General features: G+C 60.2%; 51 protein-coding genes (1 of these 51 running past the window's edge). 28 read left to right on the top strand and 23 right to left on the bottom strand.

The genetic code is table 11. The features are described 5' to 3' along the window. Together mpl and AB1462_RS19190 are read right to left on the bottom strand one after the other, a co-directional pair. Positions 1-1,105, bottom strand: partial view of a UDP-N-acetylmuramate:L-alanyl-gamma-D-glutamyl-meso-diaminopimelate ligase gene (mpl, locus tag AB1462_RS19185; protein ID WP_090401901.1) — the 5' portion only. Its footprint begins 245 nt before the window's first position; only the first 1,105 of its 1,350 coding nucleotides appear in the window; the start codon lies at positions 1,103-1,105; its stop codon lies beyond the left edge, outside the window. Between the two features lie 73 nt (positions 1,106-1,178). Continuing rightward, on the bottom strand, positions 1,179-3,080 hold the full coding sequence (locus AB1462_RS19190; protein WP_367247629.1) for a sigma-54-dependent Fis family transcriptional regulator: 1,902 nt from the start codon (positions 3,078-3,080) through the stop codon (positions 1,179-1,181). Positions 3,081-3,352: 272 nt separating this feature from the next. Here AB1462_RS19190 and AB1462_RS19195 point away from each other — a divergent pair, with 272 nt between their 5' ends. The 10 genes from AB1462_RS19195 to AB1462_RS19240 all read left to right on the top strand — a co-directional run bounded on the left by AB1462_RS19195 (position 3,353) and on the right by AB1462_RS19240 (position 13,911). Next, positions 3,353-4,873: an aldehyde dehydrogenase family protein gene (locus tag AB1462_RS19195; protein WP_090401899.1), complete on the top strand. Its 1,521-nt coding sequence runs from the start codon at positions 3,353-3,355 to the stop codon at positions 4,871-4,873. Between the two features lie 146 nt (positions 4,874-5,019). After that, a complete protein-coding gene (gene eat, locus AB1462_RS19200; RefSeq protein ID WP_090401898.1) occupies positions 5,020-6,453 on the top strand; it encodes an ethanolamine permease in 1,434 nt (477 codons plus the stop codon). A 57-nt stretch (positions 6,454-6,510) separates the two neighbouring features. Further along, positions 6,511-7,905, top strand: coding sequence for an ethanolamine ammonia-lyase subunit EutB (locus tag AB1462_RS19205; protein WP_090401897.1), 1,395 nt, complete (start codon positions 6,511-6,513; stop codon positions 7,903-7,905). Next, positions 7,902-8,735 carry an ethanolamine ammonia-lyase subunit EutC gene (gene eutC, locus AB1462_RS19210; RefSeq protein ID WP_145336749.1) on the top strand — a complete coding sequence of 278 codons (834 nt, stop codon included), beginning with the start codon at positions 7,902-7,904 and terminating at the stop codon, positions 8,733-8,735. The genes AB1462_RS19205 and eutC overlap by 4 nt, the downstream gene beginning before the upstream one ends. 91 nt (positions 8,736-8,826) lie before the next feature. Next, on the top strand, positions 8,827-9,285 hold the full coding sequence (locus AB1462_RS19215) for an N-acetyltransferase (protein WP_090401895.1): 459 nt from the start codon (positions 8,827-8,829) through the stop codon (positions 9,283-9,285). 293 nt (positions 9,286-9,578) lie between these two features. Then, a complete protein-coding gene (locus tag AB1462_RS19220) occupies positions 9,579-10,235 on the top strand; it encodes a DedA family protein (RefSeq protein WP_259194155.1) in 657 nt (218 codons plus the stop codon). A 6-nt stretch (positions 10,236-10,241) separates the two neighbouring features. Beyond that, positions 10,242-11,057, top strand: a complete 816-nt coding sequence (locus tag AB1462_RS19225; RefSeq protein ID WP_090401893.1) for a zinc-dependent peptidase — start codon at positions 10,242-10,244, stop codon at positions 11,055-11,057. A 108-nt stretch (positions 11,058-11,165) separates the two neighbouring features. Beyond that, a complete protein-coding gene (ppa, locus tag AB1462_RS19230; RefSeq protein WP_090401892.1) occupies positions 11,166-11,693 on the top strand; it encodes an inorganic diphosphatase in 528 nt (175 codons plus the stop codon). 214 nt (positions 11,694-11,907) lie between these two features. Continuing rightward, positions 11,908-12,681, top strand: coding sequence for a S24 family peptidase (locus tag AB1462_RS19235; protein ID WP_259194153.1), 774 nt, complete (start codon positions 11,908-11,910; stop codon positions 12,679-12,681). A 480-nt stretch (positions 12,682-13,161) separates the two neighbouring features. Further along, positions 13,162-13,911 carry a type II restriction endonuclease gene (locus AB1462_RS19240; protein WP_259194152.1) on the top strand — a complete coding sequence of 250 codons (750 nt, stop codon included), beginning with the start codon at positions 13,162-13,164 and terminating at the stop codon, positions 13,909-13,911. A gap of 44 nt (positions 13,912-13,955) precedes the next feature. On the opposite strand, the gene AB1462_RS19245 is transcribed toward AB1462_RS19240, so the two are convergent. From AB1462_RS19245 to AB1462_RS19285, 9 genes are all read right to left on the bottom strand, one after another. Further along, the gene (locus AB1462_RS19245) at positions 13,956-15,005 is read right to left on the bottom strand and encodes a DNA adenine methylase (protein WP_259194151.1); all 1,050 of its coding nucleotides are present in this window, start codon (positions 15,003-15,005) and stop codon (positions 13,956-13,958) included. Positions 15,006-15,445: 440 nt separating this feature from the next. Then, positions 15,446-16,603 carry a glutathionylspermidine synthase family protein gene (locus AB1462_RS19250; protein WP_259194150.1) on the bottom strand — a complete coding sequence of 386 codons (1,158 nt, stop codon included), beginning with the start codon at positions 16,601-16,603 and terminating at the stop codon, positions 15,446-15,448. A 12-nt stretch (positions 16,604-16,615) separates the two neighbouring features. Continuing rightward, complete coding sequence (locus tag AB1462_RS19255) at positions 16,616-17,326, bottom strand: DUF1190 domain-containing protein (RefSeq protein ID WP_090401886.1); 711 nt, start codon at positions 17,324-17,326, stop codon at positions 16,616-16,618. An 18-nt stretch (positions 17,327-17,344) separates the two neighbouring features. Beyond that, positions 17,345-17,773: a DUF350 domain-containing protein gene (locus tag AB1462_RS19260; protein WP_024077626.1), complete on the bottom strand. Its 429-nt coding sequence runs from the start codon at positions 17,771-17,773 to the stop codon at positions 17,345-17,347. 15 nt (positions 17,774-17,788) lie between these two features. Continuing rightward, on the bottom strand, positions 17,789-18,463 hold the full coding sequence (locus AB1462_RS19265) for a DUF2491 family protein (RefSeq protein ID WP_090401885.1): 675 nt from the start codon (positions 18,461-18,463) through the stop codon (positions 17,789-17,791). After that, positions 18,450-19,484 carry an ion channel gene (locus tag AB1462_RS19270; RefSeq protein ID WP_090401884.1) on the bottom strand — a complete coding sequence of 345 codons (1,035 nt, stop codon included), beginning with the start codon at positions 19,482-19,484 and terminating at the stop codon, positions 18,450-18,452. Before AB1462_RS19270 ends, AB1462_RS19265 begins: the two co-directional genes overlap by 14 nt. 72 nt (positions 19,485-19,556) lie before the next feature. Next, the gene (locus AB1462_RS19275; protein ID WP_259194149.1) at positions 19,557-20,117 is read right to left on the bottom strand and encodes a rhomboid family intramembrane serine protease; all 561 of its coding nucleotides are present in this window, start codon (positions 20,115-20,117) and stop codon (positions 19,557-19,559) included. A gap of 56 nt (positions 20,118-20,173) precedes the next feature. Then, positions 20,174-20,872: a PspA/IM30 family protein gene (locus AB1462_RS19280; RefSeq protein ID WP_259194148.1), complete on the bottom strand. Its 699-nt coding sequence runs from the start codon at positions 20,870-20,872 to the stop codon at positions 20,174-20,176. 17 nt (positions 20,873-20,889) lie between these two features. Then, a complete protein-coding gene (locus AB1462_RS19285) occupies positions 20,890-21,471 on the bottom strand; it encodes a YjfI family protein (protein ID WP_090401881.1) in 582 nt (193 codons plus the stop codon). A 369-nt stretch (positions 21,472-21,840) separates the two neighbouring features. Here AB1462_RS19285 and ycaC point away from each other — a divergent pair, with 369 nt between their 5' ends. The 9 genes from ycaC to AB1462_RS19330 all read left to right on the top strand — a co-directional run bounded on the left by ycaC (position 21,841) and on the right by AB1462_RS19330 (position 35,217). Continuing rightward, positions 21,841-22,473 carry an isochorismate family cysteine hydrolase YcaC gene (gene ycaC, locus AB1462_RS19290; protein ID WP_027605204.1) on the top strand — a complete coding sequence of 211 codons (633 nt, stop codon included), beginning with the start codon at positions 21,841-21,843 and terminating at the stop codon, positions 22,471-22,473. Positions 22,474-22,724: 251 nt separating this feature from the next. Beyond that, positions 22,725-27,341, top strand: a complete 4,617-nt coding sequence (locus AB1462_RS19295) for an RHS repeat-associated core domain-containing protein (protein ID WP_367247634.1) — start codon at positions 22,725-22,727, stop codon at positions 27,339-27,341. Beyond that, positions 27,341-27,979 (top strand): hypothetical protein, encoded by a 639-nt coding sequence (locus AB1462_RS19300; RefSeq protein WP_259194668.1) that lies wholly within the window; start codon positions 27,341-27,343, stop codon positions 27,977-27,979. Before AB1462_RS19295 ends, AB1462_RS19300 begins: the two co-directional genes overlap by 1 nt. Positions 27,980-28,113: 134 nt before the next feature. Beyond that, on the top strand, positions 28,114-28,254 hold the full coding sequence (locus AB1462_RS19305; RefSeq protein WP_259194669.1) for a hypothetical protein: 141 nt from the start codon (positions 28,114-28,116) through the stop codon (positions 28,252-28,254). A gap of 582 nt (positions 28,255-28,836) precedes the next feature. Next, on the top strand, positions 28,837-29,976 hold the full coding sequence (locus AB1462_RS19310) for a Fic family protein (RefSeq protein WP_367247636.1): 1,140 nt from the start codon (positions 28,837-28,839) through the stop codon (positions 29,974-29,976). Between the two features lie 74 nt (positions 29,977-30,050). Continuing rightward, positions 30,051-30,293, top strand: a complete 243-nt coding sequence (locus tag AB1462_RS19315; protein ID WP_003176346.1) for an exodeoxyribonuclease VII small subunit — start codon at positions 30,051-30,053, stop codon at positions 30,291-30,293. After that, positions 30,290-31,177, top strand: a complete 888-nt coding sequence (ispA, locus tag AB1462_RS19320; protein ID WP_259194671.1) for a (2E,6E)-farnesyl diphosphate synthase — start codon at positions 30,290-30,292, stop codon at positions 31,175-31,177. Before AB1462_RS19315 ends, ispA begins: the two co-directional genes overlap by 4 nt. Before the next feature lie 110 nt (positions 31,178-31,287). Beyond that, positions 31,288-33,186, top strand: coding sequence for a 1-deoxy-D-xylulose-5-phosphate synthase (dxs, locus tag AB1462_RS19325; protein WP_090401876.1), 1,899 nt, complete (start codon positions 31,288-31,290; stop codon positions 33,184-33,186). Between the two features lie 141 nt (positions 33,187-33,327). After that, on the top strand, positions 33,328-35,217 hold the full coding sequence (locus tag AB1462_RS19330; protein ID WP_367247639.1) for a TonB-dependent receptor: 1,890 nt from the start codon (positions 33,328-33,330) through the stop codon (positions 35,215-35,217). A gap of 18 nt (positions 35,218-35,235) precedes the next feature. On the opposite strand, the gene AB1462_RS19335 is transcribed toward AB1462_RS19330, so the two are convergent. From AB1462_RS19335 to nrdR, 10 genes are all read right to left on the bottom strand, one after another. Next, the gene (locus AB1462_RS19335; protein WP_367247640.1) at positions 35,236-36,024 is read right to left on the bottom strand and encodes a cobalamin-binding protein; all 789 of its coding nucleotides are present in this window, start codon (positions 36,022-36,024) and stop codon (positions 35,236-35,238) included. Beyond that, entirely contained in the window at positions 36,021-36,440 is a 420-nt protein-coding gene (locus tag AB1462_RS19340) for a nuclear fragile X mental retardation-interacting protein 1 (protein WP_090401873.1), read from the bottom strand. Before AB1462_RS19340 ends, AB1462_RS19335 begins: the two co-directional genes overlap by 4 nt. Beyond that, positions 36,437-37,054: a GTP cyclohydrolase II gene (ribA, locus tag AB1462_RS19345; protein ID WP_090401872.1), complete on the bottom strand. Its 618-nt coding sequence runs from the start codon at positions 37,052-37,054 to the stop codon at positions 36,437-36,439. The genes AB1462_RS19340 and ribA overlap by 4 nt, the downstream gene beginning before the upstream one ends. Before the next feature lie 144 nt (positions 37,055-37,198). Further along, positions 37,199-38,164: a thiamine-phosphate kinase gene (gene thiL, locus AB1462_RS19350; protein ID WP_259194675.1), complete on the bottom strand. Its 966-nt coding sequence runs from the start codon at positions 38,162-38,164 to the stop codon at positions 37,199-37,201. Between the two features lie 18 nt (positions 38,165-38,182). Then, positions 38,183-38,683, bottom strand: coding sequence for a transcription antitermination factor NusB (gene nusB / locus AB1462_RS19355; RefSeq protein WP_057724858.1), 501 nt, complete (start codon positions 38,681-38,683; stop codon positions 38,183-38,185). Further along, positions 38,680-39,156: a 6,7-dimethyl-8-ribityllumazine synthase gene (gene ribE / locus AB1462_RS19360; RefSeq protein ID WP_003176356.1), complete on the bottom strand. Its 477-nt coding sequence runs from the start codon at positions 39,154-39,156 to the stop codon at positions 38,680-38,682. Before ribE ends, nusB begins: the two co-directional genes overlap by 4 nt. A gap of 88 nt (positions 39,157-39,244) precedes the next feature. Next, positions 39,245-40,336 carry a bifunctional 3,4-dihydroxy-2-butanone-4-phosphate synthase/GTP cyclohydrolase II gene (gene ribBA / locus AB1462_RS19365; protein WP_003176357.1) on the bottom strand — a complete coding sequence of 364 codons (1,092 nt, stop codon included), beginning with the start codon at positions 40,334-40,336 and terminating at the stop codon, positions 39,245-39,247. A gap of 15 nt (positions 40,337-40,351) precedes the next feature. Further along, complete coding sequence (locus tag AB1462_RS19370) at positions 40,352-41,029, bottom strand: riboflavin synthase (protein ID WP_259194676.1); 678 nt, start codon at positions 41,027-41,029, stop codon at positions 40,352-40,354. 47 nt (positions 41,030-41,076) lie between these two features. Beyond that, complete coding sequence (gene ribD, locus AB1462_RS19375) at positions 41,077-42,213, bottom strand: bifunctional diaminohydroxyphosphoribosylaminopyrimidine deaminase/5-amino-6-(5-phosphoribosylamino)uracil reductase RibD (RefSeq protein WP_367247643.1); 1,137 nt, start codon at positions 42,211-42,213, stop codon at positions 41,077-41,079. After that, positions 42,210-42,680 (bottom strand): transcriptional regulator NrdR, encoded by a 471-nt coding sequence (gene nrdR / locus AB1462_RS19380; protein WP_167361102.1) that lies wholly within the window; start codon positions 42,678-42,680, stop codon positions 42,210-42,212. Before nrdR ends, ribD begins: the two co-directional genes overlap by 4 nt. A gap of 140 nt (positions 42,681-42,820) precedes the next feature. Between nrdR and AB1462_RS19385 the strand changes: the two genes are divergently transcribed. Genes AB1462_RS19385 through trxA form a run of 3 tightly spaced genes read left to right on the top strand, consistent with a single transcriptional unit; the run spans position 42,821 to position 44,840 of the window. Then, the gene (locus tag AB1462_RS19385; protein WP_027605189.1) at positions 42,821-43,276 is read left to right on the top strand and encodes a YbaY family lipoprotein; all 456 of its coding nucleotides are present in this window, start codon (positions 42,821-42,823) and stop codon (positions 43,274-43,276) included. After that, a complete protein-coding gene (locus AB1462_RS19390; RefSeq protein ID WP_315337742.1) occupies positions 43,273-43,935 on the top strand; it encodes a 50S ribosomal protein L11 methyltransferase in 663 nt (220 codons plus the stop codon). Before AB1462_RS19385 ends, AB1462_RS19390 begins: the two co-directional genes overlap by 4 nt. A 32-nt stretch (positions 43,936-43,967) precedes the next feature. Then, the gene (gene trxA / locus AB1462_RS19395; protein WP_367247644.1) at positions 43,968-44,840 is read left to right on the top strand and encodes a thioredoxin; all 873 of its coding nucleotides are present in this window, start codon (positions 43,968-43,970) and stop codon (positions 44,838-44,840) included. Here the strand turns inward: trxA and AB1462_RS19400 are convergent. After that, positions 44,837-45,184: a hypothetical protein gene (locus AB1462_RS19400; protein ID WP_259194679.1), complete on the bottom strand. Its 348-nt coding sequence runs from the start codon at positions 45,182-45,184 to the stop codon at positions 44,837-44,839. The genes trxA and AB1462_RS19400 overlap by 4 nt on opposite strands. Positions 45,185-45,315: 131 nt before the next feature. On the opposite strand from AB1462_RS19400, the gene AB1462_RS19405 reads away from it, so the two are divergent. The 5 genes from AB1462_RS19405 to AB1462_RS19425 all read left to right on the top strand — a co-directional run bounded on the left by AB1462_RS19405 (position 45,316) and on the right by AB1462_RS19425 (position 49,307). Next, the gene (locus tag AB1462_RS19405; RefSeq protein ID WP_367247645.1) at positions 45,316-45,918 is read left to right on the top strand and encodes a DUF2796 domain-containing protein; all 603 of its coding nucleotides are present in this window, start codon (positions 45,316-45,318) and stop codon (positions 45,916-45,918) included. A gap of 6 nt (positions 45,919-45,924) precedes the next feature. Then, complete coding sequence (locus AB1462_RS19410; protein ID WP_315337740.1) at positions 45,925-46,635, top strand: ABC transporter ATP-binding protein; 711 nt, start codon at positions 45,925-45,927, stop codon at positions 46,633-46,635. A gap of 1 nt (position 46,636) precedes the next feature. Continuing rightward, complete coding sequence (locus tag AB1462_RS19415; RefSeq protein ID WP_367247646.1) at positions 46,637-47,902, top strand: ABC transporter permease; 1,266 nt, start codon at positions 46,637-46,639, stop codon at positions 47,900-47,902. 90 nt (positions 47,903-47,992) lie between these two features. Further along, on the top strand, positions 47,993-48,514 hold the full coding sequence (locus AB1462_RS19420; protein ID WP_090401861.1) for a DUF3299 domain-containing protein: 522 nt from the start codon (positions 47,993-47,995) through the stop codon (positions 48,512-48,514). 94 nt (positions 48,515-48,608) lie between these two features. After that, positions 48,609-49,307 (top strand): OmpW family protein, encoded by a 699-nt coding sequence (locus AB1462_RS19425; RefSeq protein ID WP_367247647.1) that lies wholly within the window; start codon positions 48,609-48,611, stop codon positions 49,305-49,307. A 124-nt stretch (positions 49,308-49,431) separates the two neighbouring features. Here AB1462_RS19425 and AB1462_RS19430 read toward each other — a convergent pair whose 3' ends face one another. Next, entirely contained in the window at positions 49,432-50,316 is an 885-nt protein-coding gene (locus AB1462_RS19430; protein ID WP_090401859.1) for a sugar nucleotide-binding protein, read from the bottom strand. A gap of 166 nt (positions 50,317-50,482) precedes the next feature. On the opposite strand from AB1462_RS19430, the gene AB1462_RS19435 reads away from it, so the two are divergent. Beyond that, positions 50,483-54,742 (top strand): DEAD/DEAH box helicase, encoded by a 4,260-nt coding sequence (locus tag AB1462_RS19435; RefSeq protein WP_367247648.1) that lies wholly within the window; start codon positions 50,483-50,485, stop codon positions 54,740-54,742. The last annotated feature ends 37 nt before the right edge of the window (positions 54,743-54,779 follow it).

The following is a 54,779-nucleotide window of genomic DNA, read 5'->3' on the forward strand; positions in this document are numbered from 1 at the left end:
GCGCGCCGAGCTTCATGGAGTTTGAGCGCGGCTCGACAATAGCAATGATCGGGGCATCGCCAACGCGTTTGCGCAGGCCGTCGAGGGTGGTGGCAATGGCCGTTGGGTGGTGGGCAAAGTCGTCGTAGATGGTAATCCCATTCACGTCGGCGACCTTTTCCATGCGGCGCTTCACGCTCTTGAATGCACTCAAGGCAGCAATGCCCATCGACGGCACCACGCCCACATGCCGCGCGGCCGCCAGGGTGACCAAGGCATTGGCGACGTTGTGCTGGCCAGTCATGTCCCACTCGACGATGCCTTGGGCCTCGCCTTCAAACAGCACTTCAAACCGGGAACCGTCTTCACTGAGCAACTTGACCTGCCATTGCCCTTGCGCACCGGTGGTTTGCACCGGGGTCCAGCAGCCCATCTCGATCACGCGCTGCAAGGCTGGCTCGGTGGTCGGATGGATGACCAGGCCTTCGCTCGGAATGGTGCGCACCAAATGGTGGAACTGCCGCTCGATGGCCGCCAAGTCGGGGAAGATGTCGGCGTGATCGAACTCAAGGTTGTTGAGGATCGCCGTGCGTGGACGGTAGTGGACGAACTTGGAGCGCTTGTCGAAGAAGGCGCTGTCGTATTCGTCGGCTTCAATCACGAAGAACGGCGTATCACCCAGGCGCGCCGATACCGAGAAGTTCTGCGGCACGCCGCCAATCAGGAAGCCCGGGCTCATGCCCGCGTGCTCCAGCACCCAGGCGAGCATGCTGCTGGTGGTGGTCTTGCCGTGGGTGCCGGCAACGGCCAATACCCAGCGACCTTGCAGCACATGGTCGGCCAGCCATTGCGGGCCGGACACGTAAGGCAAGCCTTTGTTGAGGACGTATTCGACAGCCGGATTGCCCCGGGACATGGCATTGCCGATCACCACCAGGTCCGGCACCGGGTCGAATTGCGCCGGGTCGTAACCTTGGGTCAGCTCAATGCCCTGGGCCTCAAGTTGCGTGCTCATGGGCGGGTAAACATTGGCATCTGAGCCCGTTACATGATGGCCCAGTTCTTTAGCCAGAACCGCCATCGACCCCATGAAGGTGCCGCAGATACCAAGAATATGAATGTGCATAGTCGACCTCGTAAACATCGAGGCAGGTTAGCGCAGGGGGGCGAAAATCGCACTCTTTAGCTGTAGGACCAATCTATTGAGCCGCTCGCGCAATCCCGTGTCGGCGCAGCTTTCTATACAGCGTGTTACGACTGACACCCAACTGCTCCGCCGTGTGGGTCATGTGCCAGCGTTGTTGCTCCAGGGCCGTGAGCAAGGCGAGTCGCTCAGCGTCCCCCAGGGGCGAGTCGGCAAGCCTGGCGTCGGCGACCGGTTGTGGCCGAGTCTGGCGGATCAACGCAGGTAAATCCTCAAGACCGACCCGGCCGTCGTCACACAGCGCGGCCAGCGTACGCAACACCGTGCGCAGCTGTCGAACGTTGCCCGGCCAAGGGTAGGCCAGCAGCGCCGAGCGCGCCGCCGGGTCGAGTTGTACGCTCTGTGCGCCCGCCTCTTGCGCCAGCAGGAAATCCAGCAGTTGGGACTTATCGCTGCGTTCACGCAACGGCGGCAAACCGACTTCCAGGCCGTTGAGTCGGTAATACAAGTCTTCACGAAAACTGCCGTCCTGCACGCGTTCCAGTAAATTCCGGTGAGTCGCGCTGATAATTCTGACATCAACCGCCTGGGGCTCACCGCCGATGGGCACCACCATGCGGTCCTCCAGCACCCTTAACAGGCGCGTCTGTAGCGCCAACGGCATGTCGCCGATTTCATCGAGGAACAACGTGCCGCCGTCGGCCTGTTGCAACTTGCCCTGCATGCCTTCCTTGCGCGCGCCGGTAAAGCTGCCGCCGCGATAGCCGAACAGTTCGCTTTCGATCAGGCTTTCAGGGATGGCGGCACAGTTGAGGGCAACAAACGCCTTATCGGCTCGCTGGCTGGCGTGATGCACGGCCTTGGCGAAGGCCTCTTTACCGGAGCCGGTTTCGCCGTTGATCAGCAAGGGCACATCACGCTCGAATACCCGCAGCGCCTTGCGGAAATCGTTTTGCAACGCCGGGTCGCCCAGGCAGATACCCGGCAGGCGCGGCCGTTCGGGTTCAGGCTTGACGAACGGCGCTGGCTGGCTGCGCGCCTGCCCACGCAGGGCGGCGAACAGATGCCGGCCATCGCGCGTACGCAAGGGCCAACTGGCCGTCGCATTGGCGCTGGCGCGACCGAGTAACTGATCCAGGGAACACTCGAAAAACGCCTCCACCGGCAGCCCCAGCAAACCGTCACGCACCTGACCCAACAGGTTCAACGCGCTTTGGTTGACCGCGCAAATGCGCCCTTCGCCATCGAACGCCAACAGCCCCTCGCTGAACAGGCCCACCGACTCGGCCTGCAGGTGAAAGCGCAGCAGCCAATGGTGTTCAAAGTTGCGCAGGAAGTAGCAACTCTCGATCATTTTCGCCGACAGGTTGACCAGCGCCATGGTGTGGAACTGGCTCTGGCGCGACACGGCTTCGCGTGCCGAGGACACATCGAGCACCGCAAGCAGCTCGCCATGGGGGTCGAACACCGGGCTCGCCGAACAGGTCAGCCCGGTGTGGCGGCCACGAAAATGTTCATCGCGATGAATGGTCAACGACTGGCGCTCCACCAGGCAGGTGCCGATGCCATTGGTGCCCTCGCGCGCTTCGCTCCAATCGGCACCGAGCCACAACCCGGCCCGCTCGAAAATCTTGCGCTCGGACGGCGCGGTGACGCAATTGAGGATCACCCCTCGCGCATCGGTCAGCAGCACCGCGTGACCAGCGCCCGAAAGCTGCTGGTGCAGGCTGTTCATCTCGCTGCCGGCAATATGCAGCACCTGTTGCAGGCGCTCGCGGCTTTCCAGCAGGCGGCCGTGCTCAAGCACAGTGGGGGCGATGGTCTGCGCAGGGTCGAGGTGGTAGTCCTCCAGGCAGCGCAGCCAGGAGCGGGCGATGGAAGGATCGCCGGCCGGATCGCGCCCGCGCGCCACGGTGAGGACTTGCTGGGCATGGCGACTGAAATGATCATTGTGCATGTTCTTATTATTCTCCCTGCGTGAGAGTGCCCAGCATCCCCCAGCCCTCCAGCCAATGCAATCCCGCGCCGACCCACTGGTCACGATCTGTACCGTTTATGGCACAAACTGTCACAACGCCTGTACCGCTCCTGCCACAAAAAGGTATTGCAACCATCCCCAAGCCCTTGATTTCCCTGGCCTGCAAAGCGCTGGCCCAACCTTTGCTCTACGCTTTACCAAGCGCTTGCGCGCTGCACTCCAATAAACATAAAAGCCAGGAGATACCCACCATGCGTTACGCACACCCCGGTACTGAAGGCGCGATCGTTTCGTTCAAGGCCAAGTACGGCAACTACATTGGTGGCGAATTCGTTGCCCCGGTTGATGGCAACTACTTCACCAACACTTCGCCGGTCAACGGCAAGCCTATCGCCGAATTCCCGCGCTCCACTGCCAAAGACATCGACAAGGCGCTGGACGCCGCCCACGCTGCCGCTGACGCCTGGGGCAAGACCTCGGCCCAGGACCGCTCGCTGGTGCTGCTGAAAATCGCCGACCGCATCGAACAGAACCTCGAACTGCTGGCCATCACCGAAACCTGGGACAACGGCAAGGCCGTGCGCGAAACCCTCAACGCCGACATCCCGCTGGCGGCCGACCACTTCCGCTACTTCGCTGGCTGCATCCGCGCCCAGGAAGGCACCAGCGCCGAAATCAACGAACACACCGCGTCCTACCACTTCCATGAGCCACTGGGCGTGGTCGGCCAGATCATCCCGTGGAACTTCCCGCTGCTGATGGCCGCGTGGAAACTCGCCCCAGCCCTGGCCGCCGGCAACTGCGTGGTGCTCAAGCCCGCCGAGCAAACCCCGCTGGGCATCAACGTACTGATGGAAGTGATCGGCGACCTGCTGCCACCGGGCGTGCTGAACGTGGTGCACGGTTTCGGCAAAGAAGCTGGCGAAGCCCTGGCCACCAGCAAGCGCATCGCCAAGATCGCCTTTACCGGCTCTACCCCGGTGGGCTCGCACATCATGCACGCGGCGGCCGAGAACATCATTCCGTCCACGGTGGAACTGGGCGGCAAGTCGCCGAACATCTTCTTCGCCGACATCATGAAGGCCGAACCTTCTTTCATCGAGAAAGCCGCTGAAGGCCTGGTGCTGGCGTTCTTCAACCAGGGCGAAGTGTGCACCTGCCCATCCCGTGCGCTGGTGGAAGAGTCGATCTACGACGACTTCATGAAAGTGGTGATGAAGAAGGTCGAGCAGATCAAACGCGGCGACCCGCTGGACACCGACACCATGGTCGGCGCCCAGGCGTCCGAGCAGCAGTTCGACAAGATCCTGTCCTACCTGGAAATCGCCAAGGGCGAAGGCGCGCAATTGCTCACCGGCGGCAAGGTCGAACAGCTCACTGGCGATATGGCAGGCGGCTATTACATCCAGCCGACCCTGCTCAAGGGCACCAATGAAATGCGTGTATTCCAGGAAGAAATCTTCGGCCCTGTGGTGAGCATCACCACCTTCAAGGACGAAGCCGAAGCCCTGGCGATTGCCAACGACACCGAGTTCGGCCTCGGTGCCGGCGTGTGGACTCGCGACATCAACCGCGCCTACCGCATGGGCCGTGCGATCAAAGCTGGCCGCGTGTGGACCAACTGCTACCACCTGTACCCGGCGCATGCCGCGTTTGGCGGTTACAAGAAGTCCGGCGTGGGCCGTGAGACGCACAAGATGATGTTGGATCACTACCAGCAGACCAAGAACTTGTTGGTGAGCTACGACATTAATCCGCTGGGCTTCTTCTAATCAACCTCCCCTCCCACCGTTGAAATGCAATCAAGTGTGGGAGGGGGTCTATCCCTTCCCACACTTAGATCTTCATAAGTACTTGCGAATTGCATTCGGCACACAGAGGCCGAGTTAAAAACAATAACAATGAAAGGTACTTCTTCATGCCTAGCGAACCGACTGGATCTTCCGTCGACTTCGAAAAAGTCGACTCCCAATATTTCCAACAACGCGAACTTAAAAAAGGCGCCGCCGGCTGGGTACTGCTGGTTGGCCTTGGTGTTGCCTACGTCATCTCGGGCGACTATGCCGGCTGGAACTTCGGCCTGGCCCAGGGTGGCTGGGGCGGTATGTTCCTCGCCACATTGCTGATGGCCACCATGTACCTGTGCATGTGCTTTTCCCTGGCCGAACTGTCTTCCATGATCCCCACCGCAGGCGGTGGCTACGGTTTTGCCCGCAGTGCCTTCGGGCCCTGGGGCGGGTTCCTGACGGGCACCGCCATCCTGATCGAATACGCCATCGCCCCCGCCGCCATCGCGGTGTTTATCGGTGCCTATTGCGAGTCGCTGTTCGGCATCGGCGGCTGGATGATCTACCTGGCGTTCTACATCATCTTTATCGGCATCCATATCTTTGGCGTCGGTGAAGCCTTGAAGCTGATGTTCGTGATCACCGCCATCGCCGCGATTGCACTGGGCGTGTTCCTGGTGGCAATGGTGCCGCACTTCAATGTCGCCAACTTGCTGGATATTCCGGTAAGCGAGGCCAAGGGCGCCAGCACCTTCCTGCCATTTGGCTACGTCGGCGTGTGGGCAGCGATCCCCTATGCGATCTGGTTTTTCCTCGCCGTAGAGGGTGTGCCGCTGGCCGCCGAAGAAACCAAGAACCCCAAGCGCGACCTGCCCCGGGGCCTGATCGGCGCCATTGTGGTGCTGACCAGCTTTGCCTTGTTGATCCTGGTGATCGCACCGGGCGGCGCAGGCACCTACGCGCTGATCAAATCCGGTAACCCGCTGGTGGAAGCGCTGGCGTTGTCCTATGGCGGTTCGACCTGGATGGGCAGCTTCGTCAACCTGGTCGGCCTGGCCGGCTTGATCGCCAGCTTTTTCTCGATTATCTACGCCTATTCACGGCAGATCTTCGCCTTGTCCCGTGCCGGCTACCTGCCGCGCAAACTGTCCCAGACCAACAAGAGCAAGGCACCGGTACTGGCGCTGGTGATCCCCGGCATTATCGGTTTCGGCCTGTCGCTCACCGGCCAGGGGGATTTGCTGATCCTGGTGGCGGTGTTTGGCGCGACCATTTCCTACGTGCTGATGATGGCCGCGCACATCACCCTGCGCATCCGTCGCCCCAAAATGGACCGTCCTTATCGCACGCCGGGCGGGATCTTCACCTCCGGGGTGGCCCTGGTTCTGGCCTGCGTGGCCGTCGTGGCGGGCTTTTTGGTGGATCCACGGGTAGTGATTGGCGCCGCAATCATCTATGGAGTATTAATTGCTTACTTTGCTTTCTACAGCCGGCATCACTTGGTAGCAGGCACGCCCGAAGAAGAATTCGCCGCGATCCAGGCCGCTGAGGCCGCCTTGCACTAACTGCCGTAAACCTCGACGCGGGCTCCTCTCCTGCCCGCGTCGTCAAGGAGACACTGTATGGCAAGCTTTTCCCACGCGGTGGGTGCACAAACCTACCGTTTCGACAGCCTCAAGGACGTGATGGCCAAGGCCAGTCCCGCGCGCTCCGGGGACTTTCTCGCCGGCGTCGCCGCGCAGAACGACGGTGAGCGGGTGGCGGCGCAAATGGCGCTGGCGAATATCCCGTTGAAACACTTCCTCGAAGAAGCGCTGATCCCCTATGAAAGCGATGAAGTCACCCGGCTGATCATCGACACCCACAACAAGCAGGCTTTCGCCGTGGTCAGCCACCTGACCGTCGGCGGCCTGCGCGACTGGCTGCTCAGCGACGCCGCCGATGAACAATCCCTACGCGCATTGGCGCCGGGGCTGACACCGGAAATGGCTGCAGCCGTGTCCAAGATCATGCGCGTGCAGGACCTGGTACTGGTGGCGCAGAAGATCCGGGTGGTCACTCAGTTTCGCGGCACCATGGGACTGCGCGGGCGCCTGTCGACCCGCCTGCAACCCAACCACCCGACCGACGAGCCGGCGGGCATCGCTGCGAGCATTCTCGACGGCCTGCTCTACGGTAACGGCGACGCCATGATCGGCATCAACCCGGCCACCGACAGCATCGCCTCGATCTGCGCCATGCTGGAGATGCTCGACGCCATCATCCAGCGCTACGAAATCCCCACCCAGGCTTGCGTGCTGACCCACGTCACCACCTCCATCGAAGCCATCAACCGCGGCGTGCCGCTGGACCTGGTGTTCCAGTCGATTGCCGGCACCGAGGCGGCCAATGCCAGTTTCGGCATCAGCCTGAGCGTGCTGCAGGAAGGCTACGAGGCGGGCTTGAGCCTGAACCGGGGCACTCTGGGGCAGAACCTGATGTATTTCGAAACCGGCCAGGGCAGCGCCTTGTCGGCTAACGCACACTTTGGCGTCGACCAGCAAACCTGCGAAACCCGCGCCTATGCGGTGGCCCGGCATTTCAAGCCGTTCCTGGTCAATACCGTGGTCGGCTTTATCGGCCCCGAGTACCTGTACAACGGCAAACAGATCATTCGCGCAGGCCTTGAAGACCACTTCTGCGGCAAGCTGCTGGGCGTGCCCATGGGGTGCGACATCTGCTACACCAACCATGCCGAAGCAGACCAGGACGACATGGACACCCTGCTGACCCTGCTGGGCGTCGCCGGGATCAACTTCATCATGGGCATCCCCGGCTCCGACGACATCATGCTCAACTACCAGACCACCTCGTTCCACGACGCCTTGTACGCTCGCCAGACCCTGGGTTTAAAGCCGGCGCCGGAGTTTGAACAGTGGCTGGCCAAAATGGGCATCTTTACGCAAGCCGACGGCAAGGTGCGCTTCGGCAACAGCTTGCCACCGGCGTTTCGCCATGCTTTGGCGCAATTGGGATGAAGGAGCCACCTGTGCAACTCGACCTGCCTGAAAACCCGTGGCTGGAACTGCGCCGCCTGACCCCGGCGCGGATTGCCCTGGGCCGCACCGGCACCAGCATTCCCACCAACGCCCAACTGGACTTTCAATTTGCCCACGCCCAGGCGCGGGACGCGGTGCACCTGCCTTTCGACCATGCCGGCCTGAGCAGTCAACTGGCCGAACGTGGGCGCGATAGCCTGTTGCTGCACAGTGCCGCAACCGACCGGCATAGCTATCTGCAACGCCCGGACCTGGGGCGGCGCTTGAGTGATGAGTCGGCCCAGAGCCTGCGGGATTACGCGGCTGCGCATCCCGGCGGCATGGACTTGGCGGTCGTGGTGGCTGATGGTCTGTCGGCGCTGGCGGTGCATAAACATACGTTGCCGTTTCTGACGCGTATGGAAGAACAGACCCACGCCGAAGGGTGGTCCTTGTCGCCGGTAATCCTGGTGGAACAGGGCCGCGTGGCGGTGGCCGACGAAATCGGGCAACTGCTCGGCGCCAAGATGGTGGTGATCCTCATCGGTGAACGGCCGGGGCTCAGCTCGCCGGACAGCCTGGGCCTGTATTTCACCTACAACCCCAAGGTCGGCCTCACCGATGCCTATCGCAACTGCATCTCCAATGTACGCCTGGAAGGCTTGAGCTATGGCATGGCGGCCCATCGCCTGCTGTACTTGATGCGAGAGGCGTGTCGCCGACAGCTGTCGGGGGTCAACCTGAAGGACGAGGCGCAGGTTCAGACGATCGAATCCGACGACCCGGACCTGATGAAGGGCAACTTCCTGCTCAGCCCACCCACCGACTGATCCCGGCACGATTGCGCTTTTTCGCGTCTTTAGGCAGCATCAAGTCACGGCCGCTTGTGTGGTCATACCCATTTGGAAGTTGAGGCCTGGCATGCGGATTACTCAAGCGACCCTGGAACACCTGGACCTGTTGACCCCGTTGTTCGTCAAGTACCGCGAGTTCTATGGGGCCCTGCCCTTTCCGGATTCGTCACGGGCCTTTCTGGAAAAGCGCCTGCGCCGCAAGGAGTCGGTGATCTACCTGGCGCTGCCCGATGACGACGACAAACGCTTGCTCGGGTTCTGCCAGCTTTACCCGAGTTTTTCCTCGCTGTCGCTTAAACGTGTGTGGATCCTCAACGACATCTATGTAGCCGAAGACGCGCGCCGCCAACTGGTGGCGGATAACCTGATACGCACGGCGAAGAAAATGGCCAAGGAGACTCACGCGGTGCGGCTGCGAGTATCGACCAGCAGTGATAACCAAGTGGCACAGAAGACGTACGAGTCGATCGGTTTTCGTGAGGATACCGAGTTCAAGAACTACACCTTGCCGATCAGCGAAGACTGATTGCCTGACACCTTGTGGGAGGTGGCTTGCCCCCGATAGCGGCTTTTCAGTCAGACTATTTATAACTGACACTGCCCCATCGGGGGCAAACGCCCTCCCACAGCTGATTCCGTGGCGTCCAGCGCACCGCACACCGCGACATCCCCCGCTACAAAACCAACACGCTTTTCACCTCTCAATCCGTATAATGCGGACCTTTCAGGGTTGTAAGAAACACTACATACACTTGTAGCCTTATTACCCGAGCTTCCGCACAAGCCTGCTGAGCCGGGCTATTCACACAGGTGCCATCCATGGATTTCAACCCGCTCGACCTTATCCTGCATCTCGACGTGTACCTCGACATGCTGGTAACCAATTATGGTCCGTGGATATACGCCATTCTGTTCCTCGTCATCTTTTGCGAAACCGGCCTGGTGGTCATGCCGTTCCTGCCGGGTGATTCGTTGCTGTTTATCGCCGGCGCCGTCGCTGCGGGCGGCGGCATGGACCCGGTCTTGTTGGGCGGGCTTTTGATGTTGGCGGCAATCCTCGGCGACAGCACCAACTACGTGATCGGGCGAACGGCGGGAGAACGCCTGTTCAGCAACCCGAACTCGAAAATCTTCCGCCGCGACTACCTGCAAAAAACCCACGATTTCTACGACAAGCACGGCGGCAAAACCGTGACGTTGGCGCGCTTCCTGCCGATCCTGCGTACCTTTGCGCCGTTCGTCGCCGGCATCGCGAAAATGCCCTATGCACGGTTCTTCGGTTTCAGCGTGCTGGGCACCATCCTCTGGGTTGGCGGCCTGGTGACCCTGGGCTACTTCTTCGGCAACGTGCCGTTTATCAAGAAAAACCTCTCGCTGCTGGTGGTGTTCATCATCCTGCTGTCGCTGGTGCCGATGATCATTGGTGTGTTCCGCAGCCGCTTTGGCCGCACCTCTTCAGAAGCCAAGCCGCAGTAACCCGGCATGTGGTCCCTTAGCGCCTGGCGTCGCCGGCGCCTGCTGGCCAAGCACCCGATTGCCGATGACACCTGGCAGCGGGTGCGCCACCACCTGACCTTCCTCGACGGCATCAGCGCCGAGCAGGACCAGTGGCTGCGCGAAGCCTGCGTGGTGTTCCTCGCCGAAAAACACCTCACCGCCCTGCCCGGCGTCGACCTGCACCAGGAACAACGCCTGCTGCTCGCCGCCCAGGCGCAATTGCCATTGATGAACCTCGGCGACCTCGACTGGTACCAGGGTTTCCATGAAATCGTGCTGTACCCCGACGACTTCCTCAGCCCCCAACGCCATCGCGACAGCAGTGGCATTGAACACGAGTGGGACGGCGAACACAGCGGCGAAGCCTGGCAGCAAGGCCCGGTGATCCTCGCCTGGCCCGGCGTGCTCGCCAGCGGTCAGTGGGAAGGCTACAACCTGGTGATCCACGAACTGGCGCATAAGCTCGACATGCTCAACGGCGACGCCAACGGCCTGCCGCCGCTGCACCACGACATGCGCGTGCAGGAGTGGGCCAGCGTGATGCAGAGCGCGTATGACGACCTCAATCGCCAACTGGACGCCAACCCCGATGCCGAGACGGAGATAGACCCGTACGCGGCGGAAAACCCGGCGGAGTTCTTTGCGGTCACCAGCGAATATTTTTTCAGCGCCCCGGATTTACTCGTCAACAGTTATCCACAGGTGTACGCCCAACTCAGCCGCTTTTACCGCCAGGATCCCTTGGCCCGCCTGACCCAACTGCAAGCGCACGACCCGCGTTATCAGCCACAAGGCGAATGACCGTACGACGTCTGGCGCATGGCATCGCCGTCAGAATATGCCTATAATCGCCGCCACTTTTAGGCCAATCCGGCCATGTCATATGGCCAACTACGGGGGCAACGCCCAATGAGCTACAGCAAGATTCCGGCTGGCAAAGACCTGCCGAACGACATCTACGTCGCCATCGAGATTCCGGCCAACCACGCGCCGATCAAATACGAAATCGACAAAGACAGCGACTGCCTGTTCGTTGACCGTTTCATGGCCACCCCGATGTTCTACCCGGCCAACTACGGTTTTATCCCGAACACCCTGGCCGACGACGGTGACCCCCTCGACGTACTGGTCGTAACCCCTTACCCGGTTACCCCAGGCTCAGTCATCCGCGCTCGTCCAGTCGGCATCCTGCACATGACCGACGACGGCGGCGGCGATGCCAAAGTTATCGCGGTACCCCACGACAAGCTGTCCCAGCTGTACGTGGACGTGAAGGAATACACCGACCTGCCGCCACTGCTGCTGGAACAGATCAAGCACTTCTTCGAGAACTACAAAGACCTCGAAAAAGGCAAATGGGTGAAGATCGACGGTTGGGGCAACGCAGACGCCGCCCGCGCCGAGATCCTGAAGTCGGTCGCTGCCTACAAAGGCTGATACCCGCTACTCATTGCCTCGGCAATTGAAAAAGCCCCGATCATTCGGGGCTTTTTTTGTGGGAAAAATTAAACGACAAGTTCAACTTTTTATAAACTTAGTTTAACCATCCTTCAAATCCGAAGTACCAAGCTACAACTAAGCAAAAACCTACAGGCCTAACTCAACGCATGGTTTATTTGATGTGTTTTCTCGGCCAGTAAACTCTGCGTTTATGAATACATCAGGTGACCGCTTAAAAGCGCTATTAAGGGAAGTTCATCTTTCCGCCTCCGACTTCGCCAAGAACCGTGGTGTCACGCCTCAACACGTGAACAACTGGTTCAAACGCGGTGTACCCATGGGCCGACTCAACGAGATCGCAGAACTGCTGTGCATCTCCAGCCGTTGGCTACGCACCGGCGAAGGCCCCAAACACCCACCGGCCAACTTCCTGCTGGAAGGCCCAAGCACCAGGAAAGGACTCCCCGCCCGCGAAGAAAGTGGCAAATACCTCACAGGCCCCGCCTGCCGCCCGGAAAAAATCGACGTGGAGATCCACCTCCACCCCACCTTCACCTCAACCGAACGCATCCGCGTCTCCCTGCACACCCTCGAAACCCTCAACGTCAACCCCGACCGCGCCCTGGGCGCCTACATGGTCGACAACAGCATGATCGACATCATCCAACAAGGCGCCACCCTCGCCATCGACAAAGGCCGCACCCAAATCATCGACGGCGAAATCTACGCCGTCGAACACGATGGCATGCTACGCATCAAATACCTCTACAACCGCCCAGGGGGCGGTTTGCGCATGCGCAGCCACAACGCCGGCGAACACCCGGATGAATACCTGACCCACGAGCAACGGTTCGAACAGAACTTCCAGATCGTGGGATGGGTATTCTGGTGGTCCACCCTCAACAACCGCCGCCCACCCGTGCCGCTGGATGAACACCTTTTGGGCTGGGAAGGCTCTAAATCGGATCCGGAGGTGGGCAACTGAAGTGAATGTGGGTATCATGCGCCGCACATTTGGCAGGGGGTGGCTTTGCGGCTATTCACCCTGCTCGGCGATGCGGAGGAGCTCCCGCGGATGCCCCTACTATTCAGCCCGACGCAATGTGGGCTGAGCGATTTGAAGGCTGCTGAGGTTTGTCAAAAACAAGCTGAGGCAGTCACAGAGAAGCCGGCCACAAGCCGGCTTTTTAATTCAAACATAAGACCAAAGACTCATAGCCAAAAAGCCATTATCATGGCGCAATGAACATTCAAGCGCTATTTTGTGAGCGAATTCGCTTTTTTAAGGAAAGTACACAGGTGGGGCAAGAAGATTTGGCTGTGCAGCGCGGGCTGGACAGAACTGAAATAACGCGTATCAAACGCGAAGCTCGAAATCCTACACTTAAAATAACTTAGAAACTCGCGCGGAATTTTGTCATGAAGCTTCATATGTTTTTTGATTGGGCAGAGTGTAGAGGTAGCAGTGATAAAAATTGATGACTTTGAAAAAGAATTTTTCAATCATACAGTGGGTTGGACTTGGGAGATTCAGGGCTTTATCGATGAGCAAAATCGTGTTTACCCCATAGACTCTGACACCAAAGTGATTAGTACTGTCTTCGAAAGACTGTCCAGCCCAGTACTCAGAACGATAGCGCTCGATCACGGCTTTACAGTCGCTAATGCCAACCAGACAACATATCCGGATTTCACTCTAACAAAGCTAGATAATTCTGGAAATGTCATCCAACGTATCGCCATAGATATTAAGACAACCTACCACATTCAAGGCCGCCCCCTGGTCTTCACGCTGGGAAGCTACAAATCTTTTATTAGAAATAACACAAAAAATATTTTATTCCCTTATTCAACCTACACTGATCATTGGGTAATAGGCTTTATATACACTCGAAACCTCGCATTTGAAGAGTACGACCTGACTAATATACCGAAGGTCGGTGATATAAAATGCCCTTACGACTTACAAAGTATATTTATAAGAGAAAAAACAGATGTAGTGGGTTTAAGAGCGGGAAGTGGTAACACGGCAAATATAGGCTCAATAAAGCTAAAAATCCCTCAAGACTTCTCGACTGTAAAAGGTCCTTTTTCTCATTTCTCTCGAGCAAAAGACGCTTGCGACTTCTATTGGCAGAACTACGATCACTTTGTAACTCTCATTAAAACTCAAGAGGAGCTGCTCGCTCATCCTGACTTCAAGAGTTTTCTTTAAAAGCTCGCGCAAGCACACGTAAACTTGCGCGCCTTATCAGACGATTACACGCGCGCAATTATAAATATTTCTTCATTATCCACACTCTTGCTAAGCGCATATTTATATTCGCCTGCGGTATGTATTTCAACTACTCGCCCACACGACTCCATAGTCTCTCTAATTTCAAATGGGCTTGGAGTACCGTCGCTTCTGTAGCTCATAATTATTGTAGACGAAAAAAAGTGCTCGCAGATGGACCTTAATTGCTTGAGCGCGGAGTCTTTCTTATGCCAGGCGCTTTCGATATTCACAATGGGTTTGTGAGGGTATCGCGAGTCACCTTTCAAAAAAAGCTTGTAATCACATAGCCCTTCTAGAAAATGATAAAAATCAGAGTAATTGACGGGCACCGACCTCCCATTCATATAAGGAGGATCCATATAGACTACGTCATAATTTTGAGGAAGCATTTCTAAGCAGGCGGTATCGACACAAGAAGCAATATTATGATTCGAGCCCATATCTGGTAACACTGCCAGCTCTTTTATGCATTTAATAGCATGATCTTTTATAGAGGTTTCCCACGTTTTCGCGTTCCCAAAAGACCTGACAACATCCTTGGTTCTCATATCTAAATTAGCACGATGAAAAAGATTATAGGGCCGCTTCTTTATCAACGCTTGCCCGACGGCATAAATATAAATACTTTTTTTGAAGCCTGAATATATCAGTATATTTTGACAGAAATTATCCACTTCAATATTTTCATGCTCTTTAAAGTAGATACCTTTAAACTGCTCAGCCACAATAGACTCGAAATCATCCGCCCTGTGTTTAAGTAAAAAATCCAAATCCGCATCTAGATCCAAGTTATTTACTTCATCCTTGGTATAACTCAAAAAGAGAGATGCTGTGTTTTGATTGTATTTCAAATAGTCATTCGCGAGTACTTTCTTTCCCATACTACGAAATAGCAATGCTACGATCCCTGACCCGGAGTACAAGTCTATTATAGAATCGCACCTTTCAGCCTCAACGAGCTTTGAGATTTCTGGAAGAATCTTTCTTTTCGACCCTTGAAAACGTGTTGCGGGAAAGCGTGGTAGCAGCATTTTTTTCTCCTGATCGGCGCACTATATCAGATGTAATTATGCAGGTAAATTCGCCAATACCGACCAGAAAAAACATATCCTTATAAGTGTAACAACTCACACTGGAGTGCACATGTCACATGCATACACTTATTTTTAATCCCTTCCCCCCTCTGACCACCTTTAACAAACTCTGCAAATTAAAATTCATCCCCACACTACAAACAGTTAACACCACGAATCGCACACGCTTTTCAGAACAAACAAATAATTAACTCCGCACAGGCTTTCACCTATTATTATCAATTTAAGACTAAACCCTCATAAGAGAGCCAAAACCAAAGCATTGTTCGCAGACGAGGAGGGCGAATCCGAAACAACGTTATCCATAGCAAAAAGCTGGGCAATAAATAATTACCACCGTCCTTTCGCGACCAAGCCAGAAACCCCAGCAGACTTCCTCAATCCAATATCAAATGCGGCAAAAACCGGCTCGAATCCTTGGTAATCAAACTATTATCCTCCCGCACCCCAATCCCCGCCGCCTGATCCCCAATCACCCAAGACCCAATCAACGTATAGCTGTCCCCAAACCGCGGCAACGGCGCAAATTCCTGAAGAATAAACGGCGCATCCGTATAGGGACCGTCCTCTTTCACGATCAGCCCATCAGCCGTTTGCAGTTCGATATTCGCCCCTTCCCGTGAGAAAAACGGCTTGCGCACCCAACCCTTTGGCACGGCTTTACCCGGTTCGGTATCCAGGTGGGCGGCGAGCAAATTCGGATGGCCTTTGTTGAATTCCCACAGCAGCGGCAGGATGCCTTTGTTGGAGAGGATGGATTTCCACGCGGGCTCGAAAAACTGCGTGTCACTCTCGGCAATCGCCGAACCAAAGGGCTCGTGGAAGATGAATTCCCAGGCGTGCAGTTTGAACAGGTGAGGAATCCAGCGATCTTCAAGGTCGACGAAGCGGCCTTCGCTGGTCAGGCCGATGTCTTCGATGTCGATGTGGCGTGATTCGATGCCGACTTTTTCCGCGACGAGGCGCAGGTAGTCGGTGGTGCCTTTGTCTTCGGTCGACCCTTTCATCGAGGCGAAGTAGAAAGGCTGGTTGACCTGCAGTTGGGCGAAAGCCTGGTGCAGTTTGGTGTCGATGCTGTTGAACTGGTCGGCATGTTTGGGCAGCAGGCCGCGTTCGATGCATTGCTCGAGCCAGCCCCACTGGAACGCCGCGGCCTCGTAGAGGCTGGTCGGTGTGTCGTAGTTGAGTTCCAGCAGCTTGGCAGGGCCGGTGCCGTTGTAGGAGAAGTCCATGCGCCCGTACAGGTGCGGGTGGCCTTCGAGCCATGAGGTTTTGATCATGTCGAAGAACGGCGCGGGAATGCTCAGGCGTTCGAGCAGTTCTTCGCTCTGGACCACGCGGGCGACGAGGTCCATGCACATGTCGTGGATCTCGGTGGTCGGGTCTTCGAGGTCGTGCTCGATTTGCTTGAGCGTGAACTGGTAATACGCGCTTTCGTCCCAGTAGGGTTCGCCGTCGATGGTATGGAACAGAAAGCCAAGGTTTTCAGCGGTCTGTTTCCAGTCATGACGCTCTGCGCAATGGATTTTCTTCATGGCCCGGTTTCCTTAACTGCTCGACCCACCGCCGCCCCAACCACCGCGTGCGCTGGCCTTGCTGCCGAAGCCGCCACGGGAGGTGGCCGACGCCACGGAGCTCGACTGGCTGGAGGAGCGCAGCGTGTTGGTGTAATTGCTGCTGCCGTAACGGGCCTGATTCGAGCGGCCAAACGTCGCGCCATTGGAGACACGCTGATTGAGCGTCGAGTTGCCGTAATCACCGCGATCATCGCGATAGCGATACACCGGCTCAGAGCGGTAGCTATTGCGATTGCTGCTCAGCATGTTGCCGATCAGCAGACCGGTCAGCAGGCTGCTGGTGGAGAAGCCTGAGCCGCCGCTTGCCTGAGCGTTACCCGCCTGTGCGTTAGCAGCGTCTACCTGGGATTGTGTCACCTGGCCTTCGGCGGTCAGTTCGAAACCGCCCAGCTTGGGAATGAACTGGCCATTGGAGTCCAACTGGCACCAGCCGGCGACAAAGTCGGCATCGCAATCGGCCTGGCTGGCGTATACCGGGGCGATGCGGCGATGCTCGGCCATGGCGGTCATGTAGGCGTCGGAACAGACGTCCACCGGAAGCTTTTCATCGGCACATTGCTGAACCGACTGGAAGTTGTACTTTTTCTGCAAATCGTAGGTTTTTTCCGTCGGCCCACAGCCGGATATCGCCATGGCGACCGACGCTGCCAGCGAAAGCTGGACGTACTTGCTTCGTTTCATCGGGAGCTCCGTGCGCAATCAGTTCTGGGTAGGCGTCATGCAGGCGGCATTCAACATGCCGACGCTGATGGCCACGGCGGCCACGTAGATGCCCGCTGCGAGCTCGCCTCTCTTGATGCGCTCGGAAGTGCCTTTGAGCACGAGGCTGGTCAGCAGAAACGCCAACAGTTGGACGACGGCTGCGATCACCGCCCAGACGACGAAGTCGAGGATGCTGATCGAGTAGGCAATCACGTTGCTGGCCGGAATGGCGAAACCGACGATGGCGCCGCCCAGGGCGACGGCCGCGGAAACGTTGCCCGCCCGGATCAGCTCGAACTCCTTGTGCGGGGTGACGCGGGTGTAGATGAACTGGAACAGTGCGAACAGCACCGCCGCCCCCAGAATGTAGGTGACAAAGCCGACGACGGCGGCTTTGTTCAGGGAGATGGAGAGAGCTTCTAGCATGGACTTCTTCCTTTTTTAGAGCGCATTCAAGTCGGTTGTGTACAGCGAAATGCCCAGCGAGGTGCTCAGGCTGACGGTGCCTTCAGCGTCTTCTTCGACAGAGAACAGCAGAAACTCGCGTCGATCGGTCAGGCCTGTGTCACGGGCATATAGCATCGAACGGTGCTCGACGCTGTAGGAGTGCTCGGGGTTTATCACGTGCTCGCTCATGGCCACCAATTCTGTCTGGCCATCCTCGCTGCCCCATACGCGCGCGTATTCGACGCCGTTGTGGGTGTAGGTCGGCAATCCGATCAGGCTCTGCGGCCCCGCCAGCCGGCGCAGTTCAGCTTCGCTGCTGAGGGTGACGTAACTCAGGTAGTTGAACAGGATCACAGACTCGACCTGCCCGGCGATGTCGCCCGTGGTGTGCACCTGCAACCAGTAATCTTCGTCGTTCATGTAGTAGCGCGACAGCCAGGTCGACTGCCCGAGGTCAACGGTGCCGTTACTCCAGATCTCCTGGGAGCCGGGGATAACCACCGTGGTTTTCCCGTCGAGCAACAACTTCAGGGTCGTGTCGAATATCACGCCTTTGCCCGGAGCCAGGCCCAGCGGCCCGGTGGTCGGCAGGGGTTCGGCGGCGGCGCCTTTTGAGTGTGTATTCGCTTGCGGGGCCTCAAGCCCCATCAACTGTTTAAACCATCCCATTGGAGATTTCCTTGAGGCGGGTGGAGGCGATGTAGAAGAGTTCGCCGCCTTCAACGCGCGTGGCGCTGGGCGGGTTGATCGACGGTTGCGATGCACCCTTGGCGCGATAGCCGATGAGGGTGGCGTTGTGGCGCTCTTTCATTTGGGTGTACAGATCGCCGAACGTAGCTTCAAACGCCTCGGGCAATCTCATCAGGTATTGAGTGGCACCCTGCCCCACGCACAGCAGCTCATTAATGACCACCGACGAGCCCGGATCCTGCGAGGCGCGCACCAACATCTCAATGGCCATGCTTGACGTGCATTCCAGGCTGGGCGCGTAGGAGCTGGCCAGTGCGGCAATTTCACTTTCATTGAAGTGGGCGACTACATGCCCGACAGGGCTCAGTTGATTCACTGCCAGCACGGTGGCCAGCGTCAGATCATCAGACGGGGTTCGCACCAGCACACGCTCGGCACCGGGCACACCGGCACGTAGCAATAGCGCTGTGGAGGACAGGCTTTCACCACGGATGAACGCCGCTTTGCCCGGCATCGGGTTTTCGTCGAGGGTGCAATCGCAGATGACGATCAGGTTGTCGTTCGAGGTTTCGTCTTGAAGCAACAACTCGATGACCCGCTCACTGGGCGCGCCCTCCCAGCCAATGAGCACGGTATGGCCGATTTTGCCGGTGAAATCGCCTTTGCCCTTCATGCCTTTTCTCCATGCATCGATGACAGTGCTGGTGGTTTTGCCGATGGCTGCCGTCAGCAGCGCAATGCCCCCGAGCATGACCCAGGTTGCCACGAATACGCGCCCCGCCGAGGTCTGTGGCGCAAGATCGCCATAACCGACGGTCAGCGTGGTGGTGAGATAGAAGTAAACAAACGTGGCGGGGGCGGTGAGGTGTTGTTCGCCCAGGTACACCAGGCCCAGATAAGCCGTGCTCAGGTGTACACCCAAGGCAACGACCAGGCCTGCCCAGCCGAAACGGTGAAAGAGGGAGGAGGCGTACATGCGTAGCAAAAGAAAAATCGACATTCCGTCCCTGACTCCCTGGGTACTTGATTCCCGATGACGCCACCGCATCGACATCTGGATGCTCAAGTGCGCTCAGCCGGCATTAAACCTGCTGCGTGGCTTGGAGAGAAGTACCTTGGCTGCAATAAATCCGGCGAATGCACCAAACAGATGCCCCTCGAAGGAAACACCCTGGCGAGGCAGGAAGCCAAGGATCAGGCCGCCATACAGTACCGCCACGACACCGGCCGTTATCAGGTTGCTCCAGCTCCGGTGGAACCAGGCGCGAGACAACAGGTAGGCCCATAACCCGAAGACCCAGCCGCTGGCCCCCACGTGTATGCCCGCAAATCCGAACAGCCAGACCAGCGAACCGCCCAGCAGGATAATGATCGCGCTGACGGTAACGAAGCGATTAAGCCCTTCGATAATCACCAGGGTGCCCAGGATCAAAAAGGCAACCAGGTTCGCGCTCAGGTGGGCGAACGAGCCGTGCAAAAACGGTGAGGTGAGGATGCCGGGCAGCCCCTGCAGCGTTCTCGGGATCAGGCCGAACGCCATGAGGCTGTAACCGGTCGCCACATTAAGCAGTTGCAGCGCGACCATAAACAGAGCCAAGCCTGCGATTATCTTGAAACCCTTCAGGGCATCCATCCTGACCTCGACGTAAAAAAGAAGGGCAGGTACTGCCCTTCCTGCGGCGACGTTGCTTACTCGGCCGACTTTTGCTTCAGACGCTCCAGAATCGCATTGGCGCTGCCTTCGTTCGGCGTGATGCCGGCGTCGCGCAGCTTGCGTTCCAGGTCGGTCCCCGTGGACGCCTCAACCAGCTCATCCTGGGCTTGCAGTTCAGCGGCGCGTTGCTGCTGCTTGGCCTGCAAACGATTCAGCGTACCGACGGCGGTTTCCAGCTTGCCGTTGGCACCGCCGCTGGCGATGGAAGCGCTGACCTGGGCCTTCTGTACGCTATCGCGCGCCTTGGCCATATCCACTTGCTGGCGCAGGCTTTTGATCCGGCTTTCGGCCTTGGTGATGTCCTTGCGCATGCTGTCCGCATAGCCACCAAACTCGGTGGCTTGCTTATGCTCGACATCCCGCTCGTTGGTCAGGCTCGAAATGGCTTCGGCCACTTCCAGGGCGAGGTCTTCACGATTGGCCTGCAGGGCAGCCACTGCCTTGGACTCCAGGTCCTTGATCTTGGCGTCGTACTCATTGACGCGATCAGTCGCCAATTTGTGCTTGGCCATGATGCTGACCAACTCACGCTTGGCGTTGGCCAGCGCAGTGTCGGCATCGCGGATTTCCTGATCGAGGATGCGCAGGGCCTGTTGGTCGACGATCGATTCGCCGACTTCGTTGGCACCGCCACGCAGCGCGGTGAACAATTTACTCCAGATGGACTGAGTCATTGGATACTCCCGAATACTTAATTGAAGAAACGTTCAAAGGCTTCGCTGGCGCGCTGCACGTTGTCGACCAGGGTTTTCACCTCGGTCACGATATTGGTCAGGCTGGAGTCGGAGCTCAACGCGCCGAACATGTTGTAGACAACTTGCCCGTTAGGCATGGACTCGATACCGATGGAGGACAGCGGGAACATTTCCCGGCTGCGCAACACCGCGTCATTGAATTTAGCGACATCGTTGATGGACTCGACATCGACTAGAACGGTGTCAACGATGATCTGCTCGCCCACCACCGCGATGTAAATCGGCAAGCCACCGAAGTCGTTCATTTCCAGCTTGATGCTGGACTCGGAGCCTTGGACGAGAGAAAGCGTAATGTCCTTGGACACCACGTCGTCCAGGGCCTGAAGAGCGGTGAAGAGACGATCGATATTCCAGTTGTTACCTGCGCTCATGAAATTCTCCGACATGAATGAGCCAGCCAGAATCGGCTGGCGAAGCTGTTTCTCCATCTGCTTGAGCAGGCTTCGATTTTCGGGAAGCACCCAAGTCTCGTGTTTCACGTAGCCGGCGGCCGCCAGGCCTGCACGCATCTGCTTCATATAGAAGCTCGATGGCTTTTTGGCGGACGGCTTCAAGCGCTCTCCCTTGAGGCTTGCTGAATCGGTATCGGGCCCTTTAGGCGGACTCGATGGAGAGCTGCTTTCCATGGTACTGACCTCGCTGTGAAAAACTCACGCGTGAGAAAATCTACAGGCATTTTTTGCCACACTCAATAGCTCACGCGTGAGATTTTTTGACTTACTTTCCCGACCACGAAAAGGATCAGTCCTACTGACAAATTCCGGATTGTCGCCTTTGAGTTGACGGTATTACCCATTCCAGCCGATTTATCCCCCATCACCCACCCATTAATCTGTGCCCATGTTGAACGCAACGCCCAACCAACCTAAACAAAAAAGGATTCAACCATGAGCACTCCAACCTACAACCGCTTGAACAAAGACGACGCCGTAGTTCTGCTGGTCGACCACCAGACCGGTCTGATTTCCCTGGTCCAGGACTTCTCACCCAACGAGTTCAAGAACAACGTGCTGGCCCTGGCTGACCTGGCGAAGTTCTTCAACCTGCCGACCATCCTCACCACCAGCTTCGAACAAGGCCCCAACGGCCCGCTGGTGCCGGAGTTGAAAGAGATGTTCCCGGACGCGCCATACATCGCCCGCCCCGGCCAGATCAATGCCTGGGACAATGAAGACTTCGTCAAGGCGATCAAGGCCACCGGCCGCAAGCAGATCATCATTGCCGGTGTGGTCACAGATGTGTGCGTAGCGTTCCCGACCTTGTCGGCGCTGGCGGAAGGGTTTGAGGTGTTTGTGGTGACCGATGCTTCCGGCACGTTCAACACAACCGTGCAGCAGGCGGCGTGGAGCCGGATGACCCAGGCCGGTGCACAGTTGATGAACTGGTTCTCGGTGGCGTGTGAGCTGCACCGCGACTGGCGCAACGACATCGAAGGCCTGGGCAATCTGTTGTCCCAGCGCATTCCCAACTATCGCAACTTGATGAATGGGTATGCGGCGCTGACGGCTCACCAGAAGTAAGTCAGCCGAGATTGGCGATAAGCCTGCCCTGAAAAGCAGGCTTTCGTCATTCAACCGAGCTTCCAACTTAAAGAACCACAGCGCACTGCTCTTCAATCAGCATGATCGCCATTTGAAGTAGCCCTCAACTGTGATTGGGAGCTGACTATTACGCGACCTTCGTCAGCCCTTTCTGATTTTCCCCGCCGTTCATCCAGCCGCTTTTTGCTGCGGCAGACTCCGACGCCTTGCCCTCTGCCGAGACGTCACGGATGACCCACGCTTCCCACATTGCCTCTATCGAACATGAGCTGGATGGCTTTCATCAGAGCCTGGTGATGTATCGCCAGCAGATGGGCGCCTGGTATTCGCAGGCGCTGGATTCGGTGAGCCATGCGGCAGATATGCCGTCGTTGCTGGGGATGGATCGGGTGTTGCGCTTCGGTGACTCGCAGACAACCGTGAGCATGAGCGATCCGAACTTTATCGGCAGTGTTGCCGTGTGCCAGTTGGGCGGCGAGCTGAAGATAGAGAGCAAATTCGACTCGGTGTATGACGTGCCGATTGGCGACATCTCGGTGGAGGTGATCGGGCTGGATGACGGCAGTTCCACGCGGGTCATGCTGGATGAGCATGGCAAGGGCTCACACCACTGCGCCGCTGGCGGACGCTATCAGGTGCGGGTACAGGGCGGTGTTTCCGAGGAGCAGGTGGATACGCTCTTCGTCTCCTACGCCGGGCTGACGGCGGACCTGGAGCGGTGGCTTCGCGAACAGTGGCAAGGCTTCAAGCCGCATTGGCAGCAATCCACGGCCAGTGCGATTGGCAGCGGCGTGCTGGCGGGCAGTTGGGCTGCGATCCGGGACGTGTGGGACAGCATCAAGCTGGTGCAGGCGATGCTTGAAGACCCGTTGAAGTACGTCGAACAGCTGGGGGCTGAAGCGGCCAAGCTGGCGCAAATCGCCACCGATGCGCCCAAGGTCATGGAACAGGCGATGTTACTCGCCAGTGATGAAGCGGCGCTGTTCCTGCTGGTGCGCACGGCGATGATCTGGTTGGACGCATTGCCGCCCAGTGCGATTGCGCAGGTGGCTGCTGGGCTTGTGGTGTCGTTGCTGATTGACCTGGTGATTGGTGCGGTGCTGACCATCGCATTGCCGGCGGCGGCTGTGGCGTATTTGAGCCTGCGCCTGGCCAGGTATGGCGCGCAGATTGTTAAGGCGGCTGTAGGTTTTGTTCAGAGCGTGCTGGCGATTCTGACGAAGTTCATGCAGTCGGTGGATCGCTACAAGGCGGTAGCGGTTCGCGGCGTGGTCGGCGGGGTGAAGCAAGGCACGCTGCAGATGCGCTGGCGGGCGCGGCAGAACGCGGTGCTGAAGCAAAAAGAGCCTGTGGATGATGTGCCTGTTTCGGGGAAAAACCCGAACGGGGATGCGGCGGCGGCTTCGGATAAGACCGTCACCAACGGCTGCCCGGTGTCGATGGTTACCGGGGAGGAGTTGCTCACCCTGACCGATGGCACGTTGGACGGGATTTTGCCGTTTGAGTGGACACGGTTGTACCGCACCAGTGCGGTGGAAGTGGATGGCGGCTTGGGGTTTGGCTGGAGTCATTCGCTGGCGCATCGGCTTGCGGTGTCGGGCGATTCGGTGGTGTGGACGGACCATGAGAATCGCTCGATTGGGTTTCCACTGCCGACTGTTGCTCGACCAGCCATCACCAATAGCCTGGCCGAAGCAGCGATCTATTTAGGGGCTTCGCCGGACGAGCTGGTGTTGGCCCAGACGTCGCGGTTCTATCACTTTCGTGACGGGGTGTTGGTCTCGATCAGTGATGCGTACGACAACCGGCTGCGGATTTCTCGGGATTTTCTGGGGCGGATTGAGCGGCTGGATAACGGTGTCGGGCGTTCGCTGTTCCTGCGCTATGCGTTCGGCCACATCGTGGCGGTGGACTATCAGGTTCAGCGCGCCAAGGGGCATGAACCCTTCGAGTGGATGACCGAGCAGAACCTTGTCTCCTACGCCTATGACGACCTGGGCCGGTTGGTTTCGGCGACCAATGCGGTAGGCGAAAGCGAGGTTTATCGCTACGACGATCAGCACGTCATTCTTGAGCGGGGCTTGGCCGGTGGGGCGAGTTTCTTTTGGGCGTGGGAACGGGCTGGCAAGGCCGCGCGATGTGTTCGGCATTGGGCCAGTTTTTCCCAGATGGATACGCGGTATGCCTGGGGGGATGACGGCCGGGTCACGCTGCATAACGCCGATGGTAGCCAGGAAGTATACGTCCATGACGACCGGGCGCGACTGGTGCAACGGATTGATCCGGACGGTGCGCAGCACTTCAAATCCTACGACGCCAAAGGCCGGCTGACGGTTGAGCAGGATCCGCTGGGCGCTGTGACGGCGTATCAGTACGACGAAGCCGGACGCTTGGTGGCGTTGTTTCCCGGGGATGATGAGCCGAAGTCCTACGAGCATGACAATGGTTTCGTACGGGTTATGCGCCGTGGTGAGGCGGTCTGGAAGTACGAGCGCAATGACCAGGGCGATGTCATCCGCAAGACCGATCCCGATGGTCATGTTACGGATTACAGCTACGACAAATATGGGCAACTGGTTGGGATTTGGTACCCCGATCACAGTTGCCAGCGGCTGGTGCGGAATGAGCGGGGGCAACTGGTTGAAGAGCAGTTGCCCAATGGCGGGATCAAGCGTTATCGCTATGATGACTTGGGGCGACAGATTGCCCGCGAGGATGAGCATGGCGCGCTGACCCAGTATCAGTGGGACAGCGTGGGTCGGTTGGTTCGCGTCGTATTACCAGGCGGTGCATGTCGGGAATACAGCTACAACCCCTACGGAAAAATCACCGCCGAACGCGACGAACTGGGCCACGTCACCCGCTACGAATACGCCGACGGGTTGCACCTGATCTGTCGGCGCATCAACGCTGATGGCACTCAGGTCAACTACCGCTACGACAACGTGCGGTTATTGCTGACCGAGATCGAAAACGAGGTCGGCGAGACCTACCGACTTGATTACCACCCCAATGGCCTGATCCAGCAGGAAATCGGCTTTGACGGGCAGCGCACCGCCTACGTCTACGACCTCAACGGCAACCTGCAGGAAAAGACCGAATACGGTGACGACGGCAGTCAGCTCGTTACTCGCTACGAGCGCGATCACGCCGGACGCCTCGTACGAAAAAACCTGCCCGACGGCAGCCTTGTTGAATATGCCTACGACCGCCAGGGCAACCTCCTCAGCGTTGACGACGGCCATTGGGCGCTGGCCTACGAATACGACCGCCAAAACCGCCTCACCGCCGAACACCAGGGCTGGGGCACCTTGCGCTACGGCTACGACGCCTGCGGCCAGCTTCAACACCTGCGCCTGCCCGACAACAACCGCCTCACTTTCAACCGCGCCAAAGGCGGCCACCTCGCCACCGTCGAGTTAAATGGCACGCTGCTGACCTCTCACCTATTCAAAGCCGGCCAGGAACACCAACGCCAACAAGGCCAACTCCTCAGCCACTACCACTACGACGACCAGCACCGCCTGCATGCCCACGCGATCACCCAGCAACAAGACCACCTCTACCAACGCCAATACGACTACGACAAATCCGGCAACCTCACCCGCCTGCTCGACACCCGCAAAGGCGAACACCACTACCACTGCGACCCCGTAGGCCGCCTCACCCGCGCCGACCACTCCCAAGACCTGCAGGAACGCTTCGGCCACACCCCCGCCGGCACCCTGCTGATGCAAGACCGCCCCGGCCCCGACATCGTCGCCGGCAACCGCCTGATGATCCAGGGCGACCGTCACTACGACTATGACGCCTTCGGCAACCTGATCCGTGAACGGCGGGGTCGTGGGCACATGCTGGTCACCGAATACCGCTACGACTGCCAGCACCGCCTGATCGGCATCACCCAACCCAACGGCCAAACCGCCAGCTATCGCTATGACCCGTTTGGGCGACGCATCAGCAAAACCGTGGACGGCATCACCACGGAGTTTTTCTGGCAAGGCGACAGGCTGATTGCCGAGCACCATTCGGACCGCCATCGCTGCTATCTCTATGAACCCGACAGCTTTCGTCCGTTAGCCTTATTGGAAGGCTTCGGACCAACGGAAACGAAGGCCTTCCACTACCAACTCGACCACCTCGGCACACCGCAGGAACTCACCGACCCCGACGGCGACATCGTGTGGTCCGCGCACTACCGCGCCTACGGCCAGATCAGCCGTCTCGACAAAGGCACAATCGACAACCCGCTACGTTTTCAGGGTCAGTACTTTGATCAGGAAAGCGGGCTGCACTACAACCGTCATCGCTACTACAATCCGGATGTTGGTCGCTACCTGACGCCGGACCCGGTGAAGTTGGGCGGCGGGATCAATGCGTACTTGTACGCGCCCAACCCTACTGGGTGGGTGGATCCCCTGGGACTGAGCGTCTGCCCAGGTGGGGATGGATGTAAACCATCCTACAACGCTGAGAGCCCAACAAAGCACGCAAAAGCTAACAATGGCGAGCCAACGCTCCCCGCTCCCGCGTCAAAACAAGACACCACCGTCAGAGTACGGCATTACACAAGCAGAGCAGGCTCAAAAGGAATTGAAAAAACAGGAGTGATATTGGCCCAAGATAACAACAGAGTCTATCTCGAACCTGCAAAGAGCAAAGTGCTAAGTCCTAGAGATGCACAGGAAAAATATCAGATCGACAAAAGCAAAGGCCGAGATTACATTGAAACGGACGTACCTGAGTCACAATTAGAACTGGTAAAAAACCCCAGATACAGCACCATGGAACTAACCGTAAAAGGTAACCTGACATTAAACAACCCTACCTTTACGAGGAGAAAGTAATGCTAGAGCAAAATCAAAAAATAGTTCTTACCGGAAAAGAAGCACTTGACGCCCTTAAAGAAATTGAATACATACTTATATCCCTACACAAAATGGGCAGCTTTTATGCTGAAAAACCTGGCGCGCTGGAAGAGTATCGCAAAGCGACCACTGACTTTATCGATGACTGTGCCGTTACCCAACGATTGTCAAAGGTACGCACGATAATTTCTCAACACTTTGACGACTCTCTCGGCGATGACGAACTGGATGATATAGAGAGACATTTTTCCGACTTGAAATTTTGGAAACCCGATCAACCCTTGAATAAAAAAACACCTGAAACAGAAGTACCGGAAGTCTCGAAGGGAACCATTCAACAAGTAACGTGCAAGCGTAACGAATTACTGGTGGTTTTTACCAACCAGCAAGATGAACTTCTACTAATCACCTTTCACAACCCCGTAGCATTCAAAGGCATTAGCGCGATTGGAACCGAAACAGATGGCCTTTTTAAAGAAGGAGACCCTACGCTTTTAGAAGACGCAAAATGCATTACCCCTCTGCAAAATACGGAAACTTATTGCTTCAAAGCAACCACGAGCAGAGAGATTATTTTTATAGTAACTTCAGAAGGATACAGCGTTGAAAAGATATGATTGAAAACGCAACAGCCTTTCCAGATCAAAAATTCAAATTTTAGCGACCACCCAACGTATGAAACACTGATCAATACTCCTAATGAGCAAACCGCTACTTACCGTTACGACCTGCTTGGAAGGTTCGCAAAAAAATGAGCTATTTTGATGACGAGCTAATTACGGAGCTGAAATCCCAGAATATTGCCTTTGATATTCCACCCACAAATGACCACGCTTCCATTGTTAGAGAACCTAATGAAAACATACCTTTTTCAGGAAGCAAAATTGCCTGAAACAAACTGCACAAAAGCATTAAGTTTGCGGACAACCTCCCGAACTTGGCAACCTCACGACTGGTCAGGAAAATCATAAAAATCGCCGACAATAAGATAATTATTGTGGGTGATTCGGTTTGTGACGAAGCGTATTGCATAAATATCCAACAACCAGAAGAAGCACTCAGAGTCTTCTCCAAAATACCACGACACACATATATTCTTCAGAGAAATCCAGATTGGATTGCTTGCATTTCATTTGAGGGCGATATCGACTTCACACTATTGAACCCCCCTACACTACAAAGACCCATGTATTGAATGGCGCTGCCGATTCTAAAACACTCTATATGTACAAAATATCAACCTAGTTGGACGAGAAAGCTACTGCTTTATGGTGAGCGATGCCAGGTAGGTAATCTTCCAGTGGTTGCTGATCGATATATGATCCAAGAGGCATAAGTCAAAATTTCACATCACAAAAACTACAGAAAACACCGATCACTAGACTAGACCCTGAGCCGAATCCACAGCACAATCGGCTCACCAAATGAGCCGAATAACCTCTTTATTCGGCTCACGCACCCCAGGCATTCCACCATGGCTCATCCGCACTGGATCTGGCAACACGCCGACTGGCCTCACTTCCACTGGCAACCCGGTCGCCTCGCGGCTTTGCTGCGCGAATGCGGACAAGCCCAAGGCAAGCTGTTGGGCATGCTCGGCTCCGTCAGCCAGGCAGTCAGCGCACAGAATGAACTGGACGCGCTGCTGCAAAATATCCTGACGTCTTCGGCGATTGAGGGTGAGCAGTTGAATGTCGGCTCGGTGCGCTCGTCCCTGGCAAGGCGGATGGGCCTGGAAGCGATGGCAGACGGTCAGGTAAGCCGGCGCAGCGAAGGCCTCGCGGAGTTGATGATGGATGCCACTCAACAACTTACCCAACCTTTTACCCTCGCCCGTTTATTGAACTGGCATCACTTATTGTTCCCGGCCCCGGAAGCGGGCTATGCCGCCAGAGCACTCAATATCGGGTCACTGAGGGGAGATGAGCCGATGCAGGTGGTGTCGGGCCGGCTTGATCGGCCGACCGTGCATTTCGAGGCCCCGCCACGCCTGGGACTGGAGCAGGCACTCGCGGATTTTCTGGAGTGGTTCGAAACCAGCCGCGATGAGCCAGAACTGGACCCGCTGGTACGCGCCGGCGTCGCGCACTTCTGGTTTGTCACGCTGCATCCCTTCGATGACGGCAATGGTCGCCTGACACGCGCTATCACCGATTTGGCACTGGCCCAGGGTGAACACCAGGCCATCCGTTTCTATGCCATGTCAGCCAGCATCCTCGAAGACCGCACCGGCTACTACAACGCACTGGAATCCAGCCAGAAGGCCTCACTGGATATCACTGACTGGCTGGAGTGGTTCCTTAAAACCCTGTTACGCAGCGTGCAGCAGGCCATGGCGCGGATTGACCGAGTGCTGGGAAAGAGTCGGTTCTGGCAGCAACACCGCGACCTCCCTTTGTCTGCTGAACAGATCAAGGTCCTCAATCGCCTGCTCGACGGTGGTGAGAAGGGCTTCGAACACGGCATCAGCGCGGCGCAGTACCAGGCGGTGGCAAAGGTCTCCAAGGCGACAGCGACGCGACACCTGGCGGACCTGCTGGAAAAAAACTGCCTGGTCCGTCTCCCCGGAGGCGGCCGCAGCACGCGTTATCAGGTCAATACAGGGGGCGAGTGACACCCCACTCATTTGCCCAGAATCCCCATGTCTGCTAGTGTCGCGCCGGTTTACCGTCTACCGGAATAGCCGCCATGGCCCGCAAAAAAGTTGCACTCGATTTCGAACAATCCCTCGCCGACCTGCAAACATTGGTCGAGCGTCTGGAGAACGGCGAGTTGTCGCTGGAGGACTCGCTGACGGCGTTCGAGCAAGGCATCGGCCTGACCCGTGACTGCCAGAGCGCGTTGGCGCAGGCGGAGCAGAAGGTCCAGGTGTTGCTGGAGCGTGACGGGGAGTTGGCCGAAGAACCTTTCGATGCGGAACAGCCCGAATGATCGACGCGTATCAGGCCAGTAGCCAAGCCCGGGTGAATGCGGCGCTGGAGCCCTTGTTTGTTGCGCCAAGCCCGGAAATGAAGCGCCTCTATGAAGCCATGCGCTACAGCGTGATGAATGGCGGCAAGCGTGTGCGCCCGTTGCTGGCGTATGCGGCCTGTGAAGCGCTGGGCGCGCCGGCCGAGCAGGCCAACGGTGCAGCCTGTGCGGTCGAGTTGATTCACGCCTATTCCCTGGTACATGACGATTTGCCGGCGATGGACGACGACGATCTGCGTCGCGGCCAGCCCACCACCCATAAAGCCTTTGATGAAGCCTATGCGATCCTCGCCGGTGATGGCTTGCAGAGCCTGGCGTTCAGCGTGTTGCTGGACCCACGATTGAGCAGCGTCAACGCCGAGATCCGCTTGCGCATGGTCACCGCACTGGCCCTGGCTGCCGGCCCTGCGGGCATGGTCGGCGGGCAGGCGATCGACATGGGTTCGGTCAGCGTCAAGCTGGATCAAAAAGCCCTTGAGCACATGCACCGCCACAAGACCGGCGCGCTGATCGAAGCCGCCGTTCACTTGGGCGCCCTGGCCAGCGGGCGTGCCGAAACCGCGCAATTGGCGGCCCTGCTGACCTATTCCCGGGCCATTGGCCTGGCGTTCCAGGTGCAGGACGACATTCTCGACGTGGAAAGCGATACCGCGACCCTGGGCAAACGCCAAGGCGCCGATATCGCACGGGACAAACCGACTTATCCTGCGCTGCTCGGGCTGGAAGCGGCCAAGGCCTACGCCTTGGAACTACGCGATCAAGCGCTGGACGCCCTGCGACCTTTCGACGCGGCGGCCGGGCCGCTGCGCGACCTGGCGCGGTATATAGTCGAACGCCGCCACTGATTACGGCGGCCATTGCAGCCGCATATCGGCCAAGTTCGGCGCTCTGCGTGGGCAGTTTGCGATGCTTGAGGTAAACTGCCGCCTCTTCTATACCTATAACGATTCGCCTGATGCCCACGACGTTTCAAGAGATTCCCCGCAAGCGCCCGTCCACGCCCCTGCTCGACCGCGCTGCCACGCCGGACGGCCTGCGTCGTCTGGGTGAAGCCGAGCTGGAAACCCTGGCCGATGAGTTGCGCCTGGAATTGCTCTACACGGTCGGCCAGACCGGTGGGCATTTCGGTGCTGGCTTGGGCGTCATCGAGCTGACCATCGCGTTGCACTACGTGTTCGACACCCCGGATGACCGGCTGGTGTGGGACGTCGGCCATCAGGCGTATCCGCACAAGATCCTCACGGGCCGCCGCGAGCGCATGGCGACTCTGCGCCAGAAGGACGGCGTTGCCGCCTTCCCGCGCCGCGCCGAAAGCGAGTACGACACCTTTGGCGTCGGCCACTCCAGCACCTCGATCAGCGCAGCGCTGGGCATGGCAATTGCCGCCCGCCTGCAAGGCAGCGACCGCAAGGCAATCGCCGTGATCGGTGATGGCGCGCTGACTGCCGGCATGGCCTTCGAAGCGCTGAACCATGCGCCGGAAGTGAACGCCAACATGCTGGTGATCCTCAACGACAACGACATGTCGATCTCGCGCAATGTCGGTGGCCTGTCCAATTACCTGGCCAAGATTCTCTCCAGCCGCACCTACGCCAGCATGCGCGAAGGCAGCAAGAAGGTGCTCTCGCGCCTGCCTGGCGCGTGGGAAATCGCCCGGCGCACCGAAGAATATGCCAAGGGCATGCTGGTCCCCGGCACCCTGTTCGAAGAATTGGGCTGGAACTACATCGGCCCGATCGACGGCCACGACCTGCCGACCCTGATTGCCACGCTGCGCAATATGCGTGACCTCAAGGGCCCGCAGTTCCTGCATATCGTCACCAAGAAAGGCAAAGGCTTCGCGCCGGCGGAAGTCGACCCGATCGGCTACCACGCGATCACCAAGCTCGAACCTGTGGACGCCCCCGCCGCTGCGCCGAAAAAAGCCAGCGGGCCGAAGTACTCCGGCGTGTTCGGCGAATGGCTGTGCGACATGGCCGCCGTCGACCCGCGCCTGGTGGGCATTACCCCGGCGATGAAGGAAGGCTCCGACCTGGTGGCGTTCAGCGAGCGCTTCCCGCTGCGCTATTTCGACGTGGCAATTGCCGAGCAGCACGCTGTCACGTTCGCGGCCGGCATGGCCTGCGAAGGCGCCAAGCCGGTCGTGGCGATCTACTCCACGTTCCTGCAGCGCGGTTATGACCAGTTGGTGCATGACGTCGCGGTGCAGAACCTCGACGTGCTGTTTGCCATCGACCGTGCAGGTTTAGTCGGCGAAGACGGACCGACTCACGCGGGCAGCTTCGACTTGTCCTACTTGCGTTGCATCCCCGGCATGCTGGTGATGACGCCGAGCGACGAAAACGAACTGCGCAAGATGCTCAGCACCGGCCACCTGTATAACGGCCCGGCCGCCGTGCGTTACCCGCGGGGCAACGGCCCGAACGCGTTGATCGAGAAGGACCTGGAGCCTATCGAAATCGGCAAGGGCATTGTGCGTCGCCAGGGCAGCAAGGCTGCATTCCTGGTGTTTGGCGTGCAATTGGCCGAAGCGCTCAAGGTGGCCGAGAAGATCGACGCCACCGTGGTCGACATGCGCTTCGTCAAGCCGCTGGATGAAGCCCTGGTGCGCGAAATCGCCGGCAGCCATGAGCTGCTGGTGACCGTCGAGGAGAACGCCATCATGGGCGGTGCCGGTGCGGCAGTCAGTGAGTTCCTGGCGCGGGAAAACATCCTCAAGTCGGTGCTGCACCTGGGCTTGCCGGATGCGTACGTCGAACACGCCAAGCCGGCGCAGATGCTGGCTGAGTGCGGGTTGGATGAAGCAGGAATCGAGGCTTCGGTGCGCGAGCGCATGGCGTTGCTGGGCCTGTAGAAACCGGCTCAACATGTGGGAGGGGGCTTGCCCCCGATAGCGGCAGTTCAGTCAACAACTATGCTGACTGACAAGGCGCCATCGGGGGCAAGCCCCCTCCCACATTTGATTTGTGCCATCCTCAAACGCTATGGACAGCCCATGAAACACCTGTACCTTGCCCTGCTGCTTCTGCCCTCCCCTGAATTGCTCGCCGACACCCGCGACAACGCCCTGAAACTCCCCGACGTCGTCATCAGCGCCAACCGCCAGGTCCAGGCACGCAACGACAGCAGTGCCGCCAACTCCGTGTTTACCCGCGACGACATCGACCGCCTGCAACCCACCAGCCTCACCGACCTGCTCAGCCGTGTGCCTGGCGTACAAGTCGCACCTTCCGGTGGTCGTGGCAGCTTGCCGGGTATCTACCTGCGGGGTACCAAGTCCGCGCAAAGCCTGGTGCTGGTCGACGGCCAACGCATCGCCAACACCACCTCCGGCGACAGCGGCCTGCAATACCTGAACGTCGACCAGATTGAGCGTGTGGAAGTGCTGCGCGGCTCGCGCTCGGTGATCTACGGCAGCGACGCGATTGGCGGGGTGATCCAGGTGTTCACCCGGCGCAATGCCGAGCATGGCGTGCAACCGCGGGTAAAACTGGGGTTCGGCAGCCACAACACCTGGCAGCGCAGCCTCGGCCTTTCGGGTGGGGATGAACAGACACGCTTCAACCTGGGGGCGAGCCTGGATGACACTGCCGGCATCAACTCAACCCACCAGTCGTTCCCCAGCGACGGCGACCATGATGCTTATCGCAACCAGTCCGTGAGCCTGAACCTCAGCCATTCCTTCAGCGATGAACTGGAGGTGGGCTTCAATCTGTTGGATAACCGCGGCAAGTCGGAGTACGACAACAGCTTCGGCCGCTACGACACCGCCACCGGGCAAACCGTCGGCCAGAAACCCTACACCGATTACGCCGTGAGCAGCGCCAGTGGCTATGTCGACGCCACGCTCAACGAGCACTGGCAATCGCGCCTGGAGCTGGGCCACAGCGAGAACCTCGACACCAAGCGCGACACCCTCAGCGAGGATTTCAGCGTATTCAACACCTACCGCGACTCGGTCAACTGGCAGAACGACCTGAGCCTGGACGACCAGAACAGCCTGATCCTCGGTGGCGACTGGTACGAAGACCGCTTCCACGGCTCCACCACCTTTACCGAAAACAGCCGCTGGAACCGTGCCGCCTTTGTGCAGCATCGCTTTCACAGCGAGTGGTTTTCCACCGAACTGGGCCTGCGTCACGACCAGAACCAGCAGTTCGGCGGGCAGAACAGCTGGAGCGGCACCCTGACGTTGCCGGTCAACCCCGACAATGACGTGTTGCTGAGCTACAGCGAAGGTTTCCGCGCACCGACCTTCAACGACCTCTATTACCCGGACACGAAGTACAGCAACCCCAATCTGCAGCCTGAAACATCAAAGAGCTACGAACTGCAGTGGCGCAGCCAGTTGAGTGACAGCACGCGCCTGGAGGCCTCGCTGTACCGCACCGACTTGAGCGATGCGATCATTCTCGACCAAACCGGCAAGCCGCAGAATGTGGCGTCGGCCCGCATCAACGGTTTTGAGGCGGCGCTCAAGCAGGACCTGTTCGGCTGGCAAGGTAACCTCGGGCTGTCGCTCATCGACCCGCGCGACCGCGACAGTGGCCACACCCTGGCCCGCCGTGCACGGCGTACGTTGAGCCTGGACCTGGACCGGCAATTCGATCAGGTGGGCGTGGGCGCCAGTTGGCAGGCAATCAGCGGTAGCTATGACGATGAGGACAACACCCACCGCCTGGGCGGCTATGGGTTGCTCGGGCTGCGTGGCAGTTGGGCGGTGACGCGGGAAGTGGCGTTGTCGCTGAAGGTCGATAACCTGCTGGACAAGTCCTATGCGCGGGCGCGCTACAGCTACGACGATCCGGCATTCGTCAACAATCACGATTACCGTGAAGAAGGCCGGGTGTGGATGTTTGGCGTAACGTGGACACCTGAAATCTGATTGTCGCCTGGGCTGGTCTCAACGGCTCGGAGCAATCACCTGACACAGCCGCGCCAGCGCTTCCAGCATCTGCCCGCTGGGCCGTTCCAGACCTTTGTCTGGAACCAGTCGCACCCGTGCCGCCATGGTTGGCCAGGCCTTCCAGGCCTCCTTCTGCGCCTGATCGCCCACCAGAATCATCTCGGGATTACGTTGCAATACCGACTCAATGCTGACCTGCGGCGCGGGTAGCTTCAGGTCGTCAAACACGTTGCGCGCACCGCACACGCTCAGCGCGTCGCTGATGATCTGGCCGCCGCCCACGGTGTACAGCGGCTGGTTCCACACCTCATAGAACACCCGCAACGGTTCGGCACGTTGATAACGCTGACGTAACTGCGCCAGGCGCAGGCGCAGTTGCGCGGCCAATTGCCGGCCGGCATCGGCACGGCCCAGTTGCTCGGCGATGGCCTGGACCTGGGTGGTCAATTGTTCAAGGCTATGGGGTTCGGCGACGTACACCGGGATATTCAAGTGCCGCAGCTGCTCGCGCTGGGCCGGGCCGACGCTGCCGGGCCAGAGCAGGATCAGGTCGGGCTTGAGGCTCAGCAGGCGCTCCATGTCCAGCTGTCCGTAACGCCCAACCGACGGCACGTTCGCCAGCGCCGCCGGGCGTTCGCCGCCATCCAGCACGCCTGCCAGCAGGTCAGTAGCCCCGAGTTCAACCACGATTTCCGACAGCGATGGCGCCAGGCTCACGACCCGTTCGACCGCCAGCGCCGGGGCACCGAACGCCAGCAACAGAAGCGCCAGCCAGCGGCCCGTCATCCCAGCTGACGCGGGATGCGGTAGAGGTAAAACAACACCATCGTCGACAGCGCCAACAGGAAAAGCGGCACCGCCTCCAGGCCGACGAACACCGCCAGTGCGCCCACCCACGCCGGCACGGCAGCCACCATCAAGGCCGTACGTCGTCGGGCCGCCAGGGTAATCCAGGCAGCCGGTTCTTCAGCGGTATCAAGGGCTTTGGAGGTGGCGATCAGGGCGTGTTTATAGCCGTGGAAGTAGCGCAGGCTGAGGAACATCGATGCCACGCCCGCGATAAAGAACGGCATGGCCAGCACCGGCAGCAAGGGCTCGGCCTGGCCGAACACCAGGTTAATCACGAACAGCGGGAGCAGCGCCAGGGCCAGGTACTGCCACCAGTTGAAGGACAGTCGCCGTTTCACCTGGCCACGGGTCACGCGGGGTCGACCTCGCCCTGATGCTCGTTGCCCATCATGTGGTCGAGCTTGCTGGCCTTGGTCGCCAGGTAGAGTTTGTTGTGCGGGTTGTGCCCGGTATGCAGCGGTACGCGCTCAGCCACGGTGATGCCCATCTCGGTCAAGGCTTTGACCTTGCGCGGGTTATTGGTCATCAGGCGCAGGGATTTCACGCCCAGGTGCTCCAGCATCGGCAGGCAGATCGCGTAGTCACGCTGGTCGGCGGCGAAGCCCAGGCGCTCGTTGGCCTCGACGGTATCGGCACCGCCGTCTTGCAGCTCGTAGGCGCGGATCTTGTTCAGCAGGCCAATGCCACGGCCTTCCTGACGCAAGTACAACAGCACACCACGGCCTTCACGGGCGATGGCGCGCATCGCGGCTTCAAGTTGCGAGCCGCAGTCACAGCGCTGGCTGAACAGCGCATCGCCGGTCAGGCACTCGGAGTGCACGCGACCGAGAACCGGTGCGCCATCGGCGATGTCGCCGAGGCTGAGCACAACGTGCTCACGCCCGGTGGCTTCTTCGAGAAAGCCGCTCATGGTGAATGTGGCAAAAGGGGTAGGCAGCTTGGAAGCAGCGACGAAAACGACGGGCACCGTGTGCTCCTGATTTCAGATTTCACAGAGGCGGGCATTGTAACAGCAGCTTCCTACAGACGCTTAAGCTGAATTATCGCTGATAAAGATCAATCGGTTTGATTGGCCTTTGTGTTGATTCTATGTAGGAGCGCGGCAGACTATTCAAGGCGTCTCGCGAAAGTGCTGATAGCCACGCACGGCCGGGGTGATGTCCTGCCCGTTGGCGTCAAGCAACGTGACACCCTGCCCCGCCTCGACCCGGCCGATCACGTGGATCGGCCAGCCGCCAGCCAGCAATGGCGCAAGTTTCAGGGGCGGCAGGGTGAACACCAGCACGTAGTCATCGCCGCCGCTCAATGCGGCCACCCGCGCCTCGTCATCCCCGACAAACGCGAGCAAGGCGTTGGATAGCGGCAGCTGCTGGCGCTCGATCAACAGGCTGACAGCCGAGGCCTTGGCGATATGCCCGCAATCGGCCAAAAGTCCGTCAGAAATATCCATCGCCGACGTAGCCTTGCCCCGTAGAGCCAACCCCAAGGCCAACTGCGGTTGCGGCGACCAGTAATGGGCCAGCAACGGGTCGGCAATCGCTGCGTCGGCGCTGCGCTGCCCCAATACCAGCGGCAAGGCACCGGCGGCATTGCCCAGCTCGCCACCCACGCACAACAGGTCGCCCGGCTGTGCGCCGCGGCGCGTCAACGCTTGCCCGGCGGGTACACGACCAAACACGGTCAGGGTCAAGCTCAGCGGGCCGCGCGTGGTATCGCCGCCCACCAGGCCCACGCCGCAACTTTGCGCCATGGCGTTCAAACCCTGGGCATAGCGTTGCAGCCAATCGGCATCGACGGTCGGCGTGGTCAGGGCAAGGGTAAACGCGAGGGGATGGGCGCCCATGGCGGCCAGGTCGCTGACCGCCACGGCCAGCGAGCGCTGGCCGAGCAGGAACGGGTCACAGGGGTCGGCAAAGTGCACGCCGGCCACTAAGGTATCGGTGGAAATTGCCAGTTGCTCCCCGGCGGGGAGCGCCAGCAAGGCGCAGTCGTCGCCGATCCCCAGGGCGATGCCCTCGCCACCCTGCGCACACGGCGCGGCGGCGAAGTACGTGTGGATCAGCTCAAACTCGCCCATTCAGGACTCAAGCGCAGGTTAGCGCTTGTACGCCTTCACTTCGGCTTCACGCAGGCGCGGGGCCAGCTTGTCGAGCACGCCGTTGACGAACTTGTGACCGTCGGTCGAACCGTAGACTTTCGCCAGTTCGATACCTTCGTTGATCACCACGCGGTACGGCACGTCGACGCGCTTGAGCAGCTCCCAGGTGGACAGGCGCAGTACGGCCAGTTCAACCGGGTCCAGCTCTTCGAGGGTCAGGTCCAGGCACGGCGTCAATGCAGCGTCGATCTCGTCCAGGTTGGCCGGAACGCCGTGCAGAATGTCGTGAAAGTAACTCTGGTCGGCAAACGTGAAGTCGTTATCGACGCGAAATTGCGCTTCGATCTCGTTCAGCGAAGTGCCGGCCATATGACGCTGGTACAGCGCCTGGGTCGCGAGCTGACGGGCCGCACGGCGCTTTTCGCTTTTCGAGGGCTTGCCGGCGTCTGCTGGACGCTCGTCGCGCGGGTTGAAACGATCGCTTTCGTCGGAAATCACTTGGCCTCCAACTGCGACAGCAGGCTGACCATTTCCAGCGCGGACAGGGCAGCTTCAGCGCCTTTGTTGCCGGCCTTGGTGCCGGAACGCTCGATGGCTTGCTCGATGGAATCCACGGTCAGTACGCCGAAAGCGACTGGCACGCCGAACTCCATGGACACCTGGGCCAGGCCCTTGGTGCATTCGCCGGCCACGTATTCGAAGTGCGGAGTACCGCCACGAATGACCGCGCCCAGGGCGATGATCGCCGCGTATTCACCCTGTTGAGCAACTTTTTGCGCAACCAGTGGAATTTCGAAGGCGCCAGGGGCGCGGATGATAGTGATGTCGCTCTCGCTCACACCGTGGCGAACCAGGGCATCCACGGCACCGCTTACCAGGCTTTCAACCACGAAGCTGTTGAAGCGGCCAACCACCAGGGCATAGCGGCCTTTGGGGGCGATGAAGGTACCTTCGATGGTCTTCAGGGTCATTCGACAAATCTCTTAAAGAGCCGGGACGCGAAAAGTGCGTCCCTCAGTGATGATTTAACCGCGAACAAGGGGCAAAAAGCGCCGGCCTTTATTCGGAGGGCACGTATTCTACAACTTCCAGATCGAATCCGGATATCGCATTAAATTTCATCGGTGCGCTCATCAGGCGCATTTTGCGCACACCGAGGTCACGCAGGATCTGCGAACCGGCACCGACGATGCTGTAGGTGGTCGGCGTTTTCACCTGGGTCTGCTCGGCGGTTTCGCGAATATGCGCGAGCAACACGTCGCCATCCACCGGGTTACCCAGCAGCAGCACCACACCGCTGCCTGCCTCGGACACCGCAGCCATCGCGGCACGCAGGCTCCAACGGCCCGGTTGCTTGACCATCAGCAGGTCGCGCAACGGGTCCATGTTGTGTACGCGCACCAGGGTTGGCTCGTCGGCGCAGATGGTGCCCAGGGTGAGAGCCATGTGCACGTCGCCTTCGACCGAATCACGGTAGGTCACCAAATTGAATTGGCCCAGTTCGCTGTCCAGCGGCTGCTCGGCAATCCGCTGAACGGTACGTTCGTGGATCATCCGGTAGTGAATCAGGTCGGCAATCGTGCCGACCTTGATGTTGTGTTCGGCGGCAAAGGCTTCGAGTTCGGCACGACGGGCCATGGTGCCGTCGTCGTTCATCACTTCGCAGATCACGCCGCTCGGCTCGAAACCAGCCATGCGCGCCAAGTCGCAGGCCGCTTCGGTGTGGCCGGCGCGCGCGAGGGTGCCGCCCGGTTGAGCCATCAACGGGAAGATGTGGCCTGGGCTGACGATGTCTTCAGCCTTGGCGTCCTTGGCGGCAGCGGCTTGCACGGTGCGCGCACGGTCAGCGGCGGAAATGCCGGTGGTGACGCCGGTGGTCGCTTCAATCGATACGGTGAACTTGGTGCCGAAACCCGAGCCATTGCGCGGCGCCATCAACGGCAGCTTGAGCAACTCGCAGCGCTCTCGGCTCATGGGCATGCAGATCAGCCCACGGGCGTGCTTGGCCATGAAGTTGATGTGCTCAGGCTTGCAGGCCTCGGCGGCCATGATGATGTCGCCTTCGTTTTCGCGGTCTTCGTCATCCATCAGGATGACCATCTTGCCTTGGCGGATGTCTTCAACCAGTTCTTCGATGCTATTGAGCGCCACAGGGCACCCCCTTGGTCAGGATTTCAGGTAGCCGTTAGCGGCCAAAAAACTCTCAGTGATGTTCCCAGTAGGCTTTTGTAGAGAGTCAGACTCTGCGGCCTTATCGCCCAACAGCAGGCGCTCCAGGTAACGGGCAAGCAAGTCGACTTCCAGGTTCACCCGGCGACCAGGCTGGTACGACGCCATGATGGTTTCGCTCAGGGTGTGGGGAATAATGGTCAATTCAAATTCGGCGCCGTTCACGGCGTTCACGGTCAGGCTGGTGCCATCGACGGTGATCGAGCCTTTGTGGGCGATGTACTTGGCCAGCTCCTTGGGCGCGCGGATGCGGAATTCCACGGCACGCGCATTTTCGCTGCGGGCCACCACTTCGCCGACGCCGTCGACGTGGCCGCTGACCAGGTGACCGCCCAGGCGGGTGGTCGGGGTCAGGGCTTTTTCCAGGTTGACCGGGCTGCCGGCCTTGAGGTCGTTCATCGCGGTGCAGTCCAGGGTTTCCCGGCTGACGTCGGCGGCAAAGCCGTTGCCCGGCAGCTCGATGACGGTCAGGCACACGCCGCTGACGGCGATGCTGTCGCCCAGCTTGACGTCGCCGAGGTCGAGCTTGCCGGTTTCAACCAGCAGGCGCACGTCGCCACCCTTGGGGGTCATGGCGCGGATGCTGCCGATGGATTCGATAATGCCGGTGAACATGGCCTTCTCCTGGAAAACGGGGCGGGCACTTGAGCGCCCGGTCAGAATTATACGCTCGCTGCTGGCACAGGGATGGCAGTGACTCGCCAGTCGTCGCCTACAGCGCGCATTTCAGTGATCTTGAGTTGGGGGGCGTCTGCCAGTTTCTCAAGCGGCCAGTCGAGTAAAGGCCGGGCAGCGGAGCCGAGGAACTTGCCGGCGACGAAAATCACGTATTCGTCCACCAGGCCCTGCTGGGCAAACGCCCCCGCCAGGCTTGGGCCGGCTTCCACCAATACGTCGTTGACGCCACGGGCGGCCAGGGCCACCAGCGCCGAGCGCAGGTCGACCTGGCCGTCCACGCCCGGCACCACCAGGCATTCGGGGCCACGGGGGAACTGGTTTTCCGCGGTGACGCAAGTGATGACCAACGCCGGGCCGGCCTTGAAGAACGGCGCGTTGAGCGGCACGCGCAAACGGCCATCGATCAGCACGCGCAGCGGCGGGCGCGACATGGCCAGGGCCGTGGTGGCTTCGTCCAGGCCGAGTTCGGCGGCGCGTACGGTCAGGCGTGCGCCGTCGGCCAATACCGTGTCGGCACCGGTCAGTACCACGCTGGCCTCGGCGCGCAGGCGCTGCACGGCGGCGCGGGCGGCGGGGCCGGTGATCCATTGGCTTTCGCCGCTGGCCATGGCGGTGCGGCCGTCCAGACTCATTGCCAGCTTGACCCGCACAAACGGCAGGCCCTGTTCCATTCGCTTGAGGAAGCCCTTATTCAGGGCCCGCGCTTCACCTTCCAGCACGCCACTGCGCACCTCGATCCCGGCCAGGGCCAGGCGCTGCATGCCGCGCCCGGCGACTTCCGGGTTGGGGTCCTGCATCGCTGCGACCACCCGCGCCAGCCCGGCACTCACCAGCGCATCGGCGCACGGCGGGGTATGGCCGTAGTGGCTGCAGGGCTCGAGGGTTACGTACGCCGTGGCGCCTCGCGCCTTGTCACCGGCAGCCCGCAAGGCATGCACCTCCGCATGGGGCTCACCCGTGCGCACGTGCCAGCCTTCGCCGACAATCTGCCCATCGCGGACAATCACGCAGCCCACACGCGGGTTGGGGTGGGTGGTGTACAGGCCGTTGCGCGCCAGTTCGAGGGCGCGGGCCATGTAATGGGCGTCCAGCACAGCCTGTTCAGCAGAAAGTGGGTTCATTCTTTGACCGGCTCACGGGCCAGGCGGTCGATCTCTTCACGGAACTCGTTGAGGTCCTGGAAGCGTCGATACACCGAAGCGAAACGGATATAGGCGACTTCGTCGAGCTTTTGCAGCTCGCCCATCACCAGCTCTCCAACCACCAGGCTCTTGACCTCGCGCTCGCCGGTGGCGCGCAGCTTGTGCTTGATATGCGCCAGCGCCGCCTCCAGCCGCTCGACACTCACCGGGCGTTTTTCCAGCGCGCGCTGCATACCGGCGCGCAGTTTTTCTTCGTCGAAAGGCTGGCGGCTGCCGTCGGACTTGATCAGACGTGGCAATACCAGTTCGGCGGTTTCGAAGGTGGTGAAACGTTCACCGCAGCCAGGGGCCAGGCATTCGCGCCGACGACGCACTTGATCGCCCTCGGCGACCAGACGCGAGTCAATGACCTTGGTGTCGTTGGCACCGCAGAAGGGACAGTGCATGGTGGCAGGCAACAAAAAAAGGGAGGGCCATGGTAGCGCATCCCCGTGGCAAGACAAGCCATAGCCTTTACGGTATATAGGCAGGCCTATATGTTTCTTATATTTCAAGCCACGGATTTTGTCCTTTTCTGGAGCCGTACATGCAGTTACGACCACTTGTTTTGCTCACCGTGTTCAGTGTCCTGGTCGCCTGCAGCAGCGAAGCCCCCAAGCCGGCCGCACCTCAACCGACGCCCGCACAAGAGAAAAAAGTCCCCGGCATTGAAGACCTCGGCCCCCTGCCCGCCTATCAACGCGAAATCAGCGGCAGCCTCACCAACGTGCCCGCCGGCGCCGAAGTCGAGATGGCGCTGCTGGTGATCGATGACCGTTCGCGCCCGCAACAACTGCTGGCGAGCAGCGTACTGACCGGCAACGGCAAGCCCCTGGCCTTCCGCCTGCGCTACAACCCCGAGGCGTTCCCTGCCGGCGCGCGGGTTGAATTGCGTGGCCGGGCCAGCCAATCCGGCCAGTTGATCCTGCATCTGCCCGCCGTACGCATCACCCAGGCGATCACCCAGACCACCGGCCCCCTGGAACTCGTCAAGGCACCATGACGCCACCCTTGGACTTGCAGCGCGCCCTGAGCGCGCTGATCGGCGACGCCCAACTGCTGCCCTGCCCACTGCCGGGCACCGAGCTTTCATTATGGCTGCTGGATGCGGACAACATGGACCGCGCCTTCAGCCCCGAGGAAACCCGACGCATCCTGCATGAACCGCCCTACTGGAGTTTTTGCTGGGCCAGTGGCTTGGCGCTGGCGCGGTATCTGGCGGCGAACCCGCAATGGGTTAAAGGCAAGCGCGTGCTGGATTTCGGCGCCGGTTCCGGTGTGGCCGGGATTGCGGCGGTTAAAGCCGGCGCGTTGGAAGTGGTTGCCTGCGACCTCGACCCGCTGGCGTTAGCGTCCTGCCGGGCGAATGCCCAACTCAATGGTGTGACGTTGAGTTACTCGACGGACTTTTTCGCCGAAGCCGACCGCTTCGACCTGATCCTGGTCGCCGACGTGCTCTACGACCGCGCCAACTTGCCGCTGCTCGACCACTTCCTCAGTCGAGGCCGCGAAGCGCTGGTGGCGGACTCGCGCGTGCGGGACTTCCAGCACCCGGCTTATCGGCGGCTGGAGATACTCGATGCGCTGACATTGCCGGACTTGGCCGAGCCTTGGGAGTTTCGCAAGGTGAGCCTGTACCATTCGCGGCGCCAGCCCTTATAGTTGCCCCATTCCCGCTTTATTCGAGACGCCCCATGAGTGAGCCCACGCCGTACATCTTCGACGTCACCAGCGCCAATTTCGACCAGGCCGTGATCCAGAATTCCTTCGAAAAACCCGTGCTCGTGGATTTTTGGGCCGAGTGGTGCGCGCCGTGCAAGGCGTTGATGCCGATGCTGGCGCAAATTGCCGAGAGTTATCAGGGCGAGTTGCTGCTCGCCAAGGTCGATTGCGAGGCCGAACAGGACATCGTCGCGCGGTTTGGCATTCAAAGCCTGCCGACGGTGGTGCTGTTCAAGGATGGCCAGCCGGTGGATGGGTTTGCCGGGGCGCAGCCGGAGTCGGCGGTGCGGGCGATGCTCGAGCCGCATGTGCAGATGCCACCGCCGGCGGCGGCTGACCCGCTGGAGCAGGCCCAGGCGCTGTTTGCCGAAGGGCGCATCAGCGATGCCGAGGCCGTGCTGGTGGCGTTGCTGAGCGAAGACAACACCAACGCCGCCGCGTTGATTCTGTACGCCCGCTGCCTGGCCGAACGCGGTGAATTGGGCGAAGCCCAGGCCGTGCTCGATGCGGTGAAGAGCGATGACCACAAAGCCGCCCTCGCCGGCGCCAAGGCACAAATCACCTTCCTGCGCCAGGCCGCCGACCTGCCGGACGCCGCCGAGTTGAAAACCCGCCTGGCGCAAAACCCGCAGGACGACGAAGCCGCCTATCAACTGGCGATCCAGCAACTGGCGCGCCAGCAATACGACGCGGCGCTGGAAGGCTTGCTCAAGCTGTTTATCCGCAATCGCAGCTACAGCGAAGGCCTGCCGCACAAGACCTTGCTGCAAGTGTTCGAACTGTTGGGCAATGATCACCCGCTGGTGACCGTGTACCGCCGCAAGTTATTCGCCGCGCTGTACTAATCGCCGATCCAACTGTACAGCGGCGTATCCCCGCCGCTGGCCACTTTCACCTTGGCGCTGTGGCGCAGGCGCACCAACAGGCGCTTGCCCGCCGCCGCATCCCCCGCCAAACCTTCCAGTCGATCAAGCAGCTCCAGGCCGCTGAGCTGCCCGGCGTTGCGCAACAGGTCCTGGGCGCTCTGCCACAGATCATCATTCTGCTTGACCGGCGCTGCGGGCGCGGCGGCCGCGCTTGCCATGGGCGTTGCTTGCAACTGCGCGCCGAGCCGCGCCCAATCGCCGTCATCCAGCTCCAGGGTCAAGTCCACCGGCAGGTCACCGATGGTTCCACGAATTCGCAACATCGTCCTTACTCCTGCATTTTTCTGACGAGCATGCTCCCATGCGGCTTGCGCAACGCCAAGCGGGCGGTCAAACTCTCGGCACTATTGTTATAAGATCACATAACAAAACTTTCATCTCCTGGAGTTCTCCCATGCGCCGTCTGTTGCTTGCTTTGCCGTTTGCCCTGTTGCCACTCGCCATCGCTCACGCCGCCGACGAGCATGACCACGACCACGAACACGGCAGCCTCGGCGCCCACGAACATGGCGTCGGCCGCCTTAACGCGGTACTCGACGGCCAGGCCCTGGAGCTTGAACTGGACAGCCCGGCGATGAACCTGGTGGGCTTCGAACATGTGGCTACCAGCGCTGCCGACAAAGCCAAGGTCGCCGCCGCGCGCAAACAGCTGGAGAACCCGCTGGCCCTGTTCAACCTGCCCAAGGCCGCCGGTTGCGTGATCAGCACCCAGGAACTCAACAGCCCGCTGTTCGGCGACAAACCGGAAGCCGACCACGACGACGATGATCATGACGACGACGCCAAAGACGGCGCCCACGAGCATCATCACGATCACAGTGAAATCCACGCCCACTACCAATTCACCTGCGCCACGCCGACCGCCCTGAGCAACCTGGACCTGACCCAGGTGTTCAAGACCTTCCCCGCCACCCAGAAAATTCAGGTACAACTGATCGGCCCGAGCGGCCAGCAAGGTGTTGACGCGACCGTCACAGCAGCCACCCTGAAGTTCTGAGTGCCCATGACCCACGCATTGATCGAACTGTCTGACCTGGGCTTCAACTGGCCCGGTCACCCACAGTTACTGGACATCCCCGCGTTCCGCCTGGAAGCGGGGGAAACCCTGTTTCTCAAGGGGCCTAGCGGCAGTGGCAAAACCACTTTGCTCGGCCTGCTCGGCGGCGTACAGAAGCCCAGCCGCGGCAGCATCCGCCTGCTCGGCCAGGAGCTGACCGAGCTCTCGGCCGGTGCGCGGGACCGCTTTCGCGTTGACCACACCGGTTATATCTTCCAGCAGTTCAACCTGCTGCCGTTCCTGTCGGTGCGCGAGAACGTCGAGCTGCCCTGCCACTTCTCCAAGCTGCGCGCGCAACGGGCGATCCAACGCCACGGCAGCGTCGACCAGGCCGCCGCGACCTTGCTGGCGCACCTGGGTTTGAAGGACAAAGACCTGCTGGAGCGCCGAGCCGACTCGTTGTCCATCGGCCAACAGCAACGAGTGGCCGCCGCCCGTGCGCTGATCGGCCAGCCGGAGTTGGTGATCGCCGACGAGCCCACTTCGGCCCTGGACTACGACGCCCGCGAAGCCTTCATTCGACTGCTGTTCGCCGAGTGCCGCGACGCCGGCGCCAGCCTGTTGTTTGTCAGCCATGACCAGAGCCTGGCGCCGCTGTTCGACCGCAACCTGTCGCTGGCCGAACTCAATCGCGCCGCCACGCCCGCAGAGGTTTGAGATGTATCTGTTTCGTCTAGCCATGGCCAGCCTGGCTAACCGCCGCTTTACCGCGATCCTCACCGCCTTCGCCATCGCCTTGTCGGTGTGCCTGCTGCTGGCGGTGGAGCGCGTGCGCGTTGAGGCGCGCAACAGTTTCGCCAGCACCATCAGCGGCACCGACCTGATCGTCGGCGCGCGCTCCGGTTCGGTCAACCTGCTGCTGTACTCGGTGTTCCGCATCGGCAACGCCACCAACAACATTCGTTGGGACAGCTACGAGCACTTCGCCGCCAGCCCCCAGGTGAAATGGGCGATCCCGATTTCCCTCGGCGACTCCCATCGCGGTTACCGGGTGATGGGCACCAACGAATCGTACTTCGAGCACTACCAGTACGGGCGCAAGCAAAACCTGGAACTGGCCAGCGGCCGTGCCTTCGCCACCGACCCGTTCGAAGTGGTGCTCGGCGCCGAAGTCGCCGATGTACTGCATTACAAGCTCGGCGACAAGCTGGTGCTGGCCCACGGCGTGGCGGTGGTCAGCCTGGTCAAGCACGATGACAAGCCGTTCACCGTGGTCGGTATTCTCAAGCGCACCGGCACGCCGGTGGACCGTACGCTGCATATCAGCCTTGGCGGTATGGAGGCGATCCATATCGACTGGCACAACGGCGTACCGGCGCAGGGCAAAGGCCGCATCAGTGCCGACGAGGCGCGCAATATGGACCTCACCCCGCAAGCCATCACGGCCTTTATGCTCGGCCTGAACAACAAGATTTCCACCTTCGCCCTGCAGCGGGAGATCAACGAATTCCGTGGTGAGCCGATGCTGGCGATCCTGCCTGGCGTGGCGCTGCAAGAGCTATGGAGCATGATGGGCACCGCTGAAAAAGCCCTGTTCGTGATCTCACTGTTCGTGGTGCTGACCGGCTTGATCGGCATGCTCACGGCGATCCTCACCAGCCTCAACGAACGCCGCCGCGAAATGGCGATCCTGCGCTCGGTGGGCGCGCGGCCGTGGCATATTGCGACGCTGCTGATCTTCGAAGCCTTCGCCCTGGCCCTGTCCGGCGTGATCGCAGGCGTGGGCTTGCTGTACGTGTGCATCGCCGCGTCACGCGGGTATTTACAGGCCAATTACGGCCTTGACCTGCCGATGTCGTGGCCCAGCGAATATGAATGGACCTTGCTCGCCGGTATCCTGGCCGCAGCGCTATTGATGGGCAGCGTGCCCGCCTGGCGCGCCTACCGACAATCCCTGGCCGATGGCCTGTCCATCAGGCTGTGAACAGCAGCTGTAAGTTTCAAGCTACAAGCCTCAAGCGAATCGGCTTTTACTTGAAGCTTGCAACTTGCAGCTACCCACTGAGGAGTCTTCATGCGTCGCGCTCTGTTTGCGTTATTGCTGCTGGTGGCTGTGCCCGCCTGGGCGGAGGATCAGCCCAAGGACTTGTCCTGGCAGGAGATGATCCCGCCGGACGCGCCGCCGGAAATCCCCAACATGAAACCGCTGCATAACCTGTCGAACATGGCCGATGCCTTGTCCGTCGAAGCGGCGCCAGCGGCCAAGCAGGACCTGCCCAATGCGCCGGTGGTGCAGAGCCTGGACGGCCAGCATATTCGCCTTCCGGGCTATATCGTGCCGCTGGAAGTCAGTGAAGAAGGCCGCACCACCGAGTTTTTGCTGGTGCCATATTTCGGCGCGTGCATCCATGTGCCGCCGCCGCCCTCGAACCAGATCGTGCATGTGAAAAGCGAAGTCGGCGTGAAGCTCGATGAGCTCTACCAGCCGTACTGGATCGAGGGCGCGATGCAGGTCAAACCGTCCACCAGTGAACTGGCCGACGCCGGTTACCAGATGGATGCCGAGAAGATTTATATCTACGAACTGCCGGAATAACGCTGATCACCCTTTCATTGAGCTGAGTCAAAAGACCGAACGGAACGATCTTTACCATTGGACGTACAACTTCTAAACGTCCTCTGGAGCTCCTATGAACAAGTCCCTGCTCGGCGCATCGCTCTTCGCGCTCACCCTCGCCGCCCCTGCCGTCCACGCTCACGAAGCGGGCGACATTCTGGTTCGCGCCGGCGCAATCACCGTGAACCCGAAGGCAGACAGCAGCACCGTCAAGGTTGACCAAGGCCCATTGGCCGGTGCCAACCTGGGCGGCAAGGCGACCATGAGCAGCGACACCCAACTGGGCTTGAACTTCGCCTACATGCTCACCAACCACGTCGGTATCGAACTGCTGGCGGCCACGCCGTTCGAGCACGACGTGAAGATCAAGGGCACCGCCCTCGGCGCCGCCAACGGCAAGCTGGGCACCCTGAAACACCTGCCGCCAACCCTGAGCGTCGTGTACTACCCACTGGACAACAAATCCCCGTTCCAACCCTACGTAGGCGCCGGTATCAACTACACTTGGATCTACGACGAACACGTCGGCAGCCGCGCCTCCGAAGCCGGTTTCAGCAACTTCAAGGCCGAGAACTCCTGGGGCTGGGCTGCGCAGATCGGTGCGGACTACATGATCAACGACAAGTGGATGATCAACGCCCAGGCACGCTACATCGACATCAGCACCAAGGTTACCGTGGAAAACAACGCCGTGGCGCCTGGCACCCGTGCCAAGGTCAATGTGGACGTGGACCCAATGGTTTACATGGTGGGCATCGGCTACAAGTTCTAAGCAACACGGCATAACCCATGTGGGAGGGGGCTTGCTCCCGATAGCAGAGTGTCAGTCAACAGATTCATTGACTGATCCACCGCTATCGGGAGCAAGCCCCCTCCCACATTTACTTTGTGTTGTGTCAGCCGTGGCGGTAGAACCGGTCGAGCAACGCCGGTAGCCCCGCCCGCCACGCCCGAGGCTTGATGCCGAAGGTGTGCAGGATTTTCTTGCAGGCCAGCACCGCATGCTGCGGTTCGTCTGCCGCATCCGGCCGGGCCGCGTGAGCCTGGGCGGTAGGGGCTTCGATGGCCAGCGGGTGGAAATTGCGCGCCTCAGTGAGGATCGCCTGGCCCAGCGCCAACGGTGTGGTCGCCTCATGCCCGGCGTAGTGGTAAGTGCCCCACAGCGGCGCTGCGCAATCGAGTTGCTTAAGCACCGAGATAATCACCCGCGCGGCATCGTCCACCGGCGTCGGGTTACCGCGACGGTCGTCCGCCATCAGCAACTCATCCGGCTTCTCGGCCCGCGCCAGAAAGCGCCCGAGGGTGCCGTCGACACTGTCATCCAGCAGCCAGCCAAAACGCAACAGCACATGTTGCGGGCAGGTCGCGCGTACGCTCTGTTCGATACGCCACAACGCCTGGCCACGCAGGCCCAGGGGCACCGGCTCGTCCTTTTCGCTGTAGGCGGTGGCGCGGGAGCCATCGAACACGCGGTAGCTGGACGGTTGCAGCAGGGTGATGTTGTGGTGCTGACACAGTTCGGCCAAGCGTTCGATGGCGAACTCCTGGGCGGCCAGGCGGGTTTCGCTGACGGCTTCGGCCTGGAACCAGTCGAAATAGTAGGCGAGGTTGATCAACGCATCGGGACGGGTGTCGTCGAGCAATTGGGTGAGGCTCGCGGCATCCCAGCCGTCTTGGGGCGGTTTGGGTGCGAGAAAACCAATGTCTTCCTCTGCACCGAGGCGAATCAGCGCCTGCCCGAGGGCATTCCCGCCGCCCAGTAACATAAGGCGCATTCGCATAGATTGAGCAGGCCCGGTCTGTTTGGAACGATGGTTATTGTCGGCAGGCTGGTGAGCCCTGCCATAGGTTTATTCCAGAATCGTTGCATTTTGCGGGTTTGTAGCGCAACCGTCACGGATAAAGTGCGGGGTTGCAACTTGTTGGAGTGGGCCGCATAACTTAGGCATGAACCTTCCTGAATCAACCGACACGGTATTGAACGGCTTCCACCCCGCCGTCAGCACCTGGTTCCGCCGCACCTTCCCTTCGGTGACCAGCGCCCAGGCCCAGGCGTGGCCGCTGATCCGCCAGCGCCGTTCGACGCTGATCGCGGCGCCCACCGGCTCCGGCAAGACGCTGACGGCGTTCCTCGCGGTGCTCGATGACCTGGTTCACCAGGGCCTGGCCAACGGCGGGCAACTGCCGGACGAGACGCTGGTGGTGTACGTGTCGCCGCTCAAGGCGCTGTCCAACGACATCCAGATCAACCTGCAAACCCCGCTGGCCGGGATCACCGAGCATTTGCAACGCCTGGGCCTGCCGCCGCTGGTGATTCGCACGGCCGTACGCACCGGCGACACCCCGCCAAAAGACCGCGCACTGATGCGCAAGCGCCCGCCGCATATCCTGGTGACCACGCCGGAATCGCTCTACGTGCTGCTGGGCTCGGACTCCGGCCGGCAAATGCTGGCCAGCACGCGCACGGTCATCGTCGATGAAATCCACGCCATCGCCGCCAGCAAACGCGGCAGCCACCTGGCCTTGAGCCTGGAGCGCCTGCAAGGCTTGTGTGCCGAGCCGCTGACCCGCATCGGTTTGTCGGCCACGCAAAAACCTATCGAAGCCGTGTCGCGCTTTCTAGTGGGCACCGACCGGACGTGCGACATCGTCGACATCGGCCATGCCCGCGCCCGCGACCTGGATATCGAAGTGCCTCCGGTGCCGCTGTCGGCGGTGATGGCCAACGATGTCTGGGAGCTGGTCTACGACCGCCTCGCGGTACTGGCCCGCGAGCACCGCACCACGCTGGTCTTCGTCAACACCCGGCGCCTGGCCGAACGCCTGGCCCGGCACTTGAGCGAGCGCCTGGGCAAGAGCGCCGTCGCCGCCCACCACGGCAGCCTGGCCAAGGAGATGCGCCTGGACGCCGAGCAACGGCTCAAGGCGGGCGAGTTGCAAGTGCTGATCGCTACCGCATCCCTGGAGCTGGGGATCGACATCGGCGATGTCGACCTGGTGTGCCAGATCGGTTCGCCGGGCTCCATCAACGGTTTTCTGCAACGGGTGGGCCGCTCCGGACACCAGGTCGGCGGCACGCCCAAGGGGCGCCTGTTCGCCACGACCCGCGACGACCTGATCGAATGCGCCGCCCTGCTCGACTGTGTGCGCCGGGGCGAGTTGGACACCTTGCAGATCCCCGTGGCGCCGCTGGACGTGCTGGCCCAGCAGATCATCGCCGAGGTCAGCGCCCAGGAGTGGCCGGAACAGGCCCTGCTCGACCTGATCCACCGCGCCGCGCCCTACGCCACCCTGGATGAACGCCACTACCAGGCGCTGCTGCAAATGCTCGCCGACGGCTACAACGGCCGCCAGGGCATCCGCAGCGCGTACCTGCACCGCGATGCCCTGACCCGCACCCTGCGCGGTCGCCGAGGCGCCAAGCTGACCGCCGTGACCAGCGGCGGCACCATCCCTGACAACGCCGACTACAGCGTGTTGCTCGAACCCCAAAGCCTGAACATCGGCAGCGTCAACGAAGACTTCGCGGTGGAAAGTATCGCCGGGGACATCTTCCAGCTCGGTAATACCTCCTACAGGATCTTGCGGGTCGAAGCCGGCAAAGTGCGGGTCGAAGACGCCCACGGCCAGCCGCCGACCATTCCGTTCTGGCTCGGCGAAGCGCCGGGGCGCAGCAATGAGTTATCCGCCGCCGTCGCGCGTTTGCAGGGGCAACTCGACACCCTGCTCAGCGCCAGCCCCGGCGACCTGCAACCGGCGCAAGACTGGCTCACCGGCACCCTCGGCCTGAACCGCGCCAGCGCCGAACAAATCCTCGATTACCTGGCCCGCGCGCGACTGGCCCTCGGCGCGTTGCCGTCCCAGGACACGTTGATCATGGAGCGGTTTTTCGACGAGTCCGGCGGCACCCAACTGATCATCCACACGCCGTTCGGCAGCCGCGTCAACCGGGCCTGGGGCCTGGCCTTGCGTAAGCGCTTTTGCCGCACCTTCAATTTCGAATTGCAGGCGGCAGCCAGTGAAAATGCGATCGTGCTGTCGCTGTCCACCAGCCACAGTTTTGAGCTGGATGAGGTGTGGCGTTACCTCAACAGCAACAGTGCCGAACACCTGCTGATCCAGGCGGTGCTGGATGCACCGCTGTTCGGTGTGCGCTGGCGCTGGAACGCCGGCGTGGCCCTGGCGCTGCCGCGCTTTACCGCTGGGCGCAAAGTGGCGCCGCAGATTCAGCGCATGAAGAGCGAAGACTTGATTGCCAGCGTGTTCCCCGACCAGATCGCCTGCCTGGAAAACCTCGCCGGCGAACGCGAAGTGCCCGAGCACCCGCTGGTGGAACAAACCCTCGACGACTGCCTGCACGAAGCCATGGACAGCGACGCCTGGCTTGCGTTGCTGCGGCGCATGGAGCGCGGCGAAGTGCGGTTGATCAGCCGCGACCTGCCGGCGCCCTCGCCCATGGCTGCCGAAATCCTCAGCGCGCGCCCCTATACCTTTCTCGACGATGCACCGCTGGAAGAGCGCCGCACCCAGGCCGTGCTCAACCGCCGTTGGAGCGACCCGCAGAGTACCGACGACCTCGGCGCACTGGATGCGGACGCCATCGCCGGCGTGCGCGAAGAAGCCTGGCCGGCGCCCCATGGCGTGGATGAAATGCACGAAGCGCTGATGAGCCTGGCATGCATCGCCAGCCACGAAGTCACGGCGCAATGGGCCGAGTGGCTGAACGCCTTGACCAAGGCTGGCCGCGCCTTTCAATTGCCCACCGGCCTGTGGGTGGCGGTGGAACGCCTGGGGTGTTTGCAGACGATCTACCCCAACAACTTGCCGTTGCTGCCCGGATTCGATGAGCCCTGGACCTTTGACGACGCACTCGTCGAGGTGCTGCGCGCGCGCCTCGGTGGCTTCGGCCCGCAGCGCCTGAGCGAGATCGCCGCGCCGCTGGGCTTGCCGCTGGCCGACGTCAGCCAGGCGCTGGCCCGCCTGGAGCAGGAAGGCTACGTGCTGCGCGGTCGCTTCAGCCCCGGCGCACTCGAGGAACAATGGTGCGAACGGCATTTGCTCGCGCGTATTCATCGCTACACGGTCAAGCGCCTGCGCCGGGAAATCGAACCCGTGGCGCTGCAGGATTTCATGCGATTCCTGTTCGATTGGCAACACCTGTCCGACAGCACACGCGGCCAGGGCAGCGCCATGTTGCCGCAGATTGTCGGCCAGTTCGAAGGCTATGCCGCCGCCACGTCGGCCTGGGACAGTGACCTGCTCAGTGCCCGGATCAAGGACTACTCCTCCTTCTGGCTGGATGAACTATGCCGCAGCGGCAAGCTGGTATGGACGCGCTTGAGCAACAAGCCGGGCGCCATCGCCCTGCGCAGTACACCGGTGGTGCTGCTGCCACGCAGCCAGGTGGCGCTGTGGAGCGGGCTGACCGAACCCACCGACAGCACGACACTGTCGCCCAAGGCGCAGAAGGTCCACCTGGCCTTGCGCGAACACGGCGCGCTGTTTTTCGATGAACTGGTGCACGAGGCTCATCTGCTGCGCAGCGAACTCGAAACCGCCTTGCAGGAACTGGTCGGCGCCGGCCTGGTGAATGCCGACAGCTTTGCCGGGCTGCGCGCACTGACTACGCCGGCCAGCAAACGCCAGGCACACAGCAGTCGGCGCGGGCGCGGGGCGTTTGTCGGCGGCATGGACGATGCCGGGCGCTGGGCGTTGATTCGCCGCCCATCGACCGCTGCCGGCCCGCACTCGGCCGAGACCCTGGAACATGTGGCGATGACCTTGCTGCGCCGTTATGGCGTGGTGTTCTGGCGCTTGCTGGAGCGCGAGGCGGATTGGTTGCCGAGTTGGCGCGAATTGCTACGCACATTCCATCGGCTGGAGGCCCGGGGGGAGATTCGCGGCGGGCGGTTTGTCAGCGGGTTGGCGGGGGAACAGTTCGCCTTGCCGGAGGCGATCCCGCTGCTGCGCGAAGTTCGGCGCCGGCCCCATGACGGGAGTTTGATCGCCGTGTGTGGGGCTGACCCGCTGAACCTGGTGGGCACACTGTTGCCGGGCAGCAAGGTGCCAGCGGTGAGTGGGAATCGGATTGTGTATCGGGATGGGTTGCCGGCGGCGGTGATGATCGCCGGCAAACAACAGATACTGCTGGATGTGGATCAGCAGTCAATACGGGACAAGCTGATCCGGCACCGCGCAAATCCGTAGATACCGTCTTATCCAGCACCGCGCAAAACCCCGTAGC

This window comes from Pseudomonas sp. SB113 (assembly GCF_040754745.1).
Lineage (GTDB): Bacteria > Pseudomonadota > Gammaproteobacteria > Pseudomonadales > Pseudomonadaceae > Aquipseudomonas > Aquipseudomonas grimontii.

Bases quoted from the DNA above. Each gene is read 5' to 3' on its own strand.
- AB1462_RS19190 (WP_367247629.1), bottom strand. From the start codon at position 3,080: ATGCACAATGATCATTTCAGTCGCCATGCCCAGCAAGTCCTCACCGTG.
- AB1462_RS19250 (WP_259194150.1), bottom strand. From the start codon at position 16,603: ATGAAGAAAATCCATTGCGCAGAGCGTCATGACTGGAAACAGACCGCT.
- AB1462_RS19275 (WP_259194149.1), bottom strand. From the start codon at position 20,117: ATGGATGCCCTGAAGGGTTTCAAGATAATCGCAGGCTTGGCTCTGTTT.
- AB1462_RS19425 (WP_367247647.1), top strand. From the start codon at position 48,609: ATGAACAAGTCCCTGCTCGGCGCATCGCTCTTCGCGCTCACCCTCGCC.
- AB1462_RS19410 (WP_315337740.1), top strand. From the start codon at position 45,925: ATGACCCACGCATTGATCGAACTGTCTGACCTGGGCTTCAACTGGCCC.
- AB1462_RS19235 (WP_259194153.1), top strand. From the start codon at position 11,908: ATGAATACATCAGGTGACCGCTTAAAAGCGCTATTAAGGGAAGTTCAT.
- AB1462_RS19255 (WP_090401886.1), bottom strand. From the start codon at position 17,326: ATGAAACGAAGCAAGTACGTCCAGCTTTCGCTGGCAGCGTCGGTCGCC.
- AB1462_RS19295 (WP_367247634.1), top strand. From the start codon at position 22,725: ATGACCCACGCTTCCCACATTGCCTCTATCGAACATGAGCTGGATGGC.
- eat (WP_090401898.1), top strand. From the start codon at position 5,020: ATGCCTAGCGAACCGACTGGATCTTCCGTCGACTTCGAAAAAGTCGAC.
- AB1462_RS19220 (WP_259194155.1), top strand. From the start codon at position 9,579: ATGGATTTCAACCCGCTCGACCTTATCCTGCATCTCGACGTGTACCTC.
- AB1462_RS19330 (WP_367247639.1), top strand. From the start codon at position 33,328: ATGAAACACCTGTACCTTGCCCTGCTGCTTCTGCCCTCCCCTGAATTG.
- nrdR (WP_167361102.1), bottom strand. From the start codon at position 42,680: ATGCACTGTCCCTTCTGCGGTGCCAACGACACCAAGGTCATTGACTCG.
- eutC (WP_145336749.1), top strand. From the start codon at position 7,902: ATGAAGGAGCCACCTGTGCAACTCGACCTGCCTGAAAACCCGTGGCTG.
- AB1462_RS19305 (WP_259194669.1), top strand. From the start codon at position 28,114: ATGAGCTATTTTGATGACGAGCTAATTACGGAGCTGAAATCCCAGAAT.
- AB1462_RS19195 (WP_090401899.1), top strand. From the start codon at position 3,353: ATGCGTTACGCACACCCCGGTACTGAAGGCGCGATCGTTTCGTTCAAG.
- AB1462_RS19270 (WP_090401884.1), bottom strand. From the start codon at position 19,484: ATGTCGATTTTTCTTTTGCTACGCATGTACGCCTCCTCCCTCTTTCAC.
- AB1462_RS19260 (WP_024077626.1), bottom strand. From the start codon at position 17,773: ATGCTAGAAGCTCTCTCCATCTCCCTGAACAAAGCCGCCGTCGTCGGC.
- AB1462_RS19300 (WP_259194668.1), top strand. From the start codon at position 27,341: ATGCTAGAGCAAAATCAAAAAATAGTTCTTACCGGAAAAGAAGCACTT.
- AB1462_RS19420 (WP_090401861.1), top strand. From the start codon at position 47,993: ATGCGTCGCGCTCTGTTTGCGTTATTGCTGCTGGTGGCTGTGCCCGCC.
- AB1462_RS19245 (WP_259194151.1), bottom strand. From the start codon at position 15,005: ATGCTGCTACCACGCTTTCCCGCAACACGTTTTCAAGGGTCGAAAAGA.
- ispA (WP_259194671.1), top strand. From the start codon at position 30,290: ATGATCGACGCGTATCAGGCCAGTAGCCAAGCCCGGGTGAATGCGGCG.
- AB1462_RS19415 (WP_367247646.1), top strand. From the start codon at position 46,637: ATGTATCTGTTTCGTCTAGCCATGGCCAGCCTGGCTAACCGCCGCTTT.
- AB1462_RS19205 (WP_090401897.1), top strand. From the start codon at position 6,511: ATGGCAAGCTTTTCCCACGCGGTGGGTGCACAAACCTACCGTTTCGAC.
- AB1462_RS19400 (WP_259194679.1), bottom strand. From the start codon at position 45,184: ATGTTGCGAATTCGTGGAACCATCGGTGACCTGCCGGTGGACTTGACC.
- ribD (WP_367247643.1), bottom strand. From the start codon at position 42,213: ATGAACCCACTTTCTGCTGAACAGGCTGTGCTGGACGCCCATTACATG.
- AB1462_RS19285 (WP_090401881.1), bottom strand. From the start codon at position 21,471: ATGAAGCAGATGCGTGCAGGCCTGGCGGCCGCCGGCTACGTGAAACAC.
- thiL (WP_259194675.1), bottom strand. From the start codon at position 38,164: ATGGGCGAGTTTGAGCTGATCCACACGTACTTCGCCGCCGCGCCGTGT.
- AB1462_RS19385 (WP_027605189.1), top strand. From the start codon at position 42,821: ATGCAGTTACGACCACTTGTTTTGCTCACCGTGTTCAGTGTCCTGGTC.
- ppa (WP_090401892.1), top strand. From the start codon at position 11,166: ATGAGCTACAGCAAGATTCCGGCTGGCAAAGACCTGCCGAACGACATC.
- AB1462_RS19390 (WP_315337742.1), top strand. From the start codon at position 43,273: ATGACGCCACCCTTGGACTTGCAGCGCGCCCTGAGCGCGCTGATCGGC.
- AB1462_RS19315 (WP_003176346.1), top strand. From the start codon at position 30,051: ATGGCCCGCAAAAAAGTTGCACTCGATTTCGAACAATCCCTCGCCGAC.
- AB1462_RS19265 (WP_090401885.1), bottom strand. From the start codon at position 18,463: ATGGGATGGTTTAAACAGTTGATGGGGCTTGAGGCCCCGCAAGCGAAT.
- AB1462_RS19280 (WP_259194148.1), bottom strand. From the start codon at position 20,872: ATGACTCAGTCCATCTGGAGTAAATTGTTCACCGCGCTGCGTGGCGGT.
- AB1462_RS19405 (WP_367247645.1), top strand. From the start codon at position 45,316: ATGCGCCGTCTGTTGCTTGCTTTGCCGTTTGCCCTGTTGCCACTCGCC.
- AB1462_RS19370 (WP_259194676.1), bottom strand. From the start codon at position 41,029: ATGTTCACCGGCATTATCGAATCCATCGGCAGCATCCGCGCCATGACC.
- ycaC (WP_027605204.1), top strand. From the start codon at position 21,841: ATGAGCACTCCAACCTACAACCGCTTGAACAAAGACGACGCCGTAGTT.
- ribE (WP_003176356.1), bottom strand. From the start codon at position 39,156: ATGACCCTGAAGACCATCGAAGGTACCTTCATCGCCCCCAAAGGCCGC.
- trxA (WP_367247644.1), top strand. From the start codon at position 43,968: ATGAGTGAGCCCACGCCGTACATCTTCGACGTCACCAGCGCCAATTTC.
- AB1462_RS19310 (WP_367247636.1), top strand. From the start codon at position 28,837: ATGGCTCATCCGCACTGGATCTGGCAACACGCCGACTGGCCTCACTTC.
- dxs (WP_090401876.1), top strand. From the start codon at position 31,288: ATGCCCACGACGTTTCAAGAGATTCCCCGCAAGCGCCCGTCCACGCCC.
- AB1462_RS19430 (WP_090401859.1), bottom strand. From the start codon at position 50,316: ATGCGAATGCGCCTTATGTTACTGGGCGGCGGGAATGCCCTCGGGCAG.
- AB1462_RS19215 (WP_090401895.1), top strand. From the start codon at position 8,827: ATGCGGATTACTCAAGCGACCCTGGAACACCTGGACCTGTTGACCCCG.
- AB1462_RS19335 (WP_367247640.1), bottom strand. From the start codon at position 36,024: ATGACGGGCCGCTGGCTGGCGCTTCTGTTGCTGGCGTTCGGTGCCCCG.
- AB1462_RS19435 (WP_367247648.1), top strand. From the start codon at position 50,483: ATGAACCTTCCTGAATCAACCGACACGGTATTGAACGGCTTCCACCCC.
- AB1462_RS19225 (WP_090401893.1), top strand. From the start codon at position 10,242: ATGTGGTCCCTTAGCGCCTGGCGTCGCCGGCGCCTGCTGGCCAAGCAC.